The sequence below is a fragment of the Serratia bockelmannii genome, from assembly GCF_008011855.1.
GTDB lineage: Bacteria > Pseudomonadota > Gammaproteobacteria > Enterobacterales > Enterobacteriaceae > Serratia > Serratia bockelmannii.
On sequence record NZ_VOUX01000001.1, the window covers coordinates 1 to 55,385 of the forward strand.

Below are 55,385 nucleotides of genomic sequence, written 5' to 3' on the forward strand. Positions count from 1 at the left end.
TGGGTCGTTAGCTCAGTTGGTAGAGCAGTTGACTTTTAATCAATTGGTCGCAGGTTCGAATCCTGCACGACCCACCATTCTTCGAGAATGGCTGCGATAGAGAATCGTAAAGGATGAGAACCGTAAAGGTTCGAGTCTCGCGCAGCGAGACAACATCACTCCGGTGATGGCCCGCAAGGGCGAGGCCAAAGGCCGAGTTATCCTGCACGACCCACCATTCTTTAAGAATGGCAGCTTCAGAATCGTTTTGATGTGGCAAAGTAAAGGTCCGAGTCGAGTACCCGTCGAGTTGTCCTGAACATCCCCATCCTTGTTTTCCGCGAGTCGGTTCCAATAACCTATTCGCCATCAGCAGTAAACCACATCAGTGGGTCGTTAGCTCAGTTGGTAGAGCAGTTGACTTTTAATCAATTGGTCGCAGGTTCGAATCCTGCACGACCCACCACTCTTTAATAGAGCAAGGTGTTAAATCGTCAGGATGAGACAAAAGCGTTTACGCTTTTGAACAGCGCTTGCGCTGGCCCGAAGGGGCCGTCTATGAAATAGACGGATAGCCGTAAAGGTTCGAGTCTCGCGAAGCGAGACAACATCACTCCGGTGATGGCCCGAAGGGCGAGGCCCAAGGCCGAGTTATCCTGCACGACCCACCACTCTTTGAGAGTGAAAATAGCAGTACCACAGCAGTGGGTGATTAGCTCAGTTGGTAGAGCATCTCCTTTACACGGAGGGGGTCGGCGGTTCGAGCCCGTCATCACCCACCACACTGCGGGTCGTTAGCTCAGTTGGTAGAGCAGTTGACTTTTAATCAATTGGTCGCAGGTTCGAATCCTGCACGACCCACCAATTCAGAAAAAAGCGCCTTTTGGCGCTTTTTTCGCATCTGCGCCCACCTGACTCTACCTTTATCTTCTTGCTGACATAGCCCACTGAGTCGTGCGGGTGAGATCCTGCGTTCAGGTTCGAGCATCGCGCAGCGATACGACAACGCGCAGCGTTGCCCGTAGGGTGAGGCCACAGGCCGAATCAATCCTGCACGACCCACCAATTCAGAAAAAAGCGCCTTTTGGCGCTTTTTTCGCATCTGCGTCATCGCAATCTAAATCCGCTGCTTTCTCGTTTCAACACCACACCGATCGTCATCCTGCTCTTTTCTGAACGGCTATACGTTCTCGCCAGGCTGTTAATCCGCTGTGAACTGCGCGGTAACGCCTGTTTTTTTAATTCATTAAACAATAGGTGCGCAAATATGAAAATATCAGCGGACTTTTCGCGCAGTTTTAGGTATTTTGTTTAGTATATAAAACGAAGGGCGTTGCGGCAGGCGATATTCACGCGGCAGGCGCCCAGCCTAGCATGAGATTGCAGCGATGAGTGAAATGTTTGATGTCAATGCGGCGGTGTATCCCTTCCCGCCTAAACCGGTACCGCTGGACGTAGCCGAAAAAGCCTTTTATCGCGAGAAGATCAAAACCCTGCTCAAGCAGCGCAATGCGGTGATGGTCGCCCACTATTATACCGATCCGGAAATCCAGGCGCTGGCGGAAGAAACCGGCGGCTGCGTGGCGGATTCGCTGGAAATGGCGCGCTTCGGCAGCGCCCATCCGGCTTCCACGCTGTTGGTGGCCGGCGTGCGTTTCATGGGGGAAACCGCCAAAATCCTCAGCCCGGAAAAGCAGGTGCTGATGCCGACGCTGTTTGCCGAATGTTCGCTGGATCTGGGCTGCCCGGAAGAGGAGTTTCATGCGTTTTGCGACAGCCATCCCGATCGCACCGTGGTGGTCTATGCGAACACTTCGGCGGCGGTCAAAGCGCGCGCTGACTGGGTGGTGACCTCCAGCATCGCCGTCGAATTGATCGAGCATCTGGATAGCCTGGGCGAGAAGATCATCTGGGCGCCGGATCGCCATCTCGGCAGCTACGTGCAGAAGCAGACCGGCGCCGACGTGCTGTGCTGGCAAGGCGCCTGCATTGTGCATGACGAGTTCAAGACCCAGGCGCTGCGGCGCATGAAGGCGCTTTATCCGCAGGCGGCGATCCTGGTGCATCCCGAATCGCCTCAGGCGGTGGTCGAGCTGGCGGATGCGGTGGGTTCTACCAGCCAACTGATCCAGGCGGCGAAAACATTGCCGCATCAACAGCTGATTGTCGCCACCGATCGCGGTATCTTTTACAAGATGCAGCAGGCCTGCCCGGACAAAGAGTTATTCGAAGCACCGACCGCCGGAGAAGGCGCGACCTGCCGCAGCTGCGCGCATTGCCCGTGGATGGCGATGAATGGCCTGAAGGCAATTGCCGAAGGGCTGGAGCAGGGGGGCGCGCAGCATGAGATCCACGTGGACGCCGCGCTGCGTGAGAAGGCGCTGGTGCCGCTGAACCGCATGCTGGATTTCGCCGCTCAGCTTAAGATGCAGGTTAAAGGCAACGCTTAACCGTTTAAAAGGATGACCTCATGAGCTTCTTCAGTACCAGCAATATTCTGGTGCACATTCCGCTTGGTGCAGGCGGTTACGATCTGTCGTGGATCGAAGCTATCGGCACATTGTTCGGGTTGCTGTGCATCTGGTACGCCAGCAAGGAAAAAATCATCAACTACCTGTTCGGCCTGATCAACGTCACGCTGTTCGCGGTGATTTTCTTCCAGATCCAGCTGTACGCCAGCCTGCTGCTGCAGCTGTTTTTCTTCGGCGCCAATATTTACGGTTGGTATGCCTGGAGCCGCCAGACCCAGGATAATCAGGCCGAGCTGCAGATCCGCTGGCTGCCGCTGCCGAAAGCGTTGGCCTGGGCGGCGGTCTGCGTCATCGGCATCGGCCTGATGACCTTTAACATCGACCGCGTGTTCGCCTGGCTGACGCAGGTTGCGGTGGCGGTGATGCAAGGGCTGGGGCTGAACGTGCAGATGCCGACGCTGCAGCCGGACGCGTTCCCGTTTTGGGATTCGGCGATGATGGTGCTCTCCATCGTGGCGATGATCCTGATGACGCGCAAATACGTGGAAAACTGGCTGCTGTGGGTGGTTATTGATGTCATCAGCGTGGCGATCTTCGCCTACCAAGGGGTGTACGCGATGGCGCTGGAGTACGTCATTCTGACGCTGATCGCCCTGAACGGCTCCTGGCTGTGGATCAAGAGCGCTGGGCGCAACCGTTCCAATCCGCTCTCTTCCGCACCGTAACAACGCAGAGGGCGCCGTGGTGGCGCCCTCTTGGCTTAGTGGCGATGTCCCAGATGGGAATGCGCTTCGGCATGTGAGTGTTCACTCGGCTCCGGCGCCCGGTTGATACCGCAGTCCGGCGTCTCGCAGTGCTGGTATTCCATCTGAATGGTCACGTGGCCAATTTTGTAGTGTTCCAACAGATAAGCCTGAATGCGTTGCAACAGCCCATCGTGGTCATGCGGCGGGATCACCTGCGCATGCAGCGTCATCAGCTTCTGGTCGCCAATCTGCCAGACGTGTACGTGGTGGATGTTGCGCACTTCCGGGATATTCAGGCACAGGTCTTTTTGCAGCTTGGCGATGTCGACCTCCTGCGGCGTGCCTTCCAGCAGCTCGTGGAAGCTCTCCTTCAGCAGCCGCCAGGCGCTGCGCAGTACCAGGCAGGAGACCAGCACCGACAGGATCGGGTCAATCGGCGTCCAGCCGGTGGCGAGAATGACGATGGCGGCGACGATGGCGCCCACCGAGCCGAGCAGGTCGCCCAACACATGCAGCGCGGCCGCCCTCACGTTGATATTTTTCTCTTCGCTGCCGCGATGCAGCAGCCAGAAGGCGAACAGGTTCGCCAGCAGCCCCGCTATGGCGATGATCAGCATCGGAGTACCCATCACCGGCTGTGGTTCGAAGAAACGCCGTATCGCCTCCCACAGGATGAATACCACGATCACCAGCAGCGCCGCGGCGTTGAGGAAGGCCGCCAGGGTGGTCAGGCGCAGATAGCCGAAGGTGTGGCGCGCGTTGGGCTTGCGCTGGGAAAAGTGCACCGCCATCAGCGCCACCAACAGCGCGGCGGCATCGGTCAGCATGTGCCCGGCATCGGCTAACAGCGCCAGCGAGCCGGACAACAGGCCGCCGACCACCTCGGCCACCATAAAGACCGCGGTGACTAAAAAAGCGGTCAGTAGGCGTTTACTATTACTGTCTTTCGGCAGGTGTACGTGTGGAGTGTCCGACATTATTCATCCTTATGCATAGCGAAAGAGGGGGCGGCGGCGAGCAGAGCGTCCAGCTCCGGTTCTATCTGCGCCACTAACGCCTTTAATTTAGTATAAGCGGCGGCGGCAAGCTCGCCCCGACGTGCGGTATCCACCAGCTGCTGGCACAGCTGCGCGGCTTCCGGCAGCTGCAGCATCAGCAGGCTGCCCTTGATGCGGTGCGCCGCCTGCTCCAGGCGCGGCCAGTCGTGCGCGTCGACGGCGTCCGCGAGCCGCTGCCGGTCTTGCCGCAGCGTATTGCCGAGTGTCTGCGCCAGCCGCTGCAGCATGGCGCGATCGCCACCCGCCATTTCGGCCAGCGTTTGCCGCAGGTCAGTAAGGACTGACTTTTCTTCCTGAGCCTGCGGCTGTTGAGCCAATACCTGGCCGATCGCCGCCAGTGAAATCGGTTTGGTCAGGAAGTGGTCGATCGCCACCAGCCCCGGCGGGATGCGGGTAAACTCCTGCACGTCTGCCGAGCAGAGCACGATGCGGCAAGGCGGGCGCTGCAGCCGCTGTTCGTCGCGTCGGATCAGTCTGGCCAGCGTCAGGCCGTCCGGGCGCGGCATGTTATAGTCGATAAACAGCAGATCGAACGGCTGTCGGCGCTGGGCCTTCAGCAGCGCATAGCCTTGTTCGAAGCGGGCCGGCTGTAATCCGAAGTGGCGCAGCTGGCGTTCCATCAGCAACAGATTGGTGGGATGATCGTCGATCAGCGCGGTACGTAAGGCGGAAGACGGCAGATCAAAAGTGCGCTCTGCCGGGGCGACAGCCGGCAGCGCGCCGCTCAGCTCGACCGGTATCGCGACCTTGACACGGGTACCGACGCCCGGCTGCGAGTGCAGTTCGATACGGCCGCCCATCTGTTCGACGATTTCTTTGCAGATCGACAGCCCCAAACCGGTGCCCTGCACCGAGATGCGTTGCGCGCCGCGTGCACGGTAAAACGGTTGGAACAACTTGCCTATTTCATCGGCGGCGATGCCGCAGCCGCTGTCGTTTACCGTCAGATGCAATTCCCCCTGCCGCTCATCCTGCGCGCGCCAGCCGACCTCGACCTGAATAGCGCCGCGTGGCGTGAACTTTATCGCGTTGTTTATCAAGTTATTAGCCACCTGAAGTAAACGCTCACCATCAATAATCACCGCCTCCGGCAGCGCCGGATCCGCCACTACGCTCAGCGTCAACGGCCGTTCGCCGATCAGCGGCCGGTAGAGGGCGTCGATGCGCGCGACCCAGGGGCGCAGCGCCACCGGTTTCGGCGCCAGCGTCAGCGAACCGGTTTCCAGCCGAGCGTGATCCTGCAGGTCGTTGAGCAGGTTGAGCAGCGAAGAGGCCGAGCTGTATATCACCGGCAGGCCTTCCTGCGCGGGTTGGCGTTTGAGCTCCAGTTCCAGCAGGCCGAGGATGGCGTGCATCGGCGTGCGCAACTCGTGGCTGACGGTGGCGAGGAATTTGCTCTTCATGCGGTTTTCCGCTTCGGCGCGGCGGCGCGCCTGCTCGAGCTCTTCGCGTTCGCGTTTTTCACGGCGCTGCAGCATGAAACGGCGCAGCGTCAGCGCCAACAGCAGCACGGTGGCGGCGGCCAGCAGCGCCAGCAGCCAGGTAGTCTGCGGTGGCATGCGGTTATCGTTCACCGCATCGATCAGGTTGCTGCGATCGACGATCCACTCGTCGCGCAGCGATTGCAGGGTGTCCGCCGGGATCTGCATCAGGTTCTTATCGAGGATTGCCAGTAGCAGCGTCTGATCGCGACGCACGCCGAAGGCCACCGGATAGGGGATATTGTTGGCGGCGAAGGCCAGTTTGATGGCGCCGGAATAGCGCGACAGCGCCAAAAAGTTGGCGGAAATGACGTTATCCACCAGCGCATCCAACTGGCCGTTGGCCAGCGCGTCGTACATCGACTTGCTGTCGGCGAAGCTGACGGTCTGCTCCTGTTCCGGTACCAGCCCCCGCGCCAAATCGCCCTGCAGCACGCCGATGCGCTTACCGGCCAAATCGCTCCAGGTTGAGATGCCGTTGGCGTATTGGCCGACGTAAACGCCCCACAGCGAACGGTGGATCGGCATGCTGGCACCGTAGCGCGCCTTGACGCCGCGCGCCAGCGGCAGGGCGGCGCGGAAGCTGGCCTGGCCGGACTGCACCAGCTCATCGGCCTGCTCGGCGTTGCGCGCCCACAGTGGCGCGAAACGCAGTCCGGTGTTTTGCGCGATGATGTTGAGAATGTCGATGGCGTAGCCACGCGGCTGGCCGTCGGAGCCGCGGTAGGCGAACGGGAAGTTGTTCTCGATGGCGGCGTAGTAAACCACGCGGTGGCTCGCCACCCAGTTTTTCTCCATCGCCGTCAGATCGGCATTGCCGGTGTCGAGGTAGCTGGGGATCTTTTTGCTCCAGCGGCTCAGCAGGGCATTCATCAGCTCCATCGGCGCGTCGGCGATGGCGGTGTCCAGCGTGTCTATCAGGCGCGGATCGGCGGCGGCGAACACGAAGGAGAGGTTGCCCAGGTTCTCGTTGCTTTCAATCTGATAGAGCTGGCCGAGCTGCAGCTGGTCGATGATAAAGCTGGCGCTGGCCTCGTCGGCGATAAAGTAGTCGCTGCTGCCGTTGAGCAGCGAATAGACCGCCTGCAGGTTGTTGTCGTAGCGCTGGATCTGCGATGCCACCGCCTGCAGGGCGCCGCCGGACTGCATGTCGGTCAGCGCGCCGATCGCGACGCGGGCGTTGGCGGAATTGAGCATCACCGGCCGATCGTTGCTGCGATCGCGCAATACGCGCAGATTGCTGACGTAGTAGGGCTGAGAGATCTCCAGCCCGTGCAGCGCTTCACTCTGCGGGATGCCGTACAGCAGATCGACCTTGCCGTCGTGCAGCGCCTGCTCCAGCTGCGTCAGGTCGGCGAAGCCGTAAATGGCGAAGCGGATGCCGGTCACCTGCTGAATATAGCCGAGGTAGTCGGCGTTCAGCCCATACAGATCGTCGTCCACGATGATGTTGTATGGGCTGGTGTTCTCACTGATGATGCCGACGCGCAGCGTGCGATCGCGCCAGGGATTTTTCTCGCCGACGATCAGCATGTTCTCGGGGGTATTCAGGTTGCTGACCAACTGATAGCGCACCGGCTCCGCCGCCTGCGCCAGGCCGCACCACAGGATCAGCAGCAGCAGGGCGCGGCGCATCATGGCGCCAGCTCTTTAAACACCGCCACCAGCTCCAGCAGGTTGCCGGCGCCGGTTTTACGCTGGATGTTTTTTTTGTGCGTGCTGACGGTCTTGTTGCTGATGTGCAGCCGGTCGGCGATCTGCAGGTTGGACAGCCCCTGGCTCAGCAAGCCCAGCACCTCGAGCTCCTTGGGGGTGAGCTGCCCGCCGTCCGCCGTCGGTGGCTCTTCGGCCAGCGCGGCGGCGGGGAAGCGGGTTTCACCGTCCAGCACCTGCTCGATCGCCTGCACCAACTCCGCCAGCGAGCTGCCTTTATTGACGAAACCGTCGGCGCCGGCGGCATGCGCCATGCGCGCATAGACATCGGCTTCCTGCGCGGTATAGATCAGGATTTTTTGTTGCGGATAGCGGCGGCGGATTTTTTTCAACAGCTGCAGCCCGTCGGCCTGCGGCAGGCCGATATCCAGGATCACCAGGCCAAAAGCGGCCTCGGCCAGCAGGGCCAGCGCCTGTACGTCATCCTGTGCCGCCTGCAGGTGGTAGGGACGGGATGATTTCATTAGCGCCGCTTCCAGTGCGACATGAACCACCGGGTGGTCATCAACTAATAGCAGAGAGGGCATGTTCAACTCGGGTCACTTTATATTCTGATCGCTAGCATAGCGAAAAAGGAGGCTCTGCGCTCGCCAGATGAAACAGCACAATCTGCTGTTAATTTGGCGGTTCCAGCGGTGGGGGGCAAAGGTGATTTACAGCGCCATTCTCACAGGCTAGATTGTTGGGATCTACACCGTTACGCACTGCGAAATACCCCACGATACCGAATGGAAAAGCTATGAATTACCAAAACGACGATTTACGCATTAATGATATTAAGGAACTCCTGCCGCCGGTGGCTTTGCTGGAGAAATTCCCGGCCACTGAACGCGCGGCAAAGACGGTGTCCCAGGCCCGCAGCGCAATTCACAATATCCTCCGCGGCAGCGACGATCGCCTGCTGGTGGTGATTGGCCCTTGCTCCATCCATGATACCCAAGCCGCCAAAGAGTACGCGGGGCGCCTGCTGGCGCTGCGTGAAGAACTGAGCGGCGAGCTGGAAGTGGTGATGCGCGTGTACTTCGAAAAACCGCGCACCACCGTGGGCTGGAAAGGCCTGATCAACGATCCGCAAATGGACAACAGCTTCAACATCAACGACGGCCTGCGCCTGGCGCGCAAGCTGCTGGTGGAGATCAACGACAGCGGCCTGCCGGCCGCCGGCGAATTCCTCGACATGATCACGCCGCAGTACCTGGCGGATCTGATGAGCTGGGGCGCCATCGGCGCGCGCACCACGGAATCGCAGGTGCACCGTGAGCTGGCTTCCGGCCTTTCTTGCCCGGTCGGCTTCAAGAACGGCACCGACGGCACCATCAAGGTGGCGATCGACGCTATCAACGCCGCCGGCGCGCCGCACTGCTTCCTCTCGGTGACTAAATGGGGCCACTCGGCGATTGTTAACACCAGCGGCAACGGCGACTGCCACATTATCCTGCGCGGCGGCAAAGAGCCGAACTACAGCGCGGCGCACGTGAAGGACGTCAAAGCCGGTCTGAGCAAAGCCGGGCTGCCGGCGCAGGTGATGATCGACTTCAGCCATGCCAACAGCAGCAAACAGTTCAAAAAGCAGATGGACGTGAGCGCCGATGTTTGCGGGCAAATTGGCGGCGGTGAAAAAGCGATTATCGGCGTGATGATCGAAAGCCATCTGGTGGAAGGCAACCAGAGCCTCGAAAGCGGCGAACCGCTGGTTTACGGCAAGAGCGTCACCGACGGCTGCATCGGCTGGCAGGATACCGAAACCGTGCTGCGCGATCTGGCGGCGGCGGTGAAAGCGCGCCGCGGTTAATCGCGTAAAGAAGGGCTCGCCAGCGGGCCCTTTTCTATTTATCTTAAATTTTTATATCTCCTGTCAATTTAAGGCCTACAGTAAATAGGCTTATTAAATCATTAAGCGACCGTCTTCGCATTATTCCTATTTAATAAAAGAATAATTGTCACCGCTCTCGGCATTGTGCTTATATAAGACGCTTTTTTATTCCACAAACTCCGCATGACGAATAAGCGGGGAGTGGTATGACCTATTCCTTTCAGGACGAAAGAATTATGACAAGTAATACCTCGCAGCCGCTGGGGCTGCACCGGATTAAATTCCATGGGAAAGGTGGTGAGTACTTCGCTATTTGGTTAGTCAACGCGTTATTGACGGCTCTGACCCTGGGCATCTATTCCGCCTGGGCGACGGTGCGTCGTCGTCGCTATTTTTACGGCAACACGGAATTGGACGGCGATCGTTTCGATTATCATGCACAACCGCTGCAAATTCTGAAAGGGCGGCTGTTGGTGATCGGCGGCATCATCGTGTTTTATATCTTGCTGGCGATAACGCCTCTGCTGGGGCTGCTGGCTTTGCTGGTGTTGCTTGCCCTGTTGCCGTGGATCGTTATCCGCAGCTGGCGTTACAATGCGATTATGTCGAGCTATCGCGGCGTGCGTTTTAATTATGTCTGCCGCACCGGGCGCGCCTATTGGGCTTTACTGTTCTGCCCGTTATTGCTGATTATCGGGCTGTATGTCGGTCTGATCGTCTTGCTCGGCATTGGCAGCGGTCTTGGCAGCATCAACGCCATTGCTTTTATGCTGGTGCTGACGCTGATTTTGGCCGTGCCGGCATTTGCGGCGGTAAACGGCATTATTAGCGCACTGCAGCATGACTTGTACGTTAATAACCTGTTTTTCGGGAAGACACCGTTTATTGCCGAACTGAAGAAATCGGCCTTTATCAAATTTGCCTTGGTTGGCCTGCTCATATTCCTGCCGTTCATGTTGGTCGCTCTGGTGTGCATCGGTTCGTTCTTCCTTACCCTCTATCAGATGATGTTGATGGGCATGTTGACCAATGAAGCCATTGATGTGCTGGTGCTGGACAATATCAGCAGCCTGCTGCTGATGATGGTGGTGCTGCTGATCGGCGCCCTGGTGGCCAGCAGTTACCAGGTTGTCGCCCAACGCAACTACCTGTTTAACCAGGCAAGGCTGAACGGCGACATCAAGCTGCATTCCTCAATGAAAACGATGCCGTACATGGGATTGTTGATCACCAATACCCTGATTACCCTGTTCTCGCTCGGTTTGGCGGCGCCGGTGGCGGAAGTGCGCCATGCCCGTTATCTGGCGGCCTGCACGGCGGTTGAAGGCGATTTGGCGCTGCTGAACATTACTGCGCATCAGGAAACTGCCAACAGCGCGGTGGCCGAAGAAGCGGTGCAGGCGCTGGATCTGGGCGGCAGCTTCTGAGGCGCCGATGATCCTTGAAGGCGCTTATCAATTGCCGGGGCGGGCCGCACGTGAGGCGGCCCGTTTACTGGTGAACGAAAGCGGCGAAGGCGTGACGCTGCAGCGGCAGGATGAACAGCGTTACATCCCGCTGGCGGACATCACCGTTTCTGCCGCGCTGGGCAATATTCCGCTGACGCTCACCTTTAGCGACGGTGCGCGCTTTGTGCCGGATGACGATGCGGCCTTTCGCCGCTGGTTCTATCAGCGCCGTTCGCCGGGGTGGGTACATCGCCTGGAACGCCATAAACGCGGCGTTGCCCTGGCGCTGCTGATGACGCTGCTGGCGGTAGTGGCTTACGTTTACGTGGTGCTGCCGTGGGCGAGCAGCGAGATCGCCATGCGCATCCCCACCTCGGTGGAACAGACGCTGGGCGAGCATACACAGACGTTTTTGGACCAGAGCGGCTTCGCGCCCTCCGCACTCCCGGTCGAGAGGCAGCAGGCGTTGCAACAGCTGTTCCGGCAGGTGATGCCGCCTGAGATGCGCCAGGAGCGCACGCCGCTGTCGCTGAAGTTGATGGCGGCGCCCGGTGCGCCGAACGCCTTTATGTTGCCAGACGGCACGCTGGTGCTCAGCGATGAGCTGGTCACTTTGTCGAAAAACGACGATGGCTTGGCGGCGGTGATGCTGCACGAAATGGGGCATCACGCTTATCGTCATCCGATGCGCATGCTGGTGCGTTCGTCACTGGTGGCGTTGACGCTGATGTGGATGACGGGTGACGTCAGCGGCATCGGCGACACGTTGCTGCAGTCCGCGTCCTTCGTGAATGAGATGCAGTTTTCTCGCGGGATGGAGCGTGAGGCCGATGCGTTTGCGATAGCGGAAATGCAGCGCCAGGGGCGTTCGCTGGCGGAAATGGCGGCGATCTATCGCGCGTTGGCGCAGGCGCCTGAACGAGAAAAGACCGATGACTGGGCGCTGCCTGCCTGGCTCAGCACCCATCCGGCGATGCAGGAACGGCTGGACGCGGTGAACGAGGCGATGGCGCAGCAGCCGCGACAGTAATAAAAAAGCCCCCGGTGAAAACCGGGGGCTTTTTCGTTAACGGGCGAAATTACTTCGCTTTACCCTGGTTCGCCACGGCGGCCGCTTTTGCAGCGATTTCGTCGGCGTTACCCAGGTAGTAACGTTTGGTTGGCTTGAAGTTCTCATCGAACTCATACACCAACGGCACGCCGGTTGGGATGTTCAGTTCGAGGATTTCGTCTTCGCTCAGGTTATCCAGGTATTTCACCAGCGCGCGCAGCGAGTTGCCGTGCGCCGCAACGATCACGCGTTCGCCGCTCTTGATGCGTGGCAGGATCTCTTCGTCCCAGTAAGGGATAACGCGATCGATGGTCAGCGCCAGGCTCTCGGTCAGCGGCAGCTCTTGCTCGCTCAGGGAGGCGTAGCGCGGATCGTGGCCAGGGTAACGTTCGTCTTCTTTGGTCAGCTCCGGCGGGGTCACCGCGAAGCCGCGACGCCATTGCTTCACCTGCTCGTCGCCGTATTTTTCAGCGGTTTCGGCTTTGTTCAGACCCTGCAGCGCACCGTAGTGACGTTCGTTCAGCTTCCAGGATTTTTCGGTTGGCAACCAGGCCTGATCCAGCTCGTCGAGGATGTTCCACAGGGTGTGGATCGCGCGCTTCAGTACGGAGGTGTAAGCGAAGTCGAAAGTGAAACCTTCTTCTTTCAACAGCTTGCCTGCTGCTTTCGCTTCGGTGCGGCCCTTGTCGGACAGATCAACATCATACCAACCGGTGAAGCGGTTTTCTTGGTTCCACTGGCTTTCGCCGTGACGCACCAGAACCAGCTTAGTTACAGCCATAGCTTAACTCCTTAATAATCTGACATTTCAATGATAACGAAAATCATTATATTGCCGCGGGCCGGGGCTCGGCAATCGATAGTGTCTAACCATAGCCAATTTCTTGCCGCAAAGTAAGGGCTGGCGAAAGGAAAAAGCTGAATCGTTCAGGCTGGCGCTGTGAGGGGGAAACGGCGCGCCGAAATCGCTCCGGGCGCGCCGTGGCGTGGGGGAAATCAGGCCGATTTTTTCAGGCAGTTGCTCATGAAGGTTTTACGCGCGTCGCCCTTCAGATCCTTGGTCTTGGCGTCGGCGTTGCAGCTTTTCATCTTCTGCTGCTGCGGCGTCAGGGTTTTGCCCGTTGCAGCGGCGCCTTCGGATTTCAGACAGGTGCTCATGAAGGTGGAGCGATCGGCGCCTTTCAGCGATTTGGTGGATGCCTGCTGGTTGCAATCGGTCATGCGTTTCTGTTGGGCGGCCTGCGCCGGAGAAGGCGTTTTCGTCGCCGTCGTCGCGTCGGCCGCCATCAGATTGGTGCTCAGCATTAAGCCCGCCAGCAATGGAAGTGCAGTAATCAGACGCATAGGTGTTCCTTCAGCTATTGATTGGCCGCCATCGGCCGAAAATGGTGACGTTGCACAAGGCGTTGTGCTTATCACGGTAGCCTGAGTGTAGTGCGCGCTTTGGAATAAGGGAAGGTGGGCGCCGGTAGGGGGATAGCGCTAAAAGGTAAGCATTTATAACAAATTGCCCCCGGCCGCACGGCGAGGGGCGTAGCGGGTCAGATAGGATAAAACTGATAATGCGTGGCGCTGCGGTAGCGACTCCCCGGTTGCAGCCAGCAGTCCGGCTGCGGCCACTCGGGATGGTGCGGGCTGTCCGGCAAAAACTCGCTCTCCAGCGCCACGCCGGCATGGTTGGCGTAGCTGCCGCCATCGCGCGCCGGCGTGCCGGCCAGAAAATTGCCGCTGTAGAGTTGCAGTGCAGGCGCGTCGGTGAACACGCTCATTTGCACCTGGCCGTCGGCGGACCACAAATGGGCTGCCGGGCTCTCCAGCGCGCCGCAGGTGCGGTGCAGCAAGAATGCGTGATCGTAGCCTTTTACCCGCTGCTGGTCGCGATCGCGCAGGAAATCCTGCAGCAGCGTTTTCGGCTGACGAAAATCCATGCCGCTGTCGTCCACCGGCGTCAGATCGGCGCAGGGAATGCCCTCGGCGTCGACGGGCAGATAGCGATCGGCGAACAGCTGCAGCCGCTGGGCGCGGGCGTCGGTGCCGGCGCCGTCCAGATTGAAATAGGCGTGGTTGGTCAGGTTGACCGGGCAGGGGCGATCGACCTGTGCCAGATAGCTGATTTCCAAACGATTATCCGGGGTCAGACGGTAGCAGACCTGCACGTCGAGATTGCCGGGGAAACCCTGATCGCCCTCCGCCGAGTGCAGCGTATAGCAGACCTGTTGCGCATCCTGCTGGACCCGGCGCCAGCGGCGGGCATGAAAACCGTCGGGGCCGCCGTGCAGCTGGTGGAGGCCTTGATTGGCGGCCAGCGCATGGGGAGTCCCATCGATGGGCAGGCTGGCGTTGGCGATGCGGTTGGCGTAACGGCCGACGGTGGCGCCCAGATAGGCGCCTTGACGCGGGTAGTCTGCCGGGCTGCGGCAGCCGAGCAGCAGTTCGCGTTTTTCACCGGATTTGAGCGGCAAGACGGCGGACAGCCAGGTGGCGCCCCAGTCCATCAGCGTCACCGTCATGCCGGCGGCGTTTTGCAGCTGCGTCAGCTGATAAGGCTCCCCATCGGGCGCCGCTGCCGTGCTCATCGTCAGCATGTACCGGCCCCCTGCGAAGCCTGGCAGACATAGAACGTTTCCTGTAATCCGCCGGTTTGCCGCGGATACTCGTGCGCCACGGCGGCACGCACCGTCTCCACGAGATCCTGTGGCATCAGCGCGACGATGCAACCGCCAAAGCCGCCGCCGGTCATGCGCACGCCACCGCGCGAGCCGATCGTCGCTTTGACAATCTCGACCAACCGATCGATTGGCGCCACGGTGATTTCGAAGTCGTCACGCATCGAGGCGTGGGACTCCGCCATCAGCCGGCCCATGCGTTGCAGATCGCCGGCCGCCAGCGCATCGGCCGCCGCCAGCGTGCGGGCATTCTCGCTGATGACATGGCGCGCGCGTTTGGCCACCAACGGATCCAACTGATGTTGACGTGCTTCAAACTGTTCCGGGCTGACGTCACGCAGTGCCTTGACGCCGAAGAACCGAGCCGCTTCTTCACACTGTTTGCGGCGGGTGTTGTACTCGCTGTCCACCAGCCCGCGCTGCACATTGGAGTTGATGATCACCACCGCGACGCTGTCCGGCATCGGCACCGCACGGGTCTCCAGCGAGCGGCAGTCGATCAGCAGAGCGCTGTCGCGCCGGCCGAGCGCGGAGATCAGCTGGTCCATGATGCCGCAGTTGCAGCCGACGAACTGGTTTTCCGCCTCCTGGCCGTTCAGCGCCAGCGCCACGCCGTCCAGCGGCAGCTGATAGAGCGCCTGCAGCGCCTGGCCTACCGCCACTTCCAGCGCGGCGGAGGAGCTGAGCCCCGCGCCCTGCGGCACATTGCCGGCGATCACCAGATCCGCGCCGCCGAAATCGGGGTTGCGTCGCTGAAGATGTTTCACCACGCCGCGCACATAGTCGGACCAGCGCTGATCGGGGTGGTTGACGATCGGCTCGTCGAGCGAGAATTGATCCTGCTGATTCTGATAATCGGCGGCCAGTACGCGGATCTGGCGGTCGTCGCGCTTGGCGCAGGCGATGACGGTTTGGTAATCGATGGCGCAGGGCAACACGAAGCCGTCGTTGTAATCGGTATGCTCGCCGATCAAATTCACCCGCCCCGGCGCCTGGATGGTCAACGCCGGCGCGTAGCCGAAGTGTTCGGTAAACAGGGAATGGGTAAGCGGTTTCAGGCTCATGCTTGGGCTCCGGCTTCACGGTAATGAATATCGCTGACGGCGCGCAAACGCTCTGCGGCCTGTTCGGCGGTCAGATCGCGCTGGGTTTCCGCCAGCATCTCGTAACCGACCATAAATTTACGCACGCTGGCTGAACGCAGCAGCGGCGGATAGAAATGGGCGTGCAGCTGCCAGTGTCGGTTGTCGGCGCCGTTGAACGGCGCGCCGTGCCATCCCATCGAATAGGGGAAAGAACACTGGAACAGGTTGTCGTAGCGGCTGGTCAGCTTCTTCAGCGCCAGCGCCAGATCGCGGCTCTGCGCCGCGCTGAGATCGGTGATGCGCTGCACCGCCGTTTTCGGCAGCAGCAGCGTTTCAAACGGCCAGGCGGCCCAGTAGGGCACCACCGCCAGCCAGTGTTCGGTGTTCACCACGATGCGTTCGCCTGCGGCCAGCTCGCGCTGCGCATAATCCAGCAGCAGCGGGGAGGCATGTTCCCGGAAATAGTCGTGTTGCAGGCGATCTTCGCGCTCGGCCTCGTTCGGCAGAAAACTGTTGGCCCAGACCTGCCCGTGCGGGTGCGGGTTGGAGCAGCCCATCGCCGCGCCTTTGTTTTCGAACAATTGCACCCAGGGGTAGTGCTTGCCCAGCTCCTCGGTTTGCGCCTGCCAGGTGGTGACCACCTGCTCCAGCGCCGGCAGCGTCAGTTCGGGCAGAGTCTTGCTGTGATCGGGAGAGAAGCAGATCACCCGGCTGACGCCGCGCGCGCTCTGGCTGCGCATCAGCGGATCGTGGCTGTCGGGCGCCGGCGGCGTATCGCTCATCAGTGCGGCGAAATCGTTGGTAAAGACATAGGTGCCGCGATATTCCGGATTGTGATCGCCGGTGACGCGCGCGTTGCCCGGGCACAGGAAACAGTCGGGATCGTGCGCCGGCAGCATTTCCGTGGGGACAGTCTCCTGCTGGCCCTGCCAGGGGCGCTTGGCGCGGTGCGGTGAGACCAGCACCCACTGGCCGCTCAGCGGGTTAAAGCGGCGGTGCGGATGGTCGATAGGGTTAAATTCCGTCATACGGTTCCTTCTTGGCGTCGACAAGGGTGTAATCGCTTCCAATTACCGTTTTAATACGCCCGTTGCTGAACAGGGAGAAGTCATTGCGCAAAAAGATAGCACGCTCGCGACGGTAAAAAGGTGATCTAACGCGAAAAATGGAATCGTTTACACTTCATTGAAAAGCACTGTACGGGCGGAGAAAAGCAGGGGGCAGCATGATTGAGGTCATACGGTGAGCTGCCGGTGATAGCGTTTTCACCTGGCCAACCGGCAGAGAGAGGCTCTCTGCCGGCGTCAGCCGTCAGGGGTGCTGATACAGCGGGTAGGTGAAGAACAGCAGATGGGTCAGGTTAAGCCCGAAATGGAACAGAATCGGCACCCACAGGCGGCCGCTCCACATCCATGCCAGGCCGTAGATCACGCCGGCCAGCGTCGCGAAGATCACCATCAGCATGCCACCGGCCAAATGCGCGGCGCCGAACACCAGGGCGGCGACGATCAGCGCCGGCCAGGCCCCCAGCCATTGGCTGAGGCGCTGTTGCAGGTAGCCGCGAAACAGCGCTTCTTCGGCCATGCAGACGAAGAACAGGTTCGCCATCACGAATGGCAGCATCCAGGCGGGCGCATGCAACTCGATTTTTAAGCCGCCCAGCGCCACGGCCAGCAGCAACAGCGCCGGTACGCTGATGATCAATGCGATCCAGGAACCCGAGGCGACGCTTTTTTCCGCTTTATCGGTTCTGAACAGCGTGGGCAAGCAGGCGAACAGCAGGAAGGGCACCATCGCCTTGTCGAAATTGTAATACATGGTGAACGGCGCGCTGAGCGGGCCGGCTTTCTCGCCGTCGATCATCAGCTGGTTGTGGATGCCCGGCACCAGATGCAAGAACAGCGCGATGCAGCCGGCGACCACCAACCCTTCGAACGCGATCGCCAGATTACGCTGCGCGCGAAAATGGTGACGCAGCCCGGCCAACGCTACGATCGCCAGCAGATAACTCAGGCTGAGCGGCGTCAGTACCCCATGATAAAGCCCCATGCCCGCCGAGGCGGCCAGGATCACCCAGGCTATCAGCCGATTAAACGGCAAGAAAAATAACGAAGCAGCCAGTACGCCCCACATAATATGTCCCTTTAAAATATGTACACGGCGCTCAGCGCCTTTGCGGCGTGCGATGATGGCGAAATTGAGCGCTAAAGCGGATAGTAGCACACCCAAATGACGCTAAAGGTCGGGGCAGTGACGGATTTGTGCATGATGCCGGCCCACACGACCGGCGACAACGCGGGTCAGCCTTTCATCCAGGCCTGCGAACGGGTGATTTCGGCCAGATTTTGCAAGGTATCGAGGCTTTGTTGGTGGATTTCCTGCGTGGGGGCCGCGCACAGGTCGTGCAGCACGGTCACCTGAAAGCCGGCGTCGTGCGCCTGACGCGCGGTGCTCTCGATGGCGAGCGGCGTGCTGACGCCCGCCAGCAGCAGATGATGGCACCGATGCTGCCGCAGCCAGGCTAACAAATTGTTACCGGAGAAGGCGCTGACCGCCGTTTTTTCAAACTGCAGATCGGTCTCTTCCTGATGCAGTTCGGGCACCCAGCGGCAGCCCGGGCCGTTTAACCGCAGCGCGCCGATCTGCTTGAGATGGTTGAACAGCGGCGAATGGGGCGGGATGTCATGATAATCGTCGGCGAATCCCACCCGCACCCAGATCACCGGGATTTTTCGCACCCGCGCGTAGGCCGCGGCGGCATTGACGTTAGCGAGCAGGTGGGTTGCCACCACCTGTTCACGGCAGTGGTTGGCGCGGCCTTTGGGCCCGATCAGATCCTCGATCAGGTCGATGATAATCAACGCAGCGGACATGGCGTCTCCAGAAAATGGCCTTCTTTCTTTCTATGATAAAAGGCCAAATGTGATGTGCTGCGGTGAAGTGTTGCCGGATATGTTTACGCCGCGTTTCAGGCGGAGGCCGCCTCCAGCCGCTGGTGTTGATAGCCGTAGCCGCCCCCGCCGTCGGGCACGAAGCTGAGGCGGTGAGTGATGCACTGCGGCGCGTCTTCGGCATGGTGCGAAACGAACAGCAACTGGGTGGCGCCCTGGCCGATCAGCACGTCGATGAAGCGGCGCACCAGCTGGCGATTGAGCGGATCCAGCCCTTGCAGCGGTTCGTCGAGGATCAGCAGCGCCGGGTGTTTCACCAGCGCACGGGCGATCAGCGCCAGCCGCTGTTGGCCCCAGGAAAGGCTATGGAACGGGGCATCACCACGCGCGCCGTCGAGCCCGAGCAGCGCCAGCCATTGCTCGGTCAGCTGCCGCTGACGATCCGAGACCGCCTGATAAATGCCGATCGAATCGAAGAACCCCGACAGCACCACGTTGCGCACGCTGGTGTTGACGCGATAATCCAGATGCAGGCTGCTGCTGACGTAGCCGATATGGCGCTTGATCTCCCAGATGGTTTCCCCGCTGCCGCGACGGCGGCCGAACAGCGTCAGATCGTTGCTGTAGCCCTGTGGATGATCGCCGGTGATCAAGCTGAGCAGCGTGGATTTTCCGGCGCCGTTCGGACCGACGATTTGCCAGTGCTCGCCGGGGTTAACCTGCCAGTTGAGGTGATTGAGGATCGGCCGATCGTTATAGCTGACCACGCCGTCGCGCAGGACGATCAGCGGCCGGTCCGTCGACAGGGCTACTTTTTGCGTCGGATCCTCGGTCTCCGGCAGCGCCAGCCCGCTGAGGTTTTCGCTGTGCGCCAGCTGCGCCACCAGCGCGTCCGCCATCACCTGGCTGCGCGGCCCGCGGCTGGTTAGGGTGCAGTCCGCCAGCACGCCCACCTGCCGGACAAAATCCGGTATTTCGTCGAACCGGTTGAGCACCAGCACCACGGTCTGGCCCTGGGAGGAAAGCTCGCTCAGCAACGCGGCGAGCTGTGCGCGCGAGTGCACGTCCAGCCCGTCGAAGGGTTCGTCGAGGATCAGCAGGTCAGGCTCGGGCATCAGCGCCCGGCACAGCAGGGTCTTGCGCGTTTCGCCGGTGGAGAGGTATTTAAAGCGGCGGGTCAGCAGGGCGGTGATGCCGAACTGCGCGGCTAGCCGCTCACAGCGCGCGGCGTCTTTCACCTCTTCCTGAATGATCTCCGCCGCGGTGCGGCCGGTATCGTCCTCGTCCGCGCTGAGCAGGTCGGTGTTGTTGCGTTGCCACTCGTCGCTGACCATTTTTTGCAGCTGTTCGAAGGAGATGCGCACCGCATGCTGAAAGTCGCTGCGGCGTTCACCGCTCAGCAGAACCAGTTCGTCGGCCAGCGCGCGCGCCAGGGCGGATTTGCCGCTGCCGTTGGCACCGACGAAGGCCCAGCTGTCGCCGGCCTGGATCGCCAGTGCACCCAGCGTCAGGGTACGGGTATCGCTTAAGCGGAATGAACCTTGCGAAATGTGCAACGACGACATCACCTGTTCCTTTTTTTGCAATTATTTGCCTTAGAAATAGGCGCATTGCACGGTGATGTCAATCAGCAAAAACGCAACGTTACGTTGCGCTTAACACAACGTGGCGATAATCACGTGGTCGGCGTTGAACAGGGCGTGTACGGCGGTACCGACGCTCAGCTGCAGGCGCTGCAACTCCGCCGTCGTCAGGGTGGCGCACAGGGTTTCGCCCCCCGCCAGCGTCACCAGCACCTCGCTGTGTTCGGCCCCCGGCTGAATGCCGGCTACCACGCCCGCCAGCGCGTTATCCGCACCGGTATGCTCCCCCGTCTCGACGCTTAACCGCACCCAGGGCGCTTTGATCAGCGCCAGCACCTCTTTGCCGGGCGTCAGCTGCAGCCGATCGGCGCTTTGCTGGGTAATGGCCGCCGTCAGGCGAGTGGTGCCGTCGTTCAACAAAATCGCCAGGTGCTGCTGCACCTGCTGATGATCGCGTTCGATCACGGTGCCGAAGAACTGATTGCGCGCGCTGGTTTGCAGCGAGAAGCGCGAGATGGCCGCCAGCAGGCTGTCGAGCGGCAGATCGTCCTGCTGCAGCACGTCGAAGGCTTTTTGCTGCACCTGGCCCAGCAGGTCATACAGCTGGATCAGCCGTTGGCCGTAGTGCGTCAGCTGCGCGCCGCCGCCGCCTTTGCCGCCGGTGGCGCGTTCCACCACCGTGTGTTCCGCCAGTTGGTTCATCTCATTGATGGCGTCCCAGGCGCTTTTGTAGCTGATGCCCGCCAGTTTGGCGCCCTGGCTGATGGAGCCGGTGTGCTGCACCTGTTTCAGCAGCGCGATGCGGCGCGGATCGGCGAACAGCTTTTGCTGGAGTTTGAGAGTCAGAAGAATTTCGGCCTGCATAGCGCATCCTGTCGACGGCAAAAACCGTATTGTCGCCGATTTGGCGGCAAAGCGCCAAACGCCGTGCGTGGGAGAGTGGGGCAATAAAGACTGGTATTGTAATATTGTAATAATATAACATAACAGAAAAACAATAAGGCTTTACGCCGGCTGCGGCCGGTTTTTATTTCACCACAGGGATGCTCCACATGAGTACGACACGCCGGCGTCTTGGCACGCCCAAAAAATCTTTATGTCTTGCCGCCACATGGATCGGCGGCGCACTGACAGCGCCGCTGGCTTTCGCCGCCGACTGCGATAAAGCCCGCAATGCCACGGGGTGTGAAGAACAGCTCACCGTGGAGGCGGCGGCCCCCGCCGGGCGTTACGATGCGTTGAACGCCGTGAGCCGCAGCGCTTCGCAGATCGGGCTGACCGCTCGGGAGACGCCGCGCAGCGTCGATATTATCAGCGCGCGGGCGATCCAACAGCGGGGCGATCGTTCGCTGGCCGCCGCCGTCGAGCACGCTACCGGTCTGTCCGGCGTCGCTTCGCCAACGTTGTCCAACAACTTTTCCGCACGCGGTTTTCGGCCGATCGCCTGGCTGTATAACGGCGTAGAGATGCCCGGCAGTACGCTGCAACTGGGCGATCCGGCGCATTACGACAGCATCGAGGTGCTGCGTGGGCCGGGGTCGGCCTTGAACGGGCTGAGCGCCGCAGGCGGCAGCGTCAACCTGATCTCGCGGCAGCCGACCTTCAACCGGCAGCCGTTCGAGCTCGATTATGGCCTCGGCAGCTACCGCAGCCAGCGTTTGCATCTGGGTGCCGGCGGCGCGCTGGTGGACGATGTGATGGCGTACCGGTTGGACGTCAGCGGCAACGACAGCGGCAGCAACGTGCAGTATGAACGCGATCGGCAGAAGCGGGTATCCGGCTCGCTGCTGTTTAAATTGACGGACGATGCGCTGCTGACGCTGAGCCTGGACCGCATGCTCAACCGCACCAACAACCCTTACTACGGCACGCCGCTGCTGAATGGGCGCATTGCCGGCGAGCTGCGCGACATCAATTACAACAACCTGACCGACAGCCGTATCCAGAGCAACGCCACCGCATTTCAGGCCAGTCTGGACTGGTTTATGACGCCCGAAGTGGAGTGGCATAACCAATTCTATTACTACAGCGGCTTTCGCGAATGGCGCAACGTCGAGCGTTTCCGCGTCGCGGCGGCGGCCCGGCCCGGCGACGTCAACCGCGACTCTTTCGGCGCTCTGGCGCACGACGACGATCTGATCGGCAACCGCAGTTCGCTGGTGTTCGATCGCGCTATCGCCGGTTTCGATAATCGGTTACTGGTCGGCTTCGATCTGAGCAAGCGGCATTTTCAGTACTACTCCAACGGTTTCCCCGGCTCCGAGGACGTGCCGCTCGGCGCGCCGCCCAGAGAGCAGTTCGCTCAGGGCACCGCCAGCCAGCGTGCGCCGGTGCGCCACGTCACTCAGAATCAGTACGCCGCCTTTCTTGAAGACCGCTTCAGCCTGACCGAGCGTTTAGCGCTGCTGGGCCAGCTGCGCTACAACCATATGAACATGGATTGGCGCTTCCAGGGGCCGCAGGAAGAGAGCCGCGCGCGCACCTACGTTTTCAGCACCTGGAGCCTGGGCCCCAGCTATGCACTGACCGATAACCTCACGCTTTACGCCAACTACACCACCGGCCAGGAGCCGGGCAACGATCTGTTCTTCCTCAGCCCGACGCAGACCGATCTGCCACTGACGCGAGCGCGCCAGTGGGAGGCCGGCGCCAAAGGGCAGTTTTGGGATAACAAGGGAGAGGCGACGCTGGCGCTGTACGAACTGCGCAAGGACAACCTGTTTGTGCCCGACGCGCAGCGGCCGGATGCGTTGAACGCGGTAGGTAGGCAGACGTCGCGCGGCATCGAGCTTGGCTTGGTGCTGCGTCCCGACGATCGTTGGGAGCTGGCCGGCAATGCCGCCTACACGCACGCCCGCTACGACGACTATCGCGGCGGTAGCCCGCTGCGCAGCTACAACGGCAATCGCCCGGCCTATATCCCGGACTGGACCGCCAACCTCAGCGTGCATTATCAGGCGACGGCGCGCCTGGGGCTGGCTTCTTCGCTGCGCTACGTCGGCAGCAGTTATAACGACGACGCCAACCAGCGCAAGATGCGCGCGTACACCACGCTCGATCTGGCGGCGGATTATCAGCTGACGCCGATCGTCGATGTCGGTTTCCGCATTCGCAACGCCACCAACCAGCTGTACGCCTATCAGCGCACCTACCCGGATCAGGCGCTGATCGCGCCGCCGCGCAGCTATGAAACCTTCGTGTCGGTCAGGTTCTGACGGCGTGAAACGATCGCTTTGCCTGTTGTTGTGCGCCCTGGGGTTGGGCGGGGGCGTGCCGTGGCACGCTGAGGCCGTCGGCCTGCAAAATTGCGGGGTAACGCGCGATTATCCGCAGCCACCGCAGCGGGTGCTGGTTTACGCCAACCCGGCGTTGGAAAACCTGCTGGCGCTGGGGCTGGCTGGCCGTGCGATCGGCGTGGTCGGGTATGACCGCATGCGCGATCCCGCGCCGACGGCGTCGGCCGATGCGCTGCGGGCGCCCACCAGCCCGGCGCCGCCCACGGCGGAAGCGTTGCTGCTGATGCGGCCGGATTTTGTCTATTCGGCCAGCTATTACTGGCTGCACAGCCCGGAAACGCCCGATCGGACGCGGCTGGCGGAATGGGGCATCGGCACTTACCTCTCTCCCGGCGCCTGCAGCGGCCAGCAAAGCGCGATCGCCGCTGCGCTGACGTTTGAAGACATCTTCACCGAGCTGCGGGAGCTTGCGCGCATTTTCAACGTCAGCCGCGGCGGTGAAGCGCCGATCGCGCGGCTACGTGGGCAACTCCAGGCGTTTGAGGCGCAGCGCGCGCCGCTGCCGCATTTACGTCTGCTGTGGTGGTATGCCGGCACGCAGACGCCCTACGTGGCGGGCTGCTGCGGCGCACCAGGTTTGCTGAGCCGAAGCGTCGGCAGCGAGAACCTGTTCGGCGATCTGCCCGAGCTGTGGCCGACGGTATCCTGGGAGGTTATCGCCGCCCGCGATCCGGATGCGATCGTGCTTGGCGATCTGCCGCGCGGCGGCTTCGGCGACAGCGCGGCCGACAAGATCGCCTTTCTGGAGCATCACCCGCTGACCGCGACGCTGCGCGCCGTGCGTCAGCGGCGCTACGTGATCCTCCCCGGTTACGACATGGACCCTTCCGCCCGCACCGTGGCGGCGCTGGGCCGTTTGATTCGAGGCCTGGCGGCCTTGCCGCCGCAGGCTACGACTTTTTCCAACAAGGAACCTTGATATGACAGCCGTTTCATTATCTTCATCTTCTTCGCTCTCTTCACTGCTGGATGCCTGGGATCGCCAGCAGGCGGCCTACATCGCCGAGCGGGAAGCGCGTTTTAACGCCCAGCTGGAGGTGCTGGCGCTGGCCGCCGGCCAGGATTTTCACGTGGTGGATCTGGCCTGTGGCCCGGGATCGCTGAGCCTGCGCATTTTGCAGCGCTTTCCGCAGGCCAGGGTGACCGCCATCGATCTCGATCCGCTGCTGCTGGCGGTGGCGCGCGGTGCGCTGGCGGCGTACGGCGATCGGATCCGCATTCTGCAGGCCGATCTGGCGGATCCTGCCTGTTTTTCCGCGCTGTCCGGCCCCGCGCCGCAGGCGGCGGTGTCCAGCACGGCGCTGCACTGGCTGATGCCGGAGCAGCAACTGGCGCTGTACCGCAACGTCGCCGGGCTGTTGGCCGACGGCGGTGTATTCCTCAATGCCGATCATCAGCGCTATGACCACCGTCAGCCACGGCTGAAGGCGTTGGCCGAGCGGCACGATGAGCAGACCCAGCAACGCGCCTGGGACAACGGCGTCGAGGATTGGGATCGCTGGTTCGCCAGCGCGCTGCAATTGCCGGCGTTGGCCGCTTATCAGGCCGAGCGTGAGGCGCTGTTCGCCGGCCGCCCGGTGCCGCCGCCGACGCCGGTGGATTTCCAGCTCGCGGCCCTCAGGCAGGCCGGTTTCAGCGAGGCGGGGACGGTGTGGCAGCTGTTGGACGACTATGTGATAGCAGGCTGGAAATAGCATGAGCCGGCGGTTACTGCCCGGCCGTGAGGCCGGCTGGCTGCTGTTGCTGGCGGCGGCGCTGCCGATGGCCCTGCTGAGCGCCACCTTGTCGGGGCCTGCGCCGATCGCGTGGCACGACGCCTGGCGCATCGTATTCGGCGTCAGCGGCGGCGCGGCGACCGATGCCGAGGTGTATCAGCGCATCATCTGGTCGCTGCGGATGCCGCGCGCGCTGCTGGCGGCGGTGGCCGGTGCCGGGCTGGCGTTGGCGGGCACCGTGCTGCAGTCGCTGACCCGCAACCCGCTGGCCGATCCCTGGGTGCTGGGGATCTCCTCCGGCGCGGGCGTGGGGGCGGTGACGGTGCTGGTATTGGGGCTGGGGGGCGGCCTGCTGTCGGTGTCCGGCGGGGCGTTTAGCGGCGCGCTGGGGGCGTTTGCGCTGGTGATGTTGCTGGCCGGGCGTTCGCTACAGGGGGAGTCCACGCTGTTTATTCTGGCCGGGGTGGCGGTGACGCAACTGCTCTCCGCACTGACTTCGCTGATCACCCTCTGGCAGGCAGACGCCAACGCCACGCGCGGCGTGATGTTCTGGCTGCTGGGATCGTTCAGCGACGCGCGCTGGCCACAGGTCGGGCTGTGCGGGCTGGCGCTGGCGGCGACGCTGCTGCTTTGCTGGCTGCGGGCGGGTGAGTTGGACGCGCTGGCGTTCGGCGGCGTGACCGCCGCTTCGCTGGGGGTGGCGGTGGCCCCGCTGAAGCTGCTGCTGTATGTGGCGACCACCGCGCTAACGGCGGCGATCGTCGCGTTCAGCGGCGCGGTGGGGTTTATCGGGTTGACGGTGCCGCACGTCGCCCGGCGGCTGGTCGGCTCGCGGCATCGTCAGCTGTTGCCGGCCAGCGCGCTGTGCGGCGCTTTGTTCGCCGTGGCGGCGGACACGCTGGCCAGAACGCTGTTTGCCCCGCGCGAACTGCCGGTCGGCGTGTTGACGGCGCTATTGGGAGTGCCGGTATTCCTGCTGTTGCTGTATCGGAAGGTCAATGCATGACGGTTGAAAAAACGCAATTCGGTCTGTGCGCCGAGGGGGTAAGTTGGCGAGTGGGCGCGCGCACGGTGCTGGAAAACCTCAGTTTCTGCGCCTTGCCCGGTGAGATCACCGGCGTGCTCGGCGTCAACGGCAGCGGTAAATCCACGCTGCTCAAGCTGTTGGCCGGGCTGCAGCCCGCCGGCGGCGGCCGCGTTTGGCTGGAAGGGCGCGAGATCGCCGCGTTTACCGGGCGGGAACGCGCCAGGCGCATCGCTTTTCTCGAGCAATCCGCCCCCGGCACCTTCGCGCTGCCGGTGAAGGAGGCGGTATTGTTGGGGCGGCTGGCCCATATCGGCCGCTGGCGCGGTTTTGGTACCGAGGATCGCCGCCTCGCCGGGCAGGCGATGGAGCAGGTGGGCATCAGCCACCTGGCCGATCGCGATTGGCAGCGGCTGTCCGGCGGTGAACAGCAGCGGGTGCACCTGGCGCGCGCGCTGGCGCAGCAAACGCCGTGGCTGCTGCTGGACGAACCCGCCAACCACCTGGATATCGCTCATCAGCAGCAGTTTATGGCCTTGCTGCGGCGGCTGAAGCTCAGCGTGGTGGTGACGCTGCACGATCTGAATCTGGCGGCCTGTTATTGCGATCGGGTCGCGCTGCTGCAGCGGGGCGGGATCTGTGCGGCGGGCACGCCGCAGCAGGCGCTGACGCCGGAGCACATTCGCGCGGTATACGGGGTGGAGGCCCGGCTGGCGGCGCCCGCCGGCTATGCGCCGCCGCTGATCTATTACCCCGCGGCGGGATGAGATCGGTCAAAAGGGCACGTTTGGCCGATCACAATTTCGCCTCGCTGGCTAAAATAACTCCGGTTTTAGCGATTTTTTTGGGTTAGAATAACCCGATATGCGGTGAAAGGCATTTGCCGCTCAATGGGCAGTTAAGCGAGGCTATCATGTTGGAATTATTGAAAAGTCTGTTATTCGCCGTGGTGATGGTGCCGGTGGTCATGGCGCTCATTCTCGGTCTGATCTACGGTTTTGGCGAAGTGTTCAACGTCTTCTCCAAAGTGGGCCGTTCGAAAGAAAACCGCACCCAGCACTGACCGTTCCCTATCCCGATACCCGTCGGCATCGCCCGGCGGGCATTCCTCAAGTTATCTCACGCTTTGCCGATAAACCGCATGACAAGCTTTCGCGCCGCGTTATATTATTTTTTATATAACGAAGAGTGATAATGCACGTTAACTTGCGGAGAAAAACAATGAAACAGCAATGGACCCAATGGGTTGGCGGGATCGTTTTGGCATCGGGCCTGGTGGCTCAGGCCTCGGCGGCGGAAAAGATCACCGTGTTCGCCGCCGCGTCGCTGACCAACGCGCTGCAGGACATCGCCACCCAATATCAAAAAGGCAAGGACGTGCAGGTGGTTTCCTCCTTCGCGTCGTCTTCTACGCTGGCGCGCCAAATTGAGCAGGGCGCCCCGGCCGATCTGTTCATCTCCGCCGATCAGCAGTGGATGGATTACGCCATCGACAAGCAGCAGATGGTGAAAGACACCCGTTACACGCTGCTGGGTAACGAGCTGGTGCTGATCGCCGCCAAGAGCGATAAACAAGACAAGATCGCCATCGACAAGCAGACCGACTGGGCCAAGTTGCTCAGCGGCGGCCGCCTGGCGGTGGGCGATCCGGATCACGTGCCGGCCGGCATCTACGCCAAAGAGGCGCTGGAGCATCTGGGCGCCTGGCGCACGCTGGAGCCGAAACTGGCGCGCGCCAACAACGTGCGCAGCGCGATGGCGCTGGTGGAGCGCGGTGAAGCGCCGCTCGGCATCGTCTACGGCTCCGACGCGGTCGCCAGCGACAAGGTGAAAGTGGTGGGCGTATTCCCGGAAGACAGCCACAAACCGGTTGAATATCCGATGGCGATGGTGAAAGATCGTCAAACTCCGGCGGTCAGCGCTTTCTATACCTATCTGAAGAGCCCGGAAGCCGCCGCTATTTTCGAACATTATGGATTCACCCCGCGTAAATGATTCTGAGTGAGTACGAGTGGCAGGCGGTTGAGCTGAGCCTGAAAGTCTCCGGTTTGGCGGTGGTCTGCAGCCTGCCGTTCGGCATTCTGATGGCCTGGGTGCTGGTGCGTTGCCGCTTTCCCGGCAAGGCGCTGCTGGACGGCGTCATTCACCTGCCCCTGGTGCTGCCGCCGGTGGTGGTCGGCTATTTGCTGCTGATCGCCATGGGGCGGCGCGGCGTCATCGGCGAGTGGCTGTATGACTGGTTCGGCTTCAGCTTCAGCTTTAGCTGGCGCGGCGCCGCGCTGGCATCGGCGGTGGTGGCGTTTCCGCTGATGGTGCGTGCCATCCGGCTGGCGCTGGAGGCGGTGGATACCCGGCTGGAGCAGGCGGCGCGCACGCTGGGCGCCAACCCGTGGCGGGTGTTTTTCACCATCACGCTGCCGCTGTCGCTGCCCGGCGTCATTGTCGGCGTGGTGCTGGCCTTTGCCCGTTCGCTGGGGGAGTTCGGCGCCACCATCACCTTTGTCTCCAACATTCCCGGTGAAACCCGCACCATTCCGCTGGCGATGTATACGCTGATCGAAACGCCGGGGGCGGAAGCCGCCGCCGCGCGTCTGTGCGCGATCGCCATCGTGCTGTCGCTGGCTTCCCTGATGGTGTCCGAATGGCTGGCCCGCTGGGGCCGCAAACGGATGGGGGTGTAAATGCTGGAGCTGGATTTCTCGCAGCAGCTGGGCGACCTTAATCTCAACGTCCGCGCCGATTTGCCGGCGCAGGGCATCACCGCGATTTTCGGCCTGTCCGGCGCGGGTAAAACTTCATTGATCAACGCCATCGGCGGCCTGACCCGTTTGCAACAGGGGCGTATCGCGCTCAATGGCCGCACGCTGGTGGATACCGTCACCGGTCTCTGCCTGCCGCCGGAAAAGCGCCGTATCGGCTATGTATTTCAGGATGCGCGCCTGTTCCCGCATTATCGGGTGCGCGGCAACCTGCAGTACGGCATGGCGGCCGGCATGCGCGCGCAGTTCAATACCATTGTCGAGCTGTTGGGCATCGGGCCGCTGCTCAATCGGCTGCCGCTGACGCTCTCCGGCGGTGAAAAACAGCGGGTGGCGATCGGCCGCGCGCTGCTGACCGCGCCGGAACTGCTGCTGATGGACGAACCGCTGGCCTCGCTCGATCTGCCGCGCAAACGCGAGCTGCTGCCGTATCTGGAGCGGCTGGCGCAGGACGTCAACATCCCTATCCTCTACGTCAGCCACAGCCTGGACGAGATCCTGCGTCTGGCCGAGCAGGTGATGGTGCTGGATCGCGGCGAGGTGCGCGCGTTCGGCGGACTGGAAGCCGTCTGGGCCAGCAGCGCGCTGCGGCCGTGGCTGCAGCGTGAAGATCAGAGCAGCGTGCTGCGCGTCAGCGTGATTGAGCATCATCAACGCTATGCCATGACCGCGCTGGCGCTCGGCGATCAGCGGCTGTGGGTCAGCGGCATCGACGCCGAACTGGGCACTCAGCTGCGCATTCGCATCAATGCCGCCGACGTCTCGCTGGTGCTGCAACCGCCGGTCAACAGCAGCATTCGCAACGTTTTGCCGGCCAAGGTCAGCGAGTGTCTGGACGTGGGCGGGCAGGTGGAAGTGAAGCTGGCGGTCGGGGAACACGTGCTGTGGGCGCGCATCACGCCGTGGGCGCGAGACGAACTGGCGATCCGCCCCGGGCAGTGGCTGTACGCGCAGGTGAAGAGCGTGTCGATCAGCCGCGAGAGCCGCTAAGACAGGCCCTCCCGGCGGGAGGGCGAAAAGACTAGAGTACGCGGGTGCGGATCACCTCGGCGATGCCCGGCTGCAGGTTATCGGCGATCACCAGATCGGCGCGTTCCTTGATCGCGTCATCGGCGTTGCCCATCGCCACGCCCAAACCGACCGCTTCCAGCATGCTGATATCATTGTAGTTGTCGCCGAACGCCACCACCTGATCCATGCTCAGTCCCTGCGATTCCACCCATTGGCGCAGGCGCTTGCCTTTGCTGTTGCCGCCTTTGGCGATATCCACCTGATCGTGCCAGGACCATTCGCACGCCAACCCCAGCTCTTTTTCCACCGTGTCGGCAAACTCGCGCAGCGCAGGAATATCGGCGTGCGAGGTGGCGAATTTCCAGATCGCCTGCGCGTCGTCGGCCGCCTGCGCCAGGCTGCCGACCTGCAGCAGCGTTGGGCGCTGTGCCGCCGGCAGGGTTTCGGCCCAGGCCAGCGAGCGGGTCACGTGGCCGCTCGGTTCCTGATACAGCATGGCGTCGTCAACGTACATCAGCCCGTGAATGTCGGTCTGTTTGAGCATCTGCAGCACCTGTTTGGCCTGATCTTTCGCCAGCGGATCGGCGGCCAGCACCTTTTTCTGCTGAAAATCATACAGGTAGGTGCCGTTGCAGCAGATGGCCGGCGTGTCTATCTGCAGCGCCTGGTAGAACGGATGGATGGCGACGTGATGGCGGCCGGTGACCACCACCACCTGGACGCCGGCGGCGCGCGCCAGCGCCAGCGCTTCCAGCGACTGCGGTAAGATGCGTTTTTGATTGTCCAGCAGGGTGCCGTCAAGATCGAGGGCGATGACGCGGTAGCTCATAGGGTTCTCGTTATCGTTAGCCATAAAATTAATCCGATGGTACACCGGATAGCCAACGGAGAAAACCGCGTGAACATCCGGTGCTAAGCAGGGTTGCCATGCGACGGATGTGCGGTAAGCTAGGAGCAATCGAACGGCCTGAAACCGGTTCCTCTTTTACCCTTTGCAAGGAGAACACATGAAGCAAATCGTTTATGTCGCCAGCCCGGAGAGCCAGCAGATCCACGTCTGGCAGTTGGACGACGCGGGCGCGCTGGCGCTGCTGCAAACCGTTGACGTGCCGGGCCAGGTGCAGCCGATGACCCTTCATCCGGACAAGACCCACCTGTACGTCGGCGTGCGTCCGGCGTTCGGCATCGTCAGCTACCGCATCGAGGCGGACGGCACGCTGCAGCAGGCCGGCATGGCGCCGCTGCCGGGCAGCCCGACCCATATCTCCACCGATCTGCAGGGGCGTTACCTGTTCTCCGCCTCCTACAGCGGCAACTGCGCCAGCATCAGCCCGATCGGCCATGACGGCGTGGTGACGGCGCCTATTCAGCAGATTGACGGCCTGAACGCGCCGCACTCGGCGAACATCGATCCGACCAACCAGCTGGTGCTGGTGCCGTGTCTGAAAGAGGACCGCATCCGCCTGTTCAACCTGAGCCTGACGGGCCAGCTGACGCCGCACGTGCAGGAGGCGGTGGATATCGCCGCCGGTGCCGGTCCGCGCCATATGGCATTCCACCACAACGATAAGTTCGCTTACTGCGTCAATGAGCTGAACGGCACGGTAGACGTGCTGGCCATTTCGGAAAACGGCGGCAAATACACCGTGACGCAAACACTGGATATCATGCCGGCCGACTTCGACGGCACCCGCTGGGCGGCGGACATTCATATCACGCCGAACGGCCGTTTCCTGTACACCAGCGATCGCACCGCCAGCATTCTGACCCTCTTCAGCGTTTCCGAAGACGGCGGCACGCTGAGCGTGGTCGGCTATTATCCGACCGAAACGCAGCCGCGCGGTTTCAATATCGATCACAGCGGCCGCTTCGTGATTTCGTCCGGCCAGAAGTCCGATCACATCGCGGTGCATGAAATTGACCAGGCCAGCGGCGAGCTGACCACGCTGGCACGTTATCCGGTGGGCAAAGGCCCGATGTGGGTCAGCGTGCTGGCGAAGTAATTCGGCGGTCAGACGAGTATGGAAAAAGCGCGGTTCGGTTGAGCCGCGCTTTTTTATGGGTGGGAGATCAGTTGAACATCACTGTCAGCGTGGCGCTGCCGAGGCTGTGGAAATGCACGTTAAAGCCCACCAGCGCGCCGCTGGAACCTTCATCCACCTCAATGCTTTCTACGTCCAGCGCATGCACGGTGAACTGATAGCGGTGGCTTTCGCCATTCGGCGGCGCTGCGCCGCCGTAACCGGCTGAGCCGAAGTCGGTACGGGTTTGCAGCGCGGCGCTCGGCAGCGGCGCTTTACCGGAGCCTGCGCCCTGCGGCAGCTCACGCACGTCGGCCGGAATATTGGCCACCACCCAGTGCCACCAGCCAGAGCCGGTCGGGGCATCGGGATCGTACAGGGTGACGACGAAGCTCTTGGTGCCGGCGGGCACGCCGTCCCAGGCCAGGTGCGGCGACAGGTTATCGCCGTGGTAGCCCATGCCGTTGAAGACCTGCGTCTGCGGCATTGTGCCGCCGTCCTGCAGATCGTTGCTGTACAAACGAAAAGCCATAATGACTCCCAGTTGTCGATAAACGCGGACCCTTAAGCTAGATCTTTTCGGTGGAACAATACAACCCCTTGCGCCAACGGCGGACGGTTGATCTCGACGGTGACATGCACCAGTTCGGGATGTGTGGCCAACAGTTGGCGCACCCGATCGGCGGTGAGGGCGCGATCGGCGCTGCTCAGGGCGAGGACGCAATGATATTTTCCTTTGCCGATGCGGCCTACATGCAGATCGGTCAGCGTGAGCGCGTGGCCGGAAGCGGCCAGGGCCTGGCGGATGTCTTGCGCCACGGGGGCGTCCATTTCGGCATCCAGCAAAATCTTTCCGCTATCGCGCATCAGGCTATAGGCCCAGGCGGCCACCATCGCCGCGCCGACGATGCCCATCAGCGGATCGAGCCAGGCGGCGCCCCAAAGCTTACCGCCGAACAGCGCGATGAGCGCCAGTACCGAGGTGGCGGCGTCGGCGAGCACGTGAACATAGGCGGAACGCAGGTTGAGGTCATGATGAGTGTCGTCGTGGTCATCCCCGTGATGATGATGATGGCCGCCACCGCGCAACAGCCAGGCGCAGAGCAGGTTGACGGCCAGCCCGATCGCGCCGATGGCGATGGCTTCGTTGTAATGAATCGGGCTGGGATTCAGCAGCCGCTGCCCAGACTGAAACAGCATCAGCGCCGCCACCAGCACCAACAACACCGCGCTGGTGTAACCGGCCAGCACTTCGATCTTCCAGGTGCCGAGGCTAAAGCGGCGATCTTTGGCCAGCCGGCGTGCGGCGCCGTAAGCCAGCACCGACAGGCCCAGCGCCAGCGCGTGCGAACTCATGTGCCAGCCGTCGGCCAGCAGCGCCATCGAGTTAAACAGCCAGCCGCCGGCGATCTCGATAGCCATCATACTGGCGGTGAGTATCACCGCCCATCTGGTGTTTCTTTCGGCCAATGGGTTACCATCGTCAAAAACGTGGCTGTGTTCGCGGTGCAAAACGGGCGCGTGAGACGTCATGGTGAAGTTCCTCAGCAAAAGATAGTGTGCTGAAATATACTATACCCCAGTATAGTAAATAACAATCAGGCGGAAATGATGAGCCATACCCACAGAGATCAAAAGAAGCTGTTGGCGCGGGTGCGCCGCATTAAAGGGCAGGCCGAAGCGCTGGAACGTGCGCTGGAGAGCGGTGGCGAATGTTCGGCTGTTCTGCAGCAGATCGCGGCGGTGCGCGGCGCGGTCAACGGTTTGATGGCGCAGGTGCTGGAAGGGCATGTGCGCGAACATCTGGCTGCCGCGGACGCTACGCCGCAGCAGCGCGAGCAGGACATCGAGCAATTGATGACCGTTTTACGTTCTTATATGAAGTAATCATGATTTCACTGAAAAAACGCACGCCGTGGTTCGGCTGGCTGCGCCGTTGGGCCAAAGGCATCAAGCGCGATATTTACGCGCTGTGGCTGGCCGCCCGTGATAAGCGCACCCCGTGGTACGCCAAGCTGATCGCGCTGCTGGTGGCCGGCTATGCGATCTCGCCGATCGATTTGATCCCGGATTTTATTCCGGTGTTGGGCTATCTGGACGATGTGATCATCGTGCCGTTGGGCATCATGCTGGCGGTTCGCCTGATCCCCAAGCCGCTGATGGCCGAGCTGCGCGAGAAGGCGCAAAAACGCGTCGACAACCCCACCGGCCGCATGGCGGCGGCGATGATCATTTTACTCTGGCTGCTGTGCCTGGGGTTGCTGGCCCGCTATCTGGACCAGCATTGGTAAGGCATTAACGCGCGGCGGCGGCCACGGCGGCGGTCAGGCGGCTGAGCTGTTCCGCTTCGATGATGTAAGGCGGCATCAGGTAAATCAGCTTGCCGAACGGCCGGATCCATACCCCGCGCTCGACGAACCCGCGCTGCAGCTCGGCGACATTCACCGGTTCGCGCATCTCCACCACGCCAATCGCCCCCAGCACCCGCACGTCCGCCACCTTCGGCAGCGCCGCCAACGGCAGCAGTTCCTGTTTCAGCTGGGCTTCGATGGCGCTCACCTGCGCCTGCCAGCGATTTTCCGCCAGCAGCGCCATGCTGGCGTCCGCCACCGCGCAGGCCAACGGATTGCCCATAAAGGTCGGGCCGTGCATAAAACAGCCGGCCGCGCCGTTGCTGATGGTCTCCGCCACATGGCGGGTGGTCAGGGTGGCGGACAGGGTCATGTAACCGCCGGTCAGCGCCTTGCCCAGGCAGAGAATGTCCGGCACCACCTGCGCGTGCTCGCAGGCGAACAGCTTGCCGGTGCGGCCGAAGCCGGTGGCGATCTCGTCGGCGATCAGCAGCACCCGATGGCGATCGCACAGCTCGCGCACCCGCTTGAGGTAGGTTGGGTGGTAGATGCGCATGCCGCCGGCGCCTTGCACCACCGGTTCCAGGATCACCGCCGCCACTTCACCGGCGTGCTGCTCCAGCAGCGCGGCGAACGGTGCAATATCTTCTTCACGCCATTCTTCGTCGAAGCGGCACTGCGGCGCGGTCGCGAACAGGTGCGGCGCCAGATAGCCCTGATAGAGGCTGTGCATCGAGTTGTCCGGATCGCAGACCGACATCGCGCCGAAGGTATCGCCGTGATAGCCGTGGCGCAGCGTCAGGATGCGCTGCCGGCGCTCGCCGCGCGCTTGCCAGTACTGCAGCGCCATCTTCAACGACACTTCCACCGCCACCGAACCGGAGTCCGCCAGGAACACGCACTGCAGCGCCTCTGGCGTCATTTCCACCAGCCGACGGCACAACGAGATGGCGGACGGATGGGTAATACCGCCGAACATCACGTGTGACATCTTCTCCAACTGCTGGCTGGCGGCCTGATTCAGGTGCGGATGGTTGTAACCGTGGATCGCCGCCCACCAGGAGGACATGCCGTCCACCAGACGCCGGCCGTCCGCCAGCTGCAGTTCGACGCCGCTGGCCGATTCGATCGGGTAACAGGGTAACGGGCGGCTCATGGAGGTGTAGGGGTGCCAGATATGGCGTTGGTCAAACGCCAGGTCGGAAGCGGTCACAGACATACTTGTAAACCAAATTGAATTAAGATTGGTTGACAGTATATCCACAATATTTAAACTGGCGACACTTTTTCGTTTTGGAGACGCCATGATGGCCGACCGCATTCACTGGACAGTAGGGCAAGCCCAGGCCCTGTTTGATAAACCGCTGCTGGAACTGCTGTTCGAAGCGCAAACCGTACACCGCCAGCACTTCGACCCGCGTCAGGTGCAGGTCAGCACGTTGCTGTCGATCAAGACCGGCGCTTGCCCGGAAGACTGTAAATACTGCCCGCAGAGCTCACGCTACAAGACCGGCCTGGAGTCGGAGCGGTTGATGCAGGTCGAGCAAGTGCTGGAATCGGCACGCAAGGCCAAAGCGAACGGCTCGACCCGTTTTTGCATGGGCGCGGCGTGGAAGAATCCGCACGAGCGCGATATGCCTTATCTGCAGCAGATGGTGCAGGGCGTGAAAGCGATGGGCATGGAAACCTGCATGACGCTGGGCACGCTTGACGGCACTCAGGCTGAACGGCTGGCGGAGGCCGGGCTGGATTACTACAACCATAACCTCGATACCTCGCCGGAGTTCTACGGCAGCATCATCACTACCCGCAGCTACCAGGAACGCCTGGATACGCTCGACAAGGTGCGCGACGCCGGCATCAAAGTGTGCTCCGGCGGCATCGTCGGGCTGGGGGAAACGGTGCGCGATCGCGCCGGGCTGCTGGTGCAGCTGGCTAACCTGCCGAAACCGCCGGAGAGCGTGCCGATCAACATGTTGGTGAAGGTAAAAGGCACGCCGCTGGCGGATAACGACGACGTCGATCCGTTCGATTTCATCCGCACCATCGCGGTAGCGCGCATCATGATGCCGTCCTCTTATGTCCGCCTTTCCGCCGGCCGTGAACAGATGAACGAACAGACGCAGGCGATGTGCTTTATGGCCGGCGCCAACTCGATCTTCTACGGTTGCAAGCTGCTGACCACGCCGAACCCGGAAGAAGACAAGGATCTGCAGCTGTTCCGCAAGCTGGGGCTGAACCCGCAGCAGACCGCCACCGAACATGGCGACAACCAGCAACAGCAGGTGCTGGCTAAGCAGCTGCTGAACGCCGATACCGCCGAGTTTTACAACGCGGCGCTGTGATGAGCTGGCAACAACGTATCGAACAGGCGCTGGCAGAACGGCGTCTCAACGCCGCCTACCGTCGGCGACAGACCACCGAGGGCGGCAACGGCCGCCAGATCCGGCTCGGCGATCGTCTCTATCTGAACTTCTCGGGCAACGACTACCTGGGGCTGAGCCAGGATACGCGGGTGATCGCCGCCTGGCAGCTGGGCGCGCAGCGTTACGGCGTCGGCAGCGGCGGGTCGGGCCACGTCACCGGCTTTAGCGTGGCGCATCAGGCGCTGGAAGAGCAACTGGCGGCGTGGCTCGGCTATCCGCGCGCGCTGCTGTTCATCTCCGGCTATGCCGCCAATCAGGCGGTGCTGGCGGCGTTGATGCAGAAGGGCGATCGCATTTTGGCCGATCGCCTCAGCCACGCCTCGCTGCTGGAGGCGGCGGCGCAGTCGCCGGCCGAGCTGCGCCGGTTCCAGCACAATCAGCCGCAGGCCTTGGCGGATCTGCTGGCCAAACCCTGCGACGGGCAGCGGCTGGCGGTGACCGAAGGGGTGTTCAGCATGGACGGCGACGGCGCACCGTTGGCGGAGCTGCATCGCTTAACCCGCGCGGCGGGCGCCTGGCTGATGGTGGACGATGCCCACGGCGTCGGCGTGCGCGGTGAGCAAGGCCGCGGCAGCTGCTGGCAGCAGGGCGTGCGCCCTGAACTGCTGGTGGCGACCTTCGGCAAGGCGTTCGGCGTCAGCGGCGCGGCAGTGCTGTGCGATGAGGCGACCGCCGAGTATCTGCTGCAGTTCGCCCGCCATCTAATCTACAGCACCGCAATGCCGCCGGCGCAAGCCTGCGCGCTGCAGGCGGCGCTGGCCTGCATTCGCGAGGGCGATGAACTGCGTGCCCGGCTGCAGGACAACATTCGGCGTTTCCGTCAGGGCGCGGCGCCGCTGGCGCTGACCCTGACGGATTCCGACACCGCCATCCAGCCGCTGCTGGTGGGGGATAATCAGCGCGCGCTCGATCTGGCGACCCGCCTGCGCGAGTGCGGACTGTGGGTGAGCGCCATTCGCCCGCCGACGGTGCCGCCGGGCGGCGCGCGGCTACGCATTACCCTGACGGCGGCGCATCAGCCGCAGGATATCGATCGCCTGCTGGAGGTGCTGAATGACGTCAGCCAATGACACGGTGAACAAACAGGCGGTCGCCTCGGCCTTCAGCCGCGCGGCCGGCAGCTACGACGCCGCCGCCGCGCTGCAGCGTGATGTTGGCGAGCGCTTACTGGGGATGGGGAGTCCCCATCCGGGCGAGCAGCTGCTGGATGCCGGCTGCGGCACCGGCTATTTCAGCCGCCTGTGGCGCGAGCGCGGCAAGCAGGTGACCGCGCTCGATTTGGCGCCGGGCATGCTGGAGGTCGCCCGCCAACGGCAGGCGGCGCACCATTATCTGCTGGGCGATATCGAACAGGTACCGCTGCCCGATGCGGCGATGGACATCTGTTTCAGCAGCCTGGTGGTGCAGTGGTGCAGCGATCTGCCCGCCGCGCTGGCGGAGCTGTATCGCGTGACCCGCCCCGGCGGCGTGATCCTGTTTTCCACGTTGGCGGCGGGATCGCTGCAGGAATTGGGGGACGCCTGGCAACAGGTGGACGGCGAGCGCCACGTGAACGCCTTCCTGCCGCTGGCGCAGATCCGCGCCGCCTGTGCTGAATACCGGCACGAGCTGGTCACAGAGTTACGCACCTTGAACTACCCGGACGTGATGACGCTGATGCGTTCGCTCAAGGGCATCGGGGCGACGCATCTGCATCAGGGGCGCGAGGGCGGCCTGATGTCGCGAGGCCGTCTCGCCGCGTTGCAGGCGGCTTACCCGTGCCGGCAGGGGCAGTTCCCCCTCAGCTATCATCTGGCTTATGGAGTGATTTATCGTGATTAAACGTTGGTTCGTGACCGGCACCGACACCGAGGTGGGGAAGACCGTTGCCAGCAGCGCCTTGTTGCAGGCCGCCAACCGGGCGGGCTACCGCAGTGCCGGCTATAAGCCGGTGGCCTCCGGCAGCGAGATGACCGCCGAGGGGCTGCGCAACGGCGACGCGCTGGCGCTGCAGGCCAACAGCGGCGTGGCGCTCCGTTACGACGAAGTGAACCCTTACGTTTTTGCCGAACCGACCTCGCCGCATATCGTCAGCGCCGATGAAGGTCGGCCGATCGACGCGGCGCGGCTGTCCGACGGCCTGCGCCGGCTGGAGCAGCGCGCCGACTGGGTGCTGGTCGAAGGCGCCGGCGGGTGGTTTACCCCGCTGTCGGCGGAGTACACCTTCGCCGACTGGGTGCAGCAGGAACAATTGCCGGTGATCCTGGTGGTGGGCATTAAACTGGGCTGCATCAACCACGCAGTGCTGACGGCGCAGGCAGTGCAACAGGCGGGGTTGACGCTGGCCGGTTGGATCGCCAACGACGTGGCGCCCCCGGGGCGGCGGCATCAGGAATACCTGGCCACGCTGCGCCGCATGCTGCCGGCGCCGCTGCTGGGTGAAATACCACACCTGCCGCAGGCCGAACGGGCGCCGCTGGGGGAGTATCTGGATATCAGCCTGCTATAAACGCTCAATGAGGGGGGGTTCTCTCCCTCATCCTTCTTCTTGCCCTGCCAGCCCGGCGCCGATCAGCGCCTCATCCAGCTGCGCCAGCGCGCCGTGCGCCACGGTGCGACCGCTATCGAGCAGACAAAAACGATCCGCCACCCGGCGCACGAACGGCAGCTGATGCTCTACCAGCAAAATGGTCATGCCCAACTCATAGTTGAGCCTGCGGATCACGTTGCCGATGTCGGCGGCGATCGAGGGCGGTACGCCCGTTGTCGGCTCGTCGAGGATCAGTAGCGCCGGCTCCTGCACTAGCGCACGACCAATCGCCAACTGGCGCTGAGCGCCTTCGCACAGATCGCCGGCGCGGCGGGTACGCATCTGGCGCAAATTGGGAAACAGGCTGTAGATCAGCGGCGGAATGCGGCGAGGGGCACCGCGCACGGCCATCTGCGCCACCTGCAGATTCTCCTCCACGCTCAGCTGCGAGAAGAGTTGCCGCCCTTGCGGGACGTGGCTGATGCCGAGTGCGGCGCGGCGCTCCATCGGTTGCAGCAGCAGATTTTGCGGCGGCTGATCCGCGGGCTGCCAGGTCATGCTGCCGCTCACCACCGGCACATGCCCCATGATGCAATTGACCAGCGTGGTCTTGCCCACGCCGTTGCGCCCAAGCAGCACGGTACACTGGCCGCGCGGCAGCTCCAGGTTGATGTCCCACAGGGTATGATTTTGCCCGTAAAATTGATTGACCGATCTCAGGCTCAGCATTTGGCATTCTCCTCATAGACACAGGCGCCCATCCACTCGTTGGTGGGGTGCAACAAAGGCCGCATTGGCGGTTGATTTCCCGAGTGTGGCAATGTCTGGAACAAAATGCCGTCCATCCGATTCACCTGAGCAATGTCTGCGGTGGACGGAAAGACAGTCAGTATGTCGTGAAAAACGACGTTTATGACGACTTGGTGTCGTTCTCGCGCTTTTACGAGGGGTAGCCAGGCGGCGGTTGCACGCCGCATTCGGCAGCGCATTATGCTGTCGCGCCTCGTTCGCACGCTGAAAGATAAAGCAACTCCCAGGCCAGTTTTGCTACTGGCCGAAAAGGGGGGATGTTATCGCTTTGTTAACCCTCTGCCAGGCCTGATGCGCTCTGCCGCGGTGGCCTGAAAATACGCCGAGAAGTTAACCCGGACGTTTTTTGCACTCTTGTGGTGCCCTTTGGTGAGGACATGGTGCAAGGCATTGCGTCGCCGTCAAGAGCGATCCGCGAGAAAGAGGCCGATGCGATTTTGGCAATGGGGATTTTTAGTATTAATCGGCATAAACAAAGCGATATTTTTATGAAAAAATAACTAAAAAAGCCATTTTAGCGGGTGTAAAGGGCGAAAAGCTTTCTTTCCGTAACTCCCGCCCCGGGCGGGACGGTGAGAGTTATCCACTATTCCTGTGGATAACCTTGTGTATTAGATTTAGAAAAACGCTGTAAAGCGAGAGCGGACGCGGGTTGTGTTCGCTTTGCCCGCATTCTCGTCTTTTTATTAAAACTGTTATATATCAATATATTAACTAAAATCAAGACGCAGGGGTATTGATCAGGTCTCTATGTATGATTTTTCGACGCGGTGCTATCAATAAGTTAATTCGCGGCAAGTTCTGGGGATAAATCTGTTATTGACAATAAAAATGTCACCCGGCTGTAACGTCACGGTGCAACGACATTGCCGCAGTGCCGGGTGCAGCGACGAATCCGCTTGAAGCTGGTTTTATATCCAGTATCATGGGCACTGGCGCAAATCGCCGACACTTTCCATAATTAGGGGCCATATCCGGCGCAGAGCCGGCTGGCCGCCTGAGCGCGCGCATCTCCACAGGGTAGCCGAGCAATGAGTAAACTTTTCAAACTGCATTCCGAGTTCAAACCGGCCGGCGATCAGCCGGAAGCCATCCGCAAGCTGGAAGAGGGGCTGGAAGACGGCCTGGCGCACCAGACGCTGCTGGGGGTTACCGGTTCGGGCAAGACGTTCACTATCGCCAACGTGATAGCCGATCTGAATCGGCCGACCATGGTACTGGCGCCGAACAAGACGCTGGCGGCGCAGCTGTACGGCGAAATGAAAGCGTTTTTCCCGGAGAATGCGGTGGAGTACTTCGTCTCCTACTACGACTACTACCAGCCGGAAGCCTACGTGCCCAGCTCCGACACCTTCATTGAAAAAGATGCTTCGGTGAACGAGCACATCGAGCAGATGCGTCTTTCCGCCACCAAGGCGCTGCTGGAGCGGCGCGACGTGGTGGTGGTGGCGTCGGTGTCGGCGATCTACGGCCTGGGCGATCCGGATCTTTACCTGAAGATGATGCTGCACCTGACTCAGGGCATGATCATCGATCAGCGATCCATTTTGCGCCGCCTGGCGGAGCTGCAGTATTCCCGCAACGATCAGGCTTTCCAGCGCGCCACCTTCCGCGTGCGCGGCGAGGTGATCGATATCTTCCCGGCGGAATCAGACGAGCTGGCGCTGCGCGTCGAACTGTTCGATGAAGAAGTGGAACGGCTGTCGCTGTTCGATCCGCTGACCGGGCAGATTGAGCAGGTGGTGCCGCGTTTTACCATCTACCCGAAATCGCACTACGTGACGCCGCGTGAGCGGATCATGCAGGCGATGGAAGAGATCAAGGTTGATCTGGCGGACCGCCGCAAGGTGCTGCTGGCCAACAGCAAGCTGCTGGAAGAGCAGCGCCTGACGCAGCGCACCCAGTTCGATCTGGAGATGATGAACGAGCTGGGTTACTGCTCGGGCATCGAAAACTACTCGCGCTATCTGTCCGGGCGCGCCGAGGGCGAGCCGCCGCCGACGTTGTTCGACTACCTGCCGGCGGACGGCCTGCTGGTGGTCGACGAATCCCACGTCACCATTCCGCAGATCGGCGCGATGTTCAAGGGTGACCGCGCGCGCAAGGAAACGCTGGTGGAGTACGGCTTCCGTTTGCCGTCGGCGCTGGACAACCGCCCGCTGCGCTTCGAGGAGTTTGAGGCGCTGGCGCCGCAGACCATCTATGTTTCCGCGACGCCGGGCAAATATGAGCTGGAGAAATCCGGCGGCGATCTGATCGATCAGGTGGTGCGGCCGACCGGGTTGCTGGATCCGATCGTGGAAGTGCGGCCGGTCGCCACCCAGGTGGACGATCTGCTCTCCGAGATCCGCAAGCGCGCGACGATCAACGAGCGCGTGCTGGTGACCACCCTGACTAAACGCATGGCGGAAGACCTGACCGAATACCTGGAAGAGCATGGCGAGCGCGTGCGCTACCTGCACTCGGACATCGATACCGTGGAACGGGTCGAAATCATCCGTGACCTGCGTCTGGGCGAGTTCGACGTGCTGGTGGGCATCAACCTGTTGCGTGAGGGGCTCGACATGCCTGAGGTGTCGCTGGTGGCGATTCTGGACGCCGACAAGGAAGGCTTCCTGCGTTCCGAGCGTTCGCTGATCCAGACCATCGGCCGCGCGGCGCGTAACCTGAACGGCAAGGCGATCCTGTATGGCGATCGCATCACCGATTCGATGGCCAAGGCGATCGGTGAAACCGAGCGGCGCCGCGCCAAGCAGCAGGCCTACAACGAAGCCAACGGCATCGTGCCGCAGGGGCTGAACAAGAAGATCGGCGACATTCTGCAGATCGGCCAACCGGTCAACCGCACCAAGAGCAAAGGCAAGGGCAAGGCGGTGGAGGGCGGCGCTCAGCTGCAGAACCTCACGCCGAAAGCGCTGGATCAGAAAATTCGCGATCTGGAAGCGCAGATGTACACCCACGCGCAAAACCTGGAGTTCGAGCAGGCGGCTGCGCTGCGCGACGAAATCCACCAGCTGCGCGAGCAGTTCATCGCGATTTCCTGACCGTTGGACGGCGCCCGCGCCGTGGGCGTCAAAATTCCTTGTCGGCCGCGCCAAAGCTGTTATGGTGTGCGGCCCGATTTGACCACGAAGAGTACCGAACATGAGCCAACACCAGTCTAAAGACCCGCTGCACGGCGTAACGCTGGAGCAACTGCTGAATAAACTGGTGGATCACTACGGTTGGTCCGAACTGGGCGCGCGCATTCGCATCAACTGCTTCCGCAGCGATCCGAGCATCAAGTCCAGCCTGAAGTTTTTGCGTCGCACGCCCTGGGCGCGCAAAGAGGTGGAAGATCTGTATATCGATATGGTCAGCCATCCCGCCCCAGCCAGCGATAATCCCTGGCTGCGCGGGCGAGACGGTTAAATTCGGTCAGCGGCGCGCGGCCAGCTCCACCAGCGCGTGATCCAGCGCCTGGCGCAGCAGCTGGCGATCGTGGCGGTAGGGGATGTCGCTCGCTTCCAGCGGTTGCTGAATCACCACCCGATCCTGCACTTCACTGGCATCCACCGCCGGGCCGACGATCAGCGCATCGATCATCCGGCGGCCGATCTTCTCTTCCATCAGCGTCAGCTTATCCTTTAACGACAGCGCCGCGGCGGCCACGCTCAGCTCGCGGCCGAGGTTGCCGATATAGATCATGCTGGCGCTGCTGCGGCGCAGCGCCTGGGTGAGATCGTCCAGCAGCAGCAGTGGCATCAGGCTGGTGAGGAAGCTGCCCGGCCCGATCAGGATCACGTCGGCCTGTGCGATGGCGTCCAGCGCTTCGCGCGTGGCGTTGACCGGGGGCGACAGCATCAGCTCCTGCGGCATGTGGGCCAGTTGATCGACATTCACTTCACCGTAAACGTGATTGCCTTCGTGATCGTGCGCCATCAAATCCACCGGCTGCTCCGACATCGGGATCAGCGCCGCGTCCACCTTCAGCAAGCTGCGCACCAGATTGATCGCTTCCAGCGGGCGCACGCTCAGGTGATCCAGCGCTTTCAGCATCAGGTTGCCCAGGTTATGGCCGGCCAGTTCGCCGTTGCCGCTGAAACGGTATTCGAACATCGCCGAGGCGACGCTCGGTTCGGTGATCAGCTGGTTGAGACAGTTGCGGGTATCGCCCCAGGCAATGCCGCCTTCCGAACGGCGGATGCGGCCGGTGGAACCGCCGTTGTCGGTGGTGGTGACGATGCCGGTCAGGCGGGAGCCTAAGGACGACAGGGCCGACATCACACGGCCCAGGCCGTGTCCGCCGCCCAACGCCACCACGCGGTCGAGATCGGCCAGGGTACGATTACGCATAAATTTCCTTACAAAGGGTCTGAACTGCCCGCATAAGGTAGCGGATCCGGCATAAAAACGCGATAAAGAGTGTCATTTGCGTGATTCTGGTCAATTCGTCCACGCAAGCGATGTTTATCATGGTTTACCCGAATAGGCGGCGTCTAAAAACGCTGTATAGACAATTATATAGCGAATTAACGCGTTGGCTATCGTTGCCGATTAGCGCTAGAATTCTGCTGAAAACCACGGTTTCATTCCGGCTACTCAAGGTAGCGGGAAGAGAAATCAAACTCCTAGCCCCTGCGCCTACGTTGTTCATCCGGAACGATATGGCGCCTGGGCCGTGGCGAAGTTAGCCACCAGGGTGCAGAGGGGAAACGCTCGCATCTCCCGACTTTGGAAAGGTGTTATGGTACCGCAACTCATTGATGCTTATGAGCGCAAGTTCTATTACCTGCGTTTGTCGATCACCGACGTGTGCAACTTTCGTTGCACCTATTGTCTGCCCGACGGCTACAAGCCGAGCGGCAGCCCGAAAAGCTTCCTGTCGCTGGATGAAATCCGCCGCGTCAGCCGCGCGTTTGCCGAACTGGGCACCGAAAAGGTGCGCCTGACCGGCGGCGAGCCTTCGCTGCGCCGCGATTTTACCGAGATCATCGCCGCCGTGCGGGAAAACCCGGCCATCCGTACCCTGGCGGTCACCACTAACGGCTACCGTCTGGCGCGCGACGTCGCCGCCTGGCGTGACGCCGGTCTGACGGCGATCAACGTCAGCGTCGACAGCCTGGATCCCCGCCAGTTTCACGCCATCACCGGCCAGGACAAGTTCCGCCAGGTGATGGACGGCATCGACGCCGCCTTCAGCGCCGGTTTCAGCAAGGTCAAGGTCAACGCGGTGCTGATGCGCGACGTCAATCACCAGCAACTTGGCGCCTTTCTCGCCTGGATCAAGGATCGGCCGATCCAGCTGCGCTTTATCGAACTGATGGAAACCGGCGAGGGCGGCGAGCTGTTTCGCAAACACCACGTTTCCGGCGAAGTGATTCGCCGGCAGTTGGAGCAGCAGGGCTGGCAGCGCCAGGCGCGCGGCCGCAGCGACGGTCCGGCGCAGGTGTTCAGCCACCCGGACTACCAGGGTGAGGTGGGTCTTATCATGCCGTATGAAAAAGATTTCTGCGCCAGCTGCAACCGGCTGCGCGTTTCTTCCATCGGCAATCTGCACCTGTGTCTGTTCGGCGAGCAGGGGGTGCCTCTGCGCGATCTGCTGGCGGATGACGGCCAGCTCGACGCGCTGAAGGCGCGCATCCAGAGTGGGCTGCTGAGCAAGAAGCAGACCCATTTCCTGCATCAGGGCAACAGCGGGATCACCCAGAACCTGTCGTTTATCGGCGGCTGACAGCCAATAGGAGCTTATTGAACCATGAGCCATGCGAGCAGCGAGTTTATTCCGGCGCATATCGCCATCCTGACCGTGTCCGACAGCCGCGGCGCGGCGGAAGACACCTCCGGCCAATATCTGCAGGACGCGGCGCAGGAAGCCGGCCATCAGGTGGTGGATCGCGCCATCGTCAAAGATGACATTTACCAGATCCGCGCACGGGTTTCCGCGTGGATCGCCGATGACAACGTGCAGGCGGTGCTGATCACCGGCGGCACTGGTTTTACCGCGCGCGACAACACGCCGGAAGCGCTGTTGCCGCTGTTCGACAGAGAGGTGGAAGGGTTCGGCGAACTGTTCCGCATGGTGTCGTACGAAGAGATCGGCACCGCGACGATCCAGTCGCGCGCGCTGGCCGGCCTGGCGAACCGCACGGTGATTTTCGCCATGCCGGGCTCCACCCGCGCCTGCCGCACCGCCTGGGAGCGGATTATCGAAGAGCAGTTGGACGCGCGCCATCGCCCGTGCAACTTCCAGCCCCATTTGAAGAAGCCCTGAGTCATGACACAGCTAACCCACATTAACGCCGCCGGCGAAGCCCATATGGTCGACGTATCCGCCAAGGCCGAAACGGTGCGCGAGGCGCGCGCCGAAGCCTTCGTCGAGATGTTGCCCGCCACGCTGGCGATGATCGTCGACGGCAGCCATCACAAGGGCGACGTGTTCGCCACGGCGCGCATCGCCGGCATTCAGGCGGCCAAACGCACCTGGGAACTGATCCCGCTGTGCCACCCGCTGATGTTGAGCAAAGTCGAAGTGCAGCTAGAGGCGCAAACGGAGCACAGCCGGGTACGCATCGAAACCTGCTGCCGGCTGACCGGCAAAACCGGCGTCGAGATGGAAGCGCTGACCGCCGCCTCGGTGGCGGCATTGACCATCTATGACATGTGCAAAGCGGTACAGAAAGACATGGTGATCGGCCCGGTGCGCCTGCTGGCGAAAAGCGGCGGCAAATCCGGTGATTTTAAGGTGAACGCATGATCGATATTCTTTTCTTCGCGCAGGTGCGCGAACTGGTGGGCACCGGCGCGCTGTCGATGCCGGCGGATTACCCGACCGTCGAGGCGCTGCGCCAGGCGCTGTGTGCGCGCGGCGATCGCTGGGCGCTGGCGCTGGAATCCGGCAAGCTGTTGGCGGCGGTCAATCAGTCGCTGGTGGCGGCGGATCACCCGCTGCGTGCCGGCGATGAAGTGGCCTTCTTCCCGCCGGTTACCGGGGGGTAAGCATGGAAAATACCCGCATTCGCGTGGGCGAAGCACCGTTCAACGTCGGCGATGAGTACCAGTGGCTGGCGCAGTGCGACGCCGATGGCGCGGTGGTGACCTTCACCGGCAAGGTGCGCAACCATAACCTTGGGGACGACGTCAGCGCGCTGACGCTGGAACACTACCCCGGCATGACCGAGAAGGCGCTGGCGGAGATCGTGGCCGAGGCGCGCAGCCGTTGGCCGCTGCAGCGCGTGACGGTGATCCACCGCGTCGGTGCGCTGTATCCCGGCGACGAGATCGTGTTCGTCGGCGTGACCGGCGCACACCGCAGCATGGCGTTCGCCGCCAGCGAATTCATCATGGACTATCTGAAGACCCGCGCCCCGTTCTGGAAGCGCGAAGCCACGGGCCAGGGTGATCGTTGGGTGGACGCTCGCGACAGCGATCGCGAGGCCGCGCAACGCTGGCACGACGCGGCTAAATAACGCGTCAACAGCGGAAACAAATCAAGACCTTTGCCGCTTTCGCGCGGCCTATTCTGTGGTACGCTTATAGCAGGCGAAGCCCCGTTCGCGGGGCTTCGGAATCTTGTTTATAACGCAAAAGGTAACCGTCATGGACCGATATCCACGCTCTAATGGTTCAATCGTCGAACGTGCCAACAGCGGCATTCAGGCCTACATGGCGCAGGTTTACGGCTGGATGACCTGCGGTCTGCTGCTGACGGCGTTCGTTTCCTGGTATGCGGCCAACACGCCCGCGATCCTCAACTTCATCTTCTCCAGCCAGATCACCTTCTTCGGTCTGATCATCGCCCAATTGGCGCTGGTGTTCGTGATTTCCGGCATGGTCAACCGCCTGAGCGGCGCGGTGGCCACCTCGCTGTTCATGCTGTACTCGGCGCTGACCGGGCTGACGCTGTCGAGCATTTTCATCGCCTACACCTACAGCTCGATCGCCAGCACCTTTGTGGTCACCGCCGGCATGTTCGGTGCCATGAGCCTGTACGGCTACACCACCAAGCGCGATCTGAGCGGCTTCGGCAGCATGCTTTTCATGGCGCTGATCGGCATCGTGCTGGCCTCGCTGGTGAACATCTGGCTGAAAAGCACCGCGCTGATGTGGGCGATTACCTACATCGGGGTGGTGGTGTTCGTCGGTCTGACCGCCTACGACACGCAAAAACTCAAGGCGATGGGTGAGCAGCTGAACGCCGATGATAAAGACAGCTTCCGCAAGTACGCCATCGTCGGCGCGCTGACGCTGTATCTCGACTTCATCAACCTGTTCCTGATGTTGCTGCGTATCTTCGGCAACCGCCGCTAAATCCCTTGTCTTTCAAGCCTTAGGGTATCTGGCGATCAAAAAGCTCTGCATGTGACATGCAGAGCTTTTTTTATGCGATCTTGCGGCGGAACAGCGCGTAGGCGGCGCTGCCGGTGGTGGCGGTGATCACCAGCAGCGGCCACAGGCTGCGCCAGATAATGCTGAAGCTGGCGTCCTTCAGGTAGATCTGCTTGGTGATGTCGGTGAAGTGGCGTATCGGGTTCACCCAGGTCAGATCCTGCAGCCACACCGGCATATTCTCCACCGGCGAGACATACCCCGAGAGCAGGATCGCCGGCATCATGAACACGAACACGCCGATAAACGCCTGCTGCTGAGTGGCGCACAGCGACGAGATCAGCAGGCCGAAACCGACCAGCGACAGCCCGTAGATCAACATGGTGGCGTAGAACAGCAGCAGCGATCCAGCGAACGGGATCTGATACAGGAAGATGCCGATCAACAGCACGATGCTGGCCTGGAAGCTGGCGACGATCAGCGCCGGCACCGCCTTGCCGATAAAGATCTGCCAGGTGGTGAGCGGCGAGACCAGCAGCTGTTCCAGCGTGCCCTGTTCGCGTTCGCGCGCCACCGACAGCGAGGTGACGATCAGCACGCCGATGGTGGTGATCATGGCGATCAGCGACGGCACCACGAACCATTTGTAGTCCAGATTCGGGTTATACCAGTTGCGCACCACCAGCTCGCTGTTGTTGGGTTTGGCGCGGTTGCCGAGCAGCTCCTTCTGATATTCCTGCACGATCTGCTGTACGTAGTTGGCGGCGATCTGCGCGCTGTTGGAGTTGCGCCCGTCGAGCAGCAGCTGCAGCGGCGCGGTGTTGCCGGTGGCGATATCGCGCGAGAACTGCGCCGGGAAGCGGATCAGCAGCAGCGCCCGTTGGTTATCGATGGTGGTCTTTATCTCCTGCGGGCTGCGCAGCAGCAGCACGTGTTGAAAGGCCTTGGCCTTGGCGAAGCGCTGGGTCAACTCCACCGAGGCCTGGCCGCTGTCTTCGCTGTAGACCGCGATGGTGGCGTTGGTGACTTCCAGCGTCGCGGCGAACGGGAACAGCAGCACCTGCAGGATCACCGGCATGATTAAAATGGCACGGGTTTGCGGATCGCGCAGCAGCGCCTGCATTTCCTTGATGATGAGCGTCAACAGACGATGAAACATCGCTCTTTCTCCTCAATCCAGCCGGCGCTGGGTTTTCCAGGCCGTCAGGCCGATGAACACCACGGCGGAAGCAATCAGGAACAACAGATTGATCACCAGCACGGTGCCGACGTTACCCGCCAGGAACAGCGTTTGCAGCGTGCTGACGAAGTAGCGCGCCGGAATGATGTAGGTCACCGCGCGCACGATGGCTGGCATGCTGTCGATCTGGAAGATGAAGCCGGACAGCATGATCGACGGCAGGAAGGCGGCGTTCAGCGCCACCATCGCCGCATTGAACTGGTTGCGGGTGAGGGTGGAGATCAGCAGGCCCATGCCGAGGGTGCTGGCGAGGAACAGGCTGCTGATCAGCAGCAGGATCGGCAGCGAACCGCGATAGGGCACGCCGAGCACCCACACCGCCACCGCCATGCACAGCGCCATGGCGATCATGCCGAGGAAGTAATATGGGATCAGCTTGGAGAGCAGCAGCTCGCTGCGCGTCACCTGGGTGGACAGCAGGGCTTCCATGGTGCCGCGCTCCCATTCGCGGGCGATCACCAGCGAGGTGAGGATGGCGCCGATCACCGTCATGATGATGGTGATGGCGCCGGGGATGATGTAGTGCCGGCTGATGGCCGCCGGGTTGAACCAGTAGCGCATCTGCACGTCAATCAGCGGCTTGTCGCTGCTCCCCCGATCGGCGGCGCGCTGCTGCTGCCAAACTTGCCATACGCCCTGGGCATAGCCCTGCACGAAGTTGGCGGTGTTCGGTTCGCTGCCGTCGGTGATCACCTGGACAGGGGCGCTGTCGTGCGGGCGCGCCATGCGCTGGTCGAAATCCACCGGGATCACCACCAGGCCGCGTATCGTGCCGGCCTGCATCTGCTGGATCAGCTGTTGGCGGTTGTCGCTGATGGTCGGTTCGATATAGGGCGAGCCGGCAAACGCCTGGGCCAGATCGCGCGCGTCTTCGCTCTGTTGCTCCATCAGAATGCCCAGATGCAGCTTGCTGGAGTCCAGGTTGATGCCGTAGCCGAAGATGAAAAGCAGCATCAGCGGGATAACGAAGGCGATCAGGCCGCTGCTGGGATCGCGCAGTATCTGCCGCGTTTCCTTCAGGCACAGCGCGCGCAGTCGGCGCCAGGAGAAGCCGCCGTCGTCGATGGGGGTACGGTTATCGCTCACCGTGATTCCTCCTCGTCGTAGCCCTGAACCAGCTCGATAAACGCCTGCTCCATCGAGGGGTTGGGATTGTCGTCGCGCGCCACCTGCTGTTTGAGATCGTCCGGCGTGCCGGCGGCGATGATCTTGCCGCGATAGACCAGGCCGATGCGGTCGCAGTACTCCGCTTCGTCCATAAAGTGGGTAGTCACCATCACCGTGACGCCCTTGTCGACCATGCCGTTGATGTGCAGCCAGAACTCGCGCCGCGTCAGCGGATCGACGCCGGAAGTCGGTTCGTCGAGGAACAGAATATCCGGTTCGTGCATCAGCGCGCAGGCCAGCGCCAGGCGCTGCTTGAAGCCGAGCGGCAGCGCGTCCGGCGTTTGATCGAGGATCGGCGCGAAGTTGAAGGCGTGGGACATCTCGTCGATTTTTTTGCGCTGCGCCTTGCCGCTCAGGCCGTAGACGCCGGAGAAGAACTTCAGGTTCTGCGCCACCGTCAGGTTGCCGTACAGCGAGAACTTTTGCGCCATGTAGCCGAGGCGTTGGCGCGCTTTGCCGGAACTGGTTTTCAGATCCATGCCCAGCACCAGCGCCTTACCGCTGGAGGGGATCAGCAGGCCGCACATCATTTTGAAGGTGGTGGACTTGCCGGCGCCGTTCGGGCCGAGCAGGCCGAAAATTTCGCCGCGCCGCACCTGGAAATCAACGTGATCGGTGGCGGCGAAGTCGCCGAATTTTTTGGTCAGCTGCACCGCTTCGATCACCGTTTCACCGCTTGCGCCGTTGACGGTCGGCATGATCTCCGCCAGCGCCGAGCGGTGATTGGGGCCGCCGCCGAGCAGATCGATAAACGCATCCTCGAAGCGCGGATCCGCTTCATCCAGTTCGGCGTTCGGCAGATCAAGCGCCTGCAACAGCTGGCGGTGATCTTCGCCTTCCTTCAGGATCAGGCGCAGGTACTTGCCCTGGATCACGCCGTCGGTGACCGCCGGCAGGCAGATCGCCCGCTGCAGCAACGATCGATGGCTGCCGGGGGGCGCGGCGATCAACACCGTGCGCCCGGCCATACGGCGGGTCAGCGCCTGCGGCGCGCCGCTGAACAGCAGCTCGCCCTCGTTGAGCAGCAGCACTTCGCGGCACTGCTCGGCCTCATCGAGGTAAGAGGTGCTCCACAGGATCAACATGCCGTCGTTGGCCAGCTCGTGCACCATGCGCCACAGCTCGCGGCGCGAGATCGGATCGACGCCGACGCCCGGTTCATCCAGCAACAGCACCTGAGGTTCGCCCACCAGCGTGCAGGCCAGTCCCAGTTTCTGCTTCATGCCGCCGGACAGCTTGCCCGCCAGGCGCTCGGTGAAGCGGGTCAGATCGGTGAATTTCAGCAGCCGTTCGAAGGTCTGGCGGCGAAGATCGCCGGTGACGCCGCGCAGATCGGCGTACAGCGTCAGGTTCTCCATCACCGTCAGATCCTCATACAGCCCGAACTTCTGCGGCATATAGCCGAGGATCGCGTGCAGTTGACGATCCTGGGCGATCGGATCCAGCCCGGCGACCCGCAGTTTGCCGCTGCTGGGCTGCAGCAGCCCGGCCAGCATGCGCAGCAGGGTGGTTTTACCTGCGCCGTCCGGGCCGACCAGCCCGATGACCGCGCCGCTGCGCAGGGTGGTGGTCAGGCTGGCGACCGCCGGTTTCTCAAGCGACGGGAAGCGCTTTTCCAGCCCTTCCAATTCGATGGTGTGCGCCTGTTCCATGGCCGGCCTCAGGGTTTGGCGAAGCGCAGGGTGACCGGCATGCCCTGACGCAGCGCATCGTCGGCGTCGGTGACGATCACCCGCAGGCGATACACCAGATCGGTGCGCAGATCCGGCGTTTCAACGCTTTTCGGCGTGAATTCCGCGGTCGGCGAGACGAAACCGATCTTGCCGTGGTAAGGCTTGCCGGGGCGGCCGTCGGTGTAGATCTCCAGCTCGGTGCCGGGCACCGCCTGGTTCAGGCTGGTTTCGTTGACGTAGGCGCGCACCCACACCGGCCGGGTCAACGACAGGGTGAACACCGTGCCACCGGCGCCGAGCATGGTGCCCGGTTCTACCGCACGGGTCAGCACCGTGCCGGCGGAAGGGGAGAGCAGCGTGGCGTCTTGCAGGTTCAATTGCGCCTGCGCCAACGCCGCTTCGCTTTGCGCCACCTCGGCCTTGGCCTGTTCAATCTCTTGCGGGCGGTTGCCGCTGCGGTATTGCGACAGTTTGTCTTTCGCCGCTTGCAGGTTGGCCAGCGCCTGGTTGCGGGCGGTGCGCGCATCCTCCAGCGCGTCGGCGGAGGTGGCGTTTTTCGCCCACAGCCCTTGCTGGCGCTTCAGGAAACTGTCGGCGTAGGCGAAAGCGGACTGGCGCTGCGCCATTTCTGACTGCACCTGGGCTATCTCTTCGCTACGGTAGCCGGCCTGCAGCAGCGACAGTTTGGCGCGCGCGCTGCCGACGTTGGCTTCGGCCTGCTGCAGCGCGTTGCGGTAGGGGGCATCGTCCAGCTTGCCAAGCAGCTGGCCCGGCTGAACGGTATCGCCTTCATCCACCGTCAGCGACGCCAGGCGCCCGTCGACGCGAAAGCCGAGGTTGACCGTGCGAATATCGACGTTGCCGTACAGCGTCAGCGGCCGATCCTGCTGCTGTTGGTAATGCCAAACCCCGTATGCGACGGCCGCGATCAGCAGAATTAACAACACGATCAAGGCACTGCGTTTTTTGTTCATAACACTCCCTGCCTGAATTTACGCGCCATGACGTTGGCGCAGCCCAGTAACCAGAATCTCAATATGTTCGCTCAGTACCGCCGCGATTTGCGCCGCTTCGCCCTCGCCAATGTCTTGCCAACCTGCCTGACGGCGGATAGTTTCGCGCGCCACGCGAAACGACAGCACCTCGCCGATCAGCGCATGGGTATGCAATACGAGGCGGGTCGCCTGTTCGTCGATGCCGGTCGCGGCCGACAGCAGGCGGCACAGCCGCTCGTGCATCGGCGCGATCACCTGGCTGTGGATCAGCGGATAGGCCTCGGTCGGGGCGAGCTGTTCGCGCGACATGATTTTGCTCAGATTCAGCGTGTGCGGCTGGGTCATCAACTCGCTGAAGGCCAGCAGGCCACGCTGCAGCAAACGCAGCGCCGCGTCAGGTGACCGTTGTGCGGCTGGTTCTTGCCGGAAGCGATCGACTTCCGCGACCAGCGGGGCGAACGCCTGCTGAATGAAATCGGCGAGCGACTGCGCCACGGCCAGGTACAGCCCCTCTTTGGAGCTGAAGTAGTAGGTGATGGCGGCGATGTTCTGGCCGGCGCGCTGGGCGATATCGCGCGTGGTGGCGCCTTGCAGGCCATATTCACCGAACAGTTCGGTCGCCGCGGCGAGCAGTTGCCGGCGCGTTTGCTCGCCGCGCGCCCGGCCGGCGGCCTGATGAGGGACGGAAGCTGGCATGGGTCACGCTCGAAGTTAATCAATCATATGATTAACTTTATGCCAGATTGTCTAAAACGCAACCTCTAACCACAATGAGTTATGTGATCGGCTTCAGACAATGCTGAATTTACGGCAGATTGTGCTCTAGGTGCGTAAAAGTGCTTTTTATTGCGCGACTTCTGTTACAATCGGCGCCTGGTGCACTGCAGTTTGTGCCAATCCCTCGTGGTCATGCTTAATGCCCCGTCTGATCATCCTCCCAGGAAACTGCACCGAACACCGTTAGGTTAGGGGGGATCTGGAGTTTTTCTCTTTATGTCATTTGAAACCCTCGGCTTAAGTGCTGAAATTGTGCGCGCTGTTGAAGAACAGGGCTATCGCGAACCGACGCCAATCCAGCGTCAGGCTATCCCTGTCGTGCTGGAAGGTCGTGACCTGATGGCCAGCGCCCAGACCGGCACCGGTAAAACCGCCGGTTTTACCCTGCCGCTGTTGCAGCTGCTGAGCAAGCATGACCATCCGGTCAAAGGCCGTCGCCCGGTGCGCGCGCTGATCCTGACGCCAACCCGTGAGCTGGCGGCGCAGATCGGCGAAAACGTCGAGGCCTACAGCAAACACCTGCGCCTGCGTTCGCTGGTGGTGTTTGGCGGCGTGAGCATCAACCCGCAGATGATGAAGCTGCGCGGCGGCGTCGATATCCTGGTGGCGACGCCGGGCCGTCTGCTGGATCTGGAACATCAGAACGCGGTTGACCTGTCCAAAATCGAAATTCTGGTGCTGGACGAAGCGGACCGCATGCTGGACATGGGCTTTATCCACGACATCCGTCGCGTGCTGGCCAAGCTGCCGGCCAAGCGCCAGAACCTGCTGTTCTCCGCAACCTTCTCCGACGACATCAAGGCGCTGGCCAACAAACTGCTGCATAACCCGGCCTCGGTGGAAGTGGCGCGCCGCAATACCGCGTCCGAGCAGATCGAGCAGAGCGTGCACTTCGTCGACAAGAAGCGTAAGCGGGAACTGCTGTCGCAGATGATCGGCGAAGGCGACTGGAAACAGGTGCTGGTCTTTACCCGCACCAAGCATGGCGCCAACCACCTGGCGGAACAGCTGAACAAAGACGGCATCACCGCTGCGGCGATCCACGGCAACAAGAGCCAGGGTGCCCGTACCCGTGCGCTGGCCGATTTTAAAGACGGCCGCATCCGCGTGCTGGTGGCGACCGACATTGCGGCGCGCGGTCTGGATATCGACCAGCTGCCGCACGTGGTGAACTACGAGCTGCCTAACGTGCCGGAAGACTACGTGCACCGCATCGGCCGCACCGGCCGCGCGGAACGCACCGGTGAAGCCATCTCGCTGGTGTGCGTGGATGAACACAAGCTGCTGCGCGACATCGAGCGTCTGCTGAAGCGTGAAAT

At 62.0% G+C, this 55,385-nt stretch carries 54 protein-coding genes, 4 tRNA genes, 3 other RNA genes and 1 riboswitch (1 of these 62 running past the window's edge); of the genes, 38 read left to right on the forward strand and 23 right to left on the reverse strand.

Annotated features, from left to right (window positions below):
• Nucleotide 1: 1 nt before the first annotated feature.
• The 9 genes from FOT55_RS00005 to pnuC all read left to right on the forward strand — a co-directional run bounded on the left by FOT55_RS00005 (nt 2) and on the right by pnuC (nt 3,175).
• Nucleotides 2–77: transfer RNA gene (locus FOT55_RS00005), tRNA-Lys, on the forward strand.
• Between the two features lie 15 nt (nt 78–92).
• A non-coding RNA gene (locus FOT55_RS00010) (RtT sRNA) lies at nt 93–217 on the forward strand.
• 152 nt (nt 218–369) lie between these two features.
• Nucleotides 370–445: transfer RNA gene (locus FOT55_RS00015), tRNA-Lys, on the forward strand.
• Between the two features lie 69 nt (nt 446–514).
• Nucleotides 515–650, forward strand: a non-coding RNA gene (locus FOT55_RS00020) — RtT sRNA.
• Nucleotides 651–685: 35 nt separating this feature from the next.
• Nucleotides 686–761 (forward strand) — tRNA-Val (locus tag FOT55_RS00025).
• Between the two features lie 6 nt (nt 762–767).
• Nucleotides 768–843: transfer RNA gene (locus FOT55_RS00030), tRNA-Lys, on the forward strand.
• A 76-nt stretch (nt 844–919) separates the two neighbouring features.
• A non-coding RNA gene (locus tag FOT55_RS00035) (RtT sRNA) lies at nt 920–1,044 on the forward strand.
• 323 nt (nt 1,045–1,367) lie between these two features.
• Nucleotides 1,368–2,429 carry a quinolinate synthase NadA gene (nadA, locus tag FOT55_RS00040; RefSeq protein ID WP_015376982.1) on the forward strand — a complete coding sequence of 354 codons (1,062 nt, stop codon included), beginning with the start codon at nt 1,368–1,370 and terminating at the stop codon, nt 2,427–2,429.
• A 20-nt stretch (nt 2,430–2,449) separates the two neighbouring features.
• On the forward strand, nt 2,450–3,175 hold the full coding sequence (gene pnuC, locus FOT55_RS00045) for a nicotinamide riboside transporter PnuC (RefSeq protein WP_025301889.1): 726 nt from the start codon (nt 2,450–2,452) through the stop codon (nt 3,173–3,175).
• Nucleotides 3,176–3,210: 35 nt separating this feature from the next.
• Here pnuC and zitB read toward each other — a convergent pair whose 3' ends face one another.
• From zitB to FOT55_RS00060, 3 genes are read right to left on the reverse strand one after another with little or no spacing between them, the layout of a single operon-like run.
• Nucleotides 3,211–4,173 (reverse strand): CDF family zinc transporter ZitB, encoded by a 963-nt coding sequence (gene zitB / locus FOT55_RS00050; RefSeq protein WP_025301890.1) that lies wholly within the window; start codon nt 4,171–4,173, stop codon nt 3,211–3,213.
• Complete coding sequence (locus tag FOT55_RS00055; protein ID WP_147822906.1) at nt 4,173–7,373, reverse strand: ATP-binding protein; 3,201 nt, start codon at nt 7,371–7,373, stop codon at nt 4,173–4,175. Before FOT55_RS00055 ends, zitB begins: the two co-directional genes overlap by 1 nt.
• On the reverse strand, nt 7,370–7,975 hold the full coding sequence (locus tag FOT55_RS00060) for a response regulator transcription factor (RefSeq protein WP_089180635.1): 606 nt from the start codon (nt 7,973–7,975) through the stop codon (nt 7,370–7,372). The genes FOT55_RS00055 and FOT55_RS00060 overlap by 4 nt, the downstream gene beginning before the upstream one ends.
• 212 nt (nt 7,976–8,187) lie before the next feature.
• Between FOT55_RS00060 and aroG the strand changes: the two genes are divergently transcribed.
• From aroG to FOT55_RS00075, 3 genes are all read left to right on the forward strand, one after another.
• Nucleotides 8,188–9,240 carry a 3-deoxy-7-phosphoheptulonate synthase AroG gene (gene aroG / locus FOT55_RS00065; protein WP_025301893.1) on the forward strand — a complete coding sequence of 351 codons (1,053 nt, stop codon included), beginning with the start codon at nt 8,188–8,190 and terminating at the stop codon, nt 9,238–9,240.
• 257 nt (nt 9,241–9,497) lie between these two features.
• Nucleotides 9,498–10,688: a YjgN family protein gene (locus FOT55_RS00070; protein ID WP_147822907.1), complete on the forward strand. Its 1,191-nt coding sequence runs from the start codon at nt 9,498–9,500 to the stop codon at nt 10,686–10,688.
• 7 nt (nt 10,689–10,695) lie between these two features.
• The gene (locus FOT55_RS00075) at nt 10,696–11,739 is read left to right on the forward strand and encodes a M48 family metallopeptidase (protein WP_049295178.1); all 1,044 of its coding nucleotides are present in this window, start codon (nt 10,696–10,698) and stop codon (nt 11,737–11,739) included.
• Nucleotides 11,740–11,788: 49 nt separating this feature from the next.
• Here the strand turns inward: FOT55_RS00075 and gpmA are convergent, their stop codons facing one another.
• The 9 genes from gpmA to modE form a co-directional block, all read right to left on the reverse strand.
• Nucleotides 11,789–12,541 carry a 2,3-diphosphoglycerate-dependent phosphoglycerate mutase gene (gene gpmA, locus FOT55_RS00080; protein WP_016928714.1) on the reverse strand — a complete coding sequence of 251 codons (753 nt, stop codon included), beginning with the start codon at nt 12,539–12,541 and terminating at the stop codon, nt 11,789–11,791.
• Nucleotides 12,542–12,756: 215 nt separating this feature from the next.
• Entirely contained in the window at nt 12,757–13,104 is a 348-nt protein-coding gene (locus FOT55_RS00085; protein ID WP_033642211.1) for a PsiF family protein, read from the reverse strand.
• A gap of 197 nt (nt 13,105–13,301) precedes the next feature.
• Nucleotides 13,302–14,345: a galactose-1-epimerase gene (galM, locus tag FOT55_RS00090; protein WP_147822908.1), complete on the reverse strand. Its 1,044-nt coding sequence runs from the start codon at nt 14,343–14,345 to the stop codon at nt 13,302–13,304.
• A complete protein-coding gene (gene galK, locus FOT55_RS00095; protein WP_025301898.1) occupies nt 14,339–15,490 on the reverse strand; it encodes a galactokinase in 1,152 nt (383 codons plus the stop codon). The genes galM and galK overlap by 7 nt, the downstream gene beginning before the upstream one ends.
• On the reverse strand, nt 15,487–16,539 hold the full coding sequence (gene galT, locus FOT55_RS00100) for a galactose-1-phosphate uridylyltransferase (RefSeq protein WP_147822909.1): 1,053 nt from the start codon (nt 16,537–16,539) through the stop codon (nt 15,487–15,489). Before galT ends, galK begins: the two co-directional genes overlap by 4 nt.
• A gap of 283 nt (nt 16,540–16,822) precedes the next feature.
• On the reverse strand, nt 16,823–17,644 hold the full coding sequence (locus FOT55_RS00105; protein ID WP_141970343.1) for a CPBP family intramembrane glutamic endopeptidase: 822 nt from the start codon (nt 17,642–17,644) through the stop codon (nt 16,823–16,825).
• Between the two features lie 167 nt (nt 17,645–17,811).
• Nucleotides 17,812–18,384, reverse strand: a complete 573-nt coding sequence (locus tag FOT55_RS00110) for a cysteine hydrolase family protein (RefSeq protein WP_147822910.1) — start codon at nt 18,382–18,384, stop codon at nt 17,812–17,814.
• A gap of 95 nt (nt 18,385–18,479) precedes the next feature.
• A complete protein-coding gene (gene modF / locus FOT55_RS00115) occupies nt 18,480–19,967 on the reverse strand; it encodes a molybdate ABC transporter ATP-binding protein ModF (RefSeq protein ID WP_147822911.1) in 1,488 nt (495 codons plus the stop codon).
• Between the two features lie 90 nt (nt 19,968–20,057).
• On the reverse strand, nt 20,058–20,849 hold the full coding sequence (modE, locus tag FOT55_RS00120) for a molybdenum-dependent transcriptional regulator (protein WP_049203775.1): 792 nt from the start codon (nt 20,847–20,849) through the stop codon (nt 20,058–20,060).
• Nucleotides 20,850–21,037: 188 nt separating this feature from the next.
• On the opposite strand from modE, the gene FOT55_RS00125 reads away from it, so the two are divergent.
• The 9 genes from FOT55_RS00125 (at nt 21,038) to modC (ending at nt 29,769) form a co-directional block, all read left to right on the forward strand.
• Nucleotides 21,038–23,200 carry a TonB-dependent siderophore receptor gene (locus FOT55_RS00125; protein ID WP_147822912.1) on the forward strand — a complete coding sequence of 721 codons (2,163 nt, stop codon included), beginning with the start codon at nt 21,038–21,040 and terminating at the stop codon, nt 23,198–23,200.
• A gap of 4 nt (nt 23,201–23,204) precedes the next feature.
• Complete coding sequence (locus FOT55_RS00130; RefSeq protein WP_147822913.1) at nt 23,205–24,200, forward strand: ABC transporter substrate-binding protein; 996 nt, start codon at nt 23,205–23,207, stop codon at nt 24,198–24,200.
• A 1-nt stretch (nt 24,201) separates the two neighbouring features.
• Nucleotides 24,202–24,975 (forward strand): class I SAM-dependent methyltransferase, encoded by a 774-nt coding sequence (locus tag FOT55_RS00135; protein WP_147822914.1) that lies wholly within the window; start codon nt 24,202–24,204, stop codon nt 24,973–24,975.
• A gap of 1 nt (nt 24,976) precedes the next feature.
• Nucleotides 24,977–26,002 carry a FecCD family ABC transporter permease gene (locus FOT55_RS00140; RefSeq protein WP_147822915.1) on the forward strand — a complete coding sequence of 342 codons (1,026 nt, stop codon included), beginning with the start codon at nt 24,977–24,979 and terminating at the stop codon, nt 26,000–26,002.
• Nucleotides 25,999–26,787, forward strand: a complete 789-nt coding sequence (locus tag FOT55_RS00145) for an ABC transporter ATP-binding protein (protein WP_147822916.1) — start codon at nt 25,999–26,001, stop codon at nt 26,785–26,787. Before FOT55_RS00140 ends, FOT55_RS00145 begins: the two co-directional genes overlap by 4 nt.
• A 146-nt stretch (nt 26,788–26,933) precedes the next feature.
• On the forward strand, nt 26,934–27,083 hold the full coding sequence (locus tag FOT55_RS00150) for an AcrZ family multidrug efflux pump-associated protein (protein ID WP_004939813.1): 150 nt from the start codon (nt 26,934–26,936) through the stop codon (nt 27,081–27,083).
• Nucleotides 27,084–27,241: 158 nt separating this feature from the next.
• Entirely contained in the window at nt 27,242–28,015 is a 774-nt protein-coding gene (modA, locus tag FOT55_RS00155) for a molybdate ABC transporter substrate-binding protein (protein ID WP_147822917.1), read from the forward strand.
• Nucleotides 28,012–28,701 (forward strand): molybdate ABC transporter permease subunit, encoded by a 690-nt coding sequence (gene modB, locus FOT55_RS00160; RefSeq protein WP_019454005.1) that lies wholly within the window; start codon nt 28,012–28,014, stop codon nt 28,699–28,701. The genes modA and modB overlap by 4 nt, the downstream gene beginning before the upstream one ends.
• A complete protein-coding gene (gene modC / locus FOT55_RS00165; protein ID WP_147822918.1) occupies nt 28,702–29,769 on the forward strand; it encodes a molybdenum ABC transporter ATP-binding protein ModC in 1,068 nt (355 codons plus the stop codon). It begins immediately after the preceding gene.
• A 31-nt stretch (nt 29,770–29,800) separates the two neighbouring features.
• On the opposite strand, the gene FOT55_RS00170 is transcribed toward modC, so the two are convergent.
• Entirely contained in the window at nt 29,801–30,619 is an 819-nt protein-coding gene (locus tag FOT55_RS00170) for a pyridoxal phosphatase (RefSeq protein WP_060433834.1), read from the reverse strand.
• Between the two features lie 178 nt (nt 30,620–30,797).
• Here FOT55_RS00170 and pgl point away from each other — a divergent pair, with 178 nt between their 5' ends.
• Entirely contained in the window at nt 30,798–31,793 is a 996-nt protein-coding gene (gene pgl / locus FOT55_RS00175) for a 6-phosphogluconolactonase (protein ID WP_060432612.1), read from the forward strand.
• Between the two features lie 67 nt (nt 31,794–31,860).
• On the opposite strand, the gene FOT55_RS00180 is transcribed toward pgl, so the two are convergent.
• Both FOT55_RS00180 and dmeF read right to left on the reverse strand, forming a co-directional pair.
• The gene (locus tag FOT55_RS00180; protein WP_025301913.1) at nt 31,861–32,343 is read right to left on the reverse strand and encodes a kinase inhibitor; all 483 of its coding nucleotides are present in this window, start codon (nt 32,341–32,343) and stop codon (nt 31,861–31,863) included.
• A 32-nt stretch (nt 32,344–32,375) separates the two neighbouring features.
• Nucleotides 32,376–33,344, reverse strand: coding sequence for a CDF family Co(II)/Ni(II) efflux transporter DmeF (dmeF, locus tag FOT55_RS00185; RefSeq protein WP_075200607.1), 969 nt, complete (start codon nt 33,342–33,344; stop codon nt 32,376–32,378).
• 78 nt (nt 33,345–33,422) lie between these two features.
• Here dmeF and FOT55_RS00190 point away from each other — a divergent pair, with 78 nt between their 5' ends.
• On the forward strand, nt 33,423–33,698 hold the full coding sequence (locus tag FOT55_RS00190) for a metal/formaldehyde-sensitive transcriptional repressor (RefSeq protein WP_025301915.1): 276 nt from the start codon (nt 33,423–33,425) through the stop codon (nt 33,696–33,698).
• A 2-nt stretch (nt 33,699–33,700) separates the two neighbouring features.
• Entirely contained in the window at nt 33,701–34,102 is a 402-nt protein-coding gene (locus FOT55_RS00195; RefSeq protein WP_025301916.1) for a YkvA family protein, read from the forward strand.
• 4 nt (nt 34,103–34,106) lie between these two features.
• On the opposite strand, the gene bioA is transcribed toward FOT55_RS00195, so the two are convergent.
• Complete coding sequence (gene bioA, locus FOT55_RS00200; protein WP_049208971.1) at nt 34,107–35,381, reverse strand: adenosylmethionine--8-amino-7-oxononanoate transaminase; 1,275 nt, start codon at nt 35,379–35,381, stop codon at nt 34,107–34,109.
• An 88-nt stretch (nt 35,382–35,469) separates the two neighbouring features.
• Here bioA and bioB point away from each other — a divergent pair, with 88 nt between their 5' ends.
• The 4 genes from bioB to bioD are packed head-to-tail and all read left to right on the forward strand — an operon-like array spanning nt 35,470 to nt 39,076.
• Nucleotides 35,470–36,507: a biotin synthase BioB gene (bioB, locus tag FOT55_RS00205; protein ID WP_025301918.1), complete on the forward strand. Its 1,038-nt coding sequence runs from the start codon at nt 35,470–35,472 to the stop codon at nt 36,505–36,507.
• The gene (gene bioF / locus FOT55_RS00210; protein ID WP_147822919.1) at nt 36,507–37,658 is read left to right on the forward strand and encodes an 8-amino-7-oxononanoate synthase; all 1,152 of its coding nucleotides are present in this window, start codon (nt 36,507–36,509) and stop codon (nt 37,656–37,658) included. The genes bioB and bioF overlap by 1 nt, the downstream gene beginning before the upstream one ends.
• Nucleotides 37,642–38,409 carry a malonyl-ACP O-methyltransferase BioC gene (bioC, locus tag FOT55_RS00215; protein WP_049208970.1) on the forward strand — a complete coding sequence of 256 codons (768 nt, stop codon included), beginning with the start codon at nt 37,642–37,644 and terminating at the stop codon, nt 38,407–38,409. Before bioF ends, bioC begins: the two co-directional genes overlap by 17 nt.
• Entirely contained in the window at nt 38,402–39,076 is a 675-nt protein-coding gene (gene bioD, locus FOT55_RS00220; RefSeq protein WP_060447611.1) for a dethiobiotin synthase, read from the forward strand. The genes bioC and bioD overlap by 8 nt, the downstream gene beginning before the upstream one ends.
• A gap of 27 nt (nt 39,077–39,103) precedes the next feature.
• Here the strand turns inward: bioD and FOT55_RS00225 are convergent, their stop codons facing one another.
• A complete protein-coding gene (locus FOT55_RS00225) occupies nt 39,104–39,826 on the reverse strand; it encodes an ATP-binding cassette domain-containing protein (RefSeq protein WP_147822920.1) in 723 nt (240 codons plus the stop codon).
• 458 nt (nt 39,827–40,284) lie between these two features.
• On the opposite strand from FOT55_RS00225, the gene FOT55_RS25665 reads away from it, so the two are divergent.
• The 3 genes from FOT55_RS25665 (at nt 40,285) to FOT55_RS00235 (ending at nt 43,318) form a co-directional block, all read left to right on the forward strand.
• Nucleotides 40,285–40,407, forward strand: a complete 123-nt coding sequence (locus FOT55_RS25665; RefSeq protein WP_269149641.1) for a hypothetical protein — start codon at nt 40,285–40,287, stop codon at nt 40,405–40,407.
• A gap of 531 nt (nt 40,408–40,938) precedes the next feature.
• Entirely contained in the window at nt 40,939–42,951 is a 2,013-nt protein-coding gene (gene uvrB, locus FOT55_RS00230; RefSeq protein ID WP_025301925.1) for an excinuclease ABC subunit UvrB, read from the forward strand.
• A 100-nt stretch (nt 42,952–43,051) separates the two neighbouring features.
• The gene (locus tag FOT55_RS00235; protein WP_004939783.1) at nt 43,052–43,318 is read left to right on the forward strand and encodes a VF530 family protein; all 267 of its coding nucleotides are present in this window, start codon (nt 43,052–43,054) and stop codon (nt 43,316–43,318) included.
• Nucleotides 43,319–43,324: 6 nt separating this feature from the next.
• Here FOT55_RS00235 and FOT55_RS00240 read toward each other — a convergent pair whose 3' ends face one another.
• Nucleotides 43,325–44,242 (reverse strand): gluconeogenesis factor YvcK family protein, encoded by a 918-nt coding sequence (locus FOT55_RS00240; protein WP_025301926.1) that lies wholly within the window; start codon nt 44,240–44,242, stop codon nt 43,325–43,327.
• A 260-nt stretch (nt 44,243–44,502) separates the two neighbouring features.
• A riboswitch (molybdenum cofactor riboswitch) is annotated at nt 44,503–44,647 on the forward strand.
• Between FOT55_RS00240 and moaA the strand changes: the two genes are divergently transcribed.
• The 6 genes from moaA to FOT55_RS00270 all read left to right on the forward strand — a co-directional run bounded on the left by moaA (nt 44,634) and on the right by FOT55_RS00270 (nt 48,196).
• Nucleotides 44,634–45,620 (forward strand): GTP 3',8-cyclase MoaA, encoded by a 987-nt coding sequence (gene moaA, locus FOT55_RS00245; RefSeq protein WP_004939778.1) that lies wholly within the window; start codon nt 44,634–44,636, stop codon nt 45,618–45,620. It overlaps the preceding riboswitch by 14 nt.
• A gap of 24 nt (nt 45,621–45,644) precedes the next feature.
• Nucleotides 45,645–46,160, forward strand: a complete 516-nt coding sequence (gene moaB / locus FOT55_RS00250) for a molybdenum cofactor biosynthesis protein B (RefSeq protein WP_025301928.1) — start codon at nt 45,645–45,647, stop codon at nt 46,158–46,160.
• Nucleotides 46,161–46,163: 3 nt separating this feature from the next.
• Nucleotides 46,164–46,643, forward strand: a complete 480-nt coding sequence (gene moaC, locus FOT55_RS00255; RefSeq protein WP_004939770.1) for a cyclic pyranopterin monophosphate synthase MoaC — start codon at nt 46,164–46,166, stop codon at nt 46,641–46,643.
• The gene (gene moaD / locus FOT55_RS00260) at nt 46,640–46,885 is read left to right on the forward strand and encodes a molybdopterin synthase sulfur carrier subunit (RefSeq protein WP_004939768.1); all 246 of its coding nucleotides are present in this window, start codon (nt 46,640–46,642) and stop codon (nt 46,883–46,885) included. The genes moaC and moaD overlap by 4 nt, the downstream gene beginning before the upstream one ends.
• A gap of 2 nt (nt 46,886–46,887) precedes the next feature.
• The gene (gene moaE, locus FOT55_RS00265) at nt 46,888–47,355 is read left to right on the forward strand and encodes a molybdopterin synthase catalytic subunit MoaE (RefSeq protein ID WP_004939764.1); all 468 of its coding nucleotides are present in this window, start codon (nt 46,888–46,890) and stop codon (nt 47,353–47,355) included.
• A 130-nt stretch (nt 47,356–47,485) separates the two neighbouring features.
• Entirely contained in the window at nt 47,486–48,196 is a 711-nt protein-coding gene (locus FOT55_RS00270) for a Bax inhibitor-1/YccA family protein (RefSeq protein WP_033637508.1), read from the forward strand.
• Between the two features lie 70 nt (nt 48,197–48,266).
• Here FOT55_RS00270 and FOT55_RS00275 read toward each other — a convergent pair whose 3' ends face one another.
• Genes FOT55_RS00275 through FOT55_RS00295 form a run of 5 tightly spaced genes read right to left on the reverse strand, consistent with a single transcriptional unit; the run spans nt 48,267 to nt 53,985 of the window.
• Complete coding sequence (locus FOT55_RS00275; protein ID WP_049208965.1) at nt 48,267–49,373, reverse strand: ABC transporter permease; 1,107 nt, start codon at nt 49,371–49,373, stop codon at nt 48,267–48,269.
• A 12-nt stretch (nt 49,374–49,385) separates the two neighbouring features.
• A complete protein-coding gene (locus tag FOT55_RS00280) occupies nt 49,386–50,540 on the reverse strand; it encodes an ABC transporter permease (RefSeq protein WP_043136708.1) in 1,155 nt (384 codons plus the stop codon).
• A complete protein-coding gene (locus FOT55_RS00285; protein ID WP_147822921.1) occupies nt 50,537–52,273 on the reverse strand; it encodes an ATP-binding cassette domain-containing protein in 1,737 nt (578 codons plus the stop codon). Before FOT55_RS00285 ends, FOT55_RS00280 begins: the two co-directional genes overlap by 4 nt.
• An 8-nt stretch (nt 52,274–52,281) precedes the next feature.
• Nucleotides 52,282–53,268 (reverse strand): secretion protein HlyD, encoded by a 987-nt coding sequence (hlyD, locus tag FOT55_RS00290; protein ID WP_147822922.1) that lies wholly within the window; start codon nt 53,266–53,268, stop codon nt 52,282–52,284.
• An 18-nt stretch (nt 53,269–53,286) separates the two neighbouring features.
• Nucleotides 53,287–53,985: a CerR family C-terminal domain-containing protein gene (locus tag FOT55_RS00295; protein WP_147822923.1), complete on the reverse strand. Its 699-nt coding sequence runs from the start codon at nt 53,983–53,985 to the stop codon at nt 53,287–53,289.
• Nucleotides 53,986–54,282: 297 nt separating this feature from the next.
• Here FOT55_RS00295 and rhlE point away from each other — a divergent pair, with 297 nt between their 5' ends.
• Nucleotides 54,283–55,385, forward strand: partial view of an ATP-dependent RNA helicase RhlE gene (gene rhlE, locus FOT55_RS00300; protein ID WP_025301932.1) — the 5' portion only. The gene runs 277 nt beyond the window's last position; only the first 1,103 of its 1,380 coding nucleotides appear in the window; it begins with the start codon at nt 54,283–54,285; the stop codon falls past the right edge of the window.

Excerpts from the sequence above, each read along its gene's own strand:
- nadA (WP_015376982.1), top strand. The coding sequence starts at position 1,368 with ATGAGTGAAATGTTTGATGTCAATGCGGCGGTGTATCCCTTCCCGCCT.
- pnuC (WP_025301889.1), top strand. The coding sequence starts at position 2,450 with ATGAGCTTCTTCAGTACCAGCAATATTCTGGTGCACATTCCGCTTGGT.
- zitB (WP_025301890.1), bottom strand. The coding sequence starts at position 4,173 with ATGTCGGACACTCCACACGTACACCTGCCGAAAGACAGTAATAGTAAA.
- FOT55_RS00055 (WP_147822906.1), bottom strand. The coding sequence starts at position 7,373 with ATGATGCGCCGCGCCCTGCTGCTGCTGATCCTGTGGTGCGGCCTGGCG.
- FOT55_RS00060 (WP_089180635.1), bottom strand. The coding sequence starts at position 7,975 with ATGCCCTCTCTGCTATTAGTTGATGACCACCCGGTGGTTCATGTCGCA.
- aroG (WP_025301893.1), top strand. The coding sequence starts at position 8,188 with ATGAATTACCAAAACGACGATTTACGCATTAATGATATTAAGGAACTC.
- FOT55_RS00070 (WP_147822907.1), top strand. The coding sequence starts at position 9,498 with ATGACAAGTAATACCTCGCAGCCGCTGGGGCTGCACCGGATTAAATTC.
- FOT55_RS00075 (WP_049295178.1), top strand. The coding sequence starts at position 10,696 with ATGATCCTTGAAGGCGCTTATCAATTGCCGGGGCGGGCCGCACGTGAG.
- gpmA (WP_016928714.1), bottom strand. The coding sequence starts at position 12,541 with ATGGCTGTAACTAAGCTGGTTCTGGTGCGTCACGGCGAAAGCCAGTGG.
- FOT55_RS00085 (WP_033642211.1), bottom strand. The coding sequence starts at position 13,104 with ATGCGTCTGATTACTGCACTTCCATTGCTGGCGGGCTTAATGCTGAGC.
- galM (WP_147822908.1), bottom strand. The coding sequence starts at position 14,345 with ATGCTGACGATGAGCACGGCAGCGGCGCCCGATGGGGAGCCTTATCAG.
- galK (WP_025301898.1), bottom strand. The coding sequence starts at position 15,490 with ATGAGCCTGAAACCGCTTACCCATTCCCTGTTTACCGAACACTTCGGC.
- galT (WP_147822909.1), bottom strand. The coding sequence starts at position 16,539 with ATGACGGAATTTAACCCTATCGACCATCCGCACCGCCGCTTTAACCCG.
- FOT55_RS00105 (WP_141970343.1), bottom strand. The coding sequence starts at position 17,644 with ATGTGGGGCGTACTGGCTGCTTCGTTATTTTTCTTGCCGTTTAATCGG.
- FOT55_RS00110 (WP_147822910.1), bottom strand. The coding sequence starts at position 18,384 with ATGTCCGCTGCGTTGATTATCATCGACCTGATCGAGGATCTGATCGGG.
- modF (WP_147822911.1), bottom strand. The coding sequence starts at position 19,967 with ATGTCGTCGTTGCACATTTCGCAAGGTTCATTCCGCTTAAGCGATACC.
- modE (WP_049203775.1), bottom strand. The coding sequence starts at position 20,849 with ATGCAGGCCGAAATTCTTCTGACTCTCAAACTCCAGCAAAAGCTGTTC.
- FOT55_RS00125 (WP_147822912.1), top strand. The coding sequence starts at position 21,038 with ATGAGTACGACACGCCGGCGTCTTGGCACGCCCAAAAAATCTTTATGT.
- FOT55_RS00135 (WP_147822914.1), top strand. The coding sequence starts at position 24,202 with ATGACAGCCGTTTCATTATCTTCATCTTCTTCGCTCTCTTCACTGCTG.
- FOT55_RS00140 (WP_147822915.1), top strand. The coding sequence starts at position 24,977 with ATGAGCCGGCGGTTACTGCCCGGCCGTGAGGCCGGCTGGCTGCTGTTG.
- FOT55_RS00145 (WP_147822916.1), top strand. The coding sequence starts at position 25,999 with ATGACGGTTGAAAAAACGCAATTCGGTCTGTGCGCCGAGGGGGTAAGT.
- FOT55_RS00150 (WP_004939813.1), top strand. The coding sequence starts at position 26,934 with ATGTTGGAATTATTGAAAAGTCTGTTATTCGCCGTGGTGATGGTGCCG.
- modA (WP_147822917.1), top strand. The coding sequence starts at position 27,242 with ATGAAACAGCAATGGACCCAATGGGTTGGCGGGATCGTTTTGGCATCG.
- modB (WP_019454005.1), top strand. The coding sequence starts at position 28,012 with ATGATTCTGAGTGAGTACGAGTGGCAGGCGGTTGAGCTGAGCCTGAAA.
- modC (WP_147822918.1), top strand. The coding sequence starts at position 28,702 with ATGCTGGAGCTGGATTTCTCGCAGCAGCTGGGCGACCTTAATCTCAAC.
- FOT55_RS00170 (WP_060433834.1), bottom strand. The coding sequence starts at position 30,619 with ATGAGCTACCGCGTCATCGCCCTCGATCTTGACGGCACCCTGCTGGAC.
- pgl (WP_060432612.1), top strand. The coding sequence starts at position 30,798 with ATGAAGCAAATCGTTTATGTCGCCAGCCCGGAGAGCCAGCAGATCCAC.
- FOT55_RS00180 (WP_025301913.1), bottom strand. The coding sequence starts at position 32,343 with ATGGCTTTTCGTTTGTACAGCAACGATCTGCAGGACGGCGGCACAATG.
- dmeF (WP_075200607.1), bottom strand. The coding sequence starts at position 33,344 with ATGACGTCTCACGCGCCCGTTTTGCACCGCGAACACAGCCACGTTTTT.
- FOT55_RS00190 (WP_025301915.1), top strand. The coding sequence starts at position 33,423 with ATGAGCCATACCCACAGAGATCAAAAGAAGCTGTTGGCGCGGGTGCGC.
- FOT55_RS00195 (WP_025301916.1), top strand. The coding sequence starts at position 33,701 with ATGATTTCACTGAAAAAACGCACGCCGTGGTTCGGCTGGCTGCGCCGT.
- bioA (WP_049208971.1), bottom strand. The coding sequence starts at position 35,381 with ATGTCTGTGACCGCTTCCGACCTGGCGTTTGACCAACGCCATATCTGG.
- bioB (WP_025301918.1), top strand. The coding sequence starts at position 35,470 with ATGGCCGACCGCATTCACTGGACAGTAGGGCAAGCCCAGGCCCTGTTT.
- bioF (WP_147822919.1), top strand. The coding sequence starts at position 36,507 with ATGAGCTGGCAACAACGTATCGAACAGGCGCTGGCAGAACGGCGTCTC.
- bioC (WP_049208970.1), top strand. The coding sequence starts at position 37,642 with ATGACGTCAGCCAATGACACGGTGAACAAACAGGCGGTCGCCTCGGCC.
- FOT55_RS00225 (WP_147822920.1), bottom strand. The coding sequence starts at position 39,826 with ATGCTGAGCCTGAGATCGGTCAATCAATTTTACGGGCAAAATCATACC.
- FOT55_RS25665 (WP_269149641.1), top strand. The coding sequence starts at position 40,285 with ATGGTGCAAGGCATTGCGTCGCCGTCAAGAGCGATCCGCGAGAAAGAG.
- uvrB (WP_025301925.1), top strand. The coding sequence starts at position 40,939 with ATGAGTAAACTTTTCAAACTGCATTCCGAGTTCAAACCGGCCGGCGAT.
- FOT55_RS00235 (WP_004939783.1), top strand. The coding sequence starts at position 43,052 with ATGAGCCAACACCAGTCTAAAGACCCGCTGCACGGCGTAACGCTGGAG.
- FOT55_RS00240 (WP_025301926.1), bottom strand. The coding sequence starts at position 44,242 with ATGCGTAATCGTACCCTGGCCGATCTCGACCGCGTGGTGGCGTTGGGC.
- moaA (WP_004939778.1), top strand. The coding sequence starts at position 44,634 with ATGGTACCGCAACTCATTGATGCTTATGAGCGCAAGTTCTATTACCTG.
- moaB (WP_025301928.1), top strand. The coding sequence starts at position 45,645 with ATGAGCCATGCGAGCAGCGAGTTTATTCCGGCGCATATCGCCATCCTG.
- moaC (WP_004939770.1), top strand. The coding sequence starts at position 46,164 with ATGACACAGCTAACCCACATTAACGCCGCCGGCGAAGCCCATATGGTC.
- moaD (WP_004939768.1), top strand. The coding sequence starts at position 46,640 with ATGATCGATATTCTTTTCTTCGCGCAGGTGCGCGAACTGGTGGGCACC.
- moaE (WP_004939764.1), top strand. The coding sequence starts at position 46,888 with ATGGAAAATACCCGCATTCGCGTGGGCGAAGCACCGTTCAACGTCGGC.
- FOT55_RS00270 (WP_033637508.1), top strand. The coding sequence starts at position 47,486 with ATGGACCGATATCCACGCTCTAATGGTTCAATCGTCGAACGTGCCAAC.
- FOT55_RS00275 (WP_049208965.1), bottom strand. The coding sequence starts at position 49,373 with ATGTTTCATCGTCTGTTGACGCTCATCATCAAGGAAATGCAGGCGCTG.
- FOT55_RS00285 (WP_147822921.1), bottom strand. The coding sequence starts at position 52,273 with ATGGAACAGGCGCACACCATCGAATTGGAAGGGCTGGAAAAGCGCTTC.
- hlyD (WP_147822922.1), bottom strand. The coding sequence starts at position 53,268 with ATGAACAAAAAACGCAGTGCCTTGATCGTGTTGTTAATTCTGCTGATC.
- FOT55_RS00295 (WP_147822923.1), bottom strand. The coding sequence starts at position 53,985 with ATGCCAGCTTCCGTCCCTCATCAGGCCGCCGGCCGGGCGCGCGGCGAG.